Genomic DNA, 53,497 nt, shown 5'->3' with positions numbered 1-53,497 from the left:
GGCATCGCGCTGGCCTTCCTCGGCGCGCTGGTCTCCGACGCGGCACTCCTCGCGGCCGGCCGCGAGAACGCCCCGGCCGCGATCCTGGGCACCCTCGGCGTCTGGGTCCTGCTCTGTCTCGTCCTCCAGCTCCGCTCGCACGCCGACCCCGACGAGCGCATGTACGGCCTGATGGCGACGGTGGCCTCGGCGGCCCTGGCGATCATCGCCACCGGCCACCTCGGGGCCGACCCGGACGCGGTGACGGTCGGTGCCGCCGCGGTCGCCGTCGCGGTGGTGGCCCGCGCGCTGCCGCTGCCGACGCCCGCGTCGGTGGTCGTCGCGCTGCTCGCGGCGGCGGGCGCGGGCGTCGCGGTCGGCGGGATGACGGGACTGGGCGCCAGGGGCGCGCTGCTCGGCGCGGGCGCGGCGGTCTGCGCGCTGATCGGCCACCGGGTGGCGAGTTACGACTACCCGTCGCGTTTCGTGCACTTCACGGCGGGCGTCGCCCTGCCGCTGGCCGCCGCGGCACCGGCGGTGTACCTGCTGGGACGGGCGCTGGCATAGGGCCGGCGCGGAGGGACGGTCGGCTGTGTCACACCGGCTGTGTCACAGGTGATCGACAATCTCCGGCCGCCCTCCGCGCCCGGGGTTACCGTGAGTGCTCATCGTCCGTCCGGCCGTCCTGGTGGGGGAACAACCGCATGCGAGCACTCCGAATACTGTTGGTCGTCGTCGTGGTCCTGGGCGGCCTGTTCGTGCTCGCCGACCGCCTCGCCGTGAACTTCGCCGAGGGCGAGGCCGCGGACAAGCTCCGGGCGAACGAGAACCTCGCGGCCACCCCGGACGTGTCCATCAAGGGCTTCCCCTTCCTCACCCAGGTCGTCGGCGGCGAGCTGGACGACGTCGAGGTCGGCATCGACGACTACGAGGCCGTCGCCGGCACCGACGGCCGGAAGATCCGCATCGACGACCTCCGGGCGAACATGAGGGGCGTCGAGTTCTCCGGTGACTACAGCTCCGCCACCGCGGCCAGCGCCACCGGCACCGCGTCCATCGGCTACGCGGAGCTGCTGAAGGCCGCCAAGTCCGAGCCCACCGAGAAGGGCCTGGTCAGCGCCCGGGTCGTCGGCCTCTCCGACGGAGGGAACGGCAAGATCAAGGTCACCGTCGAGGCGAGCGTCGGCGGTGTCGAGCTGCCGCGGCCCGTCTCGGTGCTGAGCACGGTCACCGCCGAGGGCGACACCGTCCGGGTGCACGCCGACTCCCTGCCCAGCTTCGGCCCGTTCAAGATCGCCGAGGACGAGGTGCGCGGCATCACCGACTTCGAGCAGAAGATCGACGACCTGCCGGGCGGCATCCGCCTCGACAAGGTCGAGGCCGCCGAGAACGGGGTGCGGATCACGGTGAAGGGTTCGAACGTCCGCCTCGCGGGGTAGGCGATCCGCGGTGGACGGCGAATGTCCGACAGGCGAGACGCAGCCGTCCGTACCGCAGAGGTGACGACGGACACAGACGAGGAAGAGCGCCCGGAGGCCGTGCGGCGGCGGCCCGGGCGCTCTTCGTTTCTCACCATGCGGACGATCGCGTCTCACCATGCGGAGCGCTGGTGACACGTCCGCCCTCACGTCCCTACGATCGACCGCATGAAGCAGCGACAGGCGGATCTCACGAAGCGGCGGGCAGTAGACCTGTGCCGCGTCGCCGCCATGCTCTGTCGCCCTGTCTGAGCGGAAGCGCCACCTTCCTTCCGCGCCTCCCGGCGTCCTCGGTCGAGGGCGCCCTCGCGCCGGCCGCCGGCGAGCCCCGGCCGCGCACCCTCCTTTCTCTGCACACCCCCGCCGCAACTGCCCCGGAGGAGAACAAGCATGAGCCGCAGCGACGTCCTGGTCGACGCCGACTGGGTCGAGGCCAACCTCGACAACCCGGACATCGCCATCGTCGAGGTCGACGAGGACACGTCCGCGTACGAGAAGAACCACATCAGGAACGCGATCCGGATCGACTGGACCAAGGACCTCCAGGACCCGGTACGCCGTGACTTCATCGACCAGGCGGGCTTCGAGAAGCTCCTGTCGGCGAAGGGCATCGGCAACGACACCCTGGTGATCCTGTACGGCGGCAACAACAACTGGTTCGCGTCCTACGCCTACTGGTACTTCAAGCTGTACGGCCACGAGAGCGTCAAGCTCCTCGACGGCGGCCGCAAGAAGTGGGAGCTGGACGCCCGCGAGCTGGTCGAGGAGGTGCCCGAGCGCACCGAGACCACCTACCGGGCCAAGCCGCAGGACACCTCCATCCGCGCCTTCCGCGACGACGTCGTGGCCGCGATCGGCAAGCAGAACATCGTCGACGTCCGGTCGCCCGACGAGTTCAGCGGCAAGCTGCTCGCCCCGGCGCACCTGCCGCAGGAGCAGTCGCAGCGCCCCGGCCACGTGCCGACCTCCCGCAACATCCCGTGGTCCAAGAACGCCAACGACGACGGCACCTTCAAGTCCGACGAGGAGCTCAAGGCGCTCTACGAGGACGAGCAGGTCGACCTGTCGAAGGACACCATCGCTCTGTGCCGCATCGGTGAGCGCTCGGCCCTGACCTGGTTCGTGCTGCACGAGCTGCTCGGCGTCGAGAACGTCAGGAACTACGACGGCTCCTGGACCGAGTACGGCTCCCTCGTCGGCGTGCCGATCGAGCTCGGCGCCGGCAAGTAACCCGACCGACCCGACCTTCTGGTCAGACCCCCTCTGGAGAGACACATGTGCGGAGCGAAGGCCGGCGGCCCGGACGCCTCGACGATCAAGCCCGGTGAGACCACCATCCAGGGTCAGGTGACCCGCGACGGCGAGCCGGTGACGGGCTACGTCCGCCTGCTCGACTCGACCGGCGAGTTCACCGCGGAGGTCCCCACCTCCGCCACCGGACAGTTCCGCTTCTACGCGGCCGAAGGCACCTGGACCGTCCGCGCCCTCGTGCCCGGCGGCACCGCCGACCGCACGGTCGTCGCCCAGCAGGGCGGCCTCGCGGAGGTCGCGATCGCCGTCTGAGACGTCCGCGGACGGACACGGCCGGTCGCAGGGCCGCACCTCTCGGGTTGGACACCTGAGGTGCGGCCCTGCGCCCTTTCCGGCCCCCGCCCGCCCCGTGCCGGACCCCCCGGCCCGGCCTACCCTGGACGCATGTACGCCCGCCGTCGGCACGCCTACTTCGCCATGATGGGCACCTGCATCGCGCTGTTCGTCCTGGCCTGGGGCGTCGTACGCCTCTGGTCGGTTCCGGTGGCCGTCGGGATGTGCGTGGTCGCGATGGTCATCCCGCCGGTGGCCGCGGTCGTCGCCAACCGGCGCGGCCCCGAGGACCGCTGGTGGGACGACCCGTCCGGCGACCCGAAGTCCGACGAGTGGTGGGACGAACTGGACGGCAGGAAGCGGCGCCCGTAGGCCCGCACGGCCGCCTCAGTAGACGAGCGCCTGGACCCCGTCCGCCAGTGCCTCCTGCACGAACACCTGCGCCCCGGCGATCCGTACGCCCTCCAGGACGTCCTTCTCGGTGATGTCCCGCCGGGCCGCGCACTGCGTGCACAGCGTGACCCGGCCACCGAGCAGGAGCGAGTCGAGCAGGTCGGGCAGCGGAGCGGCGTGCGGCAGCTCGAACTCGGCGGCCCGGCCCGGCAGCGCGAACCAGGCGGACTCCCCGGTCAGCCACAGGGAGACCTCCACCCCGCTGGCCACGGCCACCGCCGCCACCGTGAACGCCTGCGAGCACCGTTCGGGAGCGTCGGCCCCCGCCGTCACCTTGATCACGAGCTTCTTCGCCATGGCCGAATCGTAATCAAGATCGCCGCAACTCCCCCCGGCGGCCATGAGTCACCTGTGAGCGCGTACATGGAACGCGCGCTTCATCTCATGAGGGGGATGTCGTGGAAGAACCCGAAGGGGCGGCGGAACCGGAGGCCGGACCGGCCGGCGGGGCCGCTCCCGCGGCCCGGACCCGCCGCCGGGGCCGCACCACACTGCTGATCGCCGCGGCCGCCGTGCTCGGCGTCGTCGCCGGCACCTGCGCCGGCTACCTGGTCCAGGCCGACCGCGAGCCGACGAAGCTGCCGCCGCTGTCCCAGCCGGTTCTCGCGCAGGCGAAGGGGCCCGGCCCCGAACCGCTGTCCGCCACCCGGGACCGCAGGCTGCGGACCGACGGCGACCTGCGGAAACTGCTGTTGACGAAGCCCAAGGGCGCCAAAGAGGCCGAGTGGCTGGAGGGCGGGGACGGCTGGCTGGACATGGCCGGTTACGCCGGCCTGTACGAGAAACCGGACAACGTCTTCCCCGACCTCGTCGGGGACGAGTTCCGGCGGGCCGCCGTCACCGGCTGGTCCGAGGGCAAGACGTACCGGGTCGAGATCCGCCTGGTCCAGTTCCGGCAGGAGGAGGCCCTGGGGGCCGCCGACTACAGCGACAACAACCAGTACTGGGCCGACGAGGAGGACGCCACCGACAGCTGGAACCTCCCCGGCACCGGGGACGGCATGGTGTACGTCCACCGCGAGCCCGAGACCGAGCCGGGCTACCTGCCCCTCCACACCGCCGAGGCGCACGCCTGGCGGGGCGACGTGACGGTGGAGGTATGGGTCTCCGACACCAAGGCGATCCCCAAGAAGAAGATCATGGATCTGGCCCGCCGGCAGATGGAGAAGCTGTGAGCGAGCAGGAGAACCCTCCGACGGAGCCGCCCGTGAGGACCCCGGGGACTCCGGAGGTCCCGGCGCCGTCCCCGGAGACCCAGGCATCCCCCGAGGCACCGGAGGCACCGGAGGCCCCCGAGGCACCGAAGTCCCCCGTGTCCTCGGAGACCGCGGCGTCCTCGGAGGCCCTCGCGTCCCCGAAGGTCCCGGCGCCCCCGGAGACCCCCGGGTCCCCGGAGTCCCCGGAGACCCCGGCACCCTCTGAGCTTGCCGCTTCTTCTGGCGCCCCCGCGTCTCCCGGGCCCGGGGCGTCCGCTCCCGCCGGGCGGCGCTCGAACGGGCGGCGCGTCGCCCTGGCCGCCGGGGCCCTGCTGCTCGCCGGGGCCGTCGTCGCCGGTGTCGGCACCACGGTCGTGATCGTGCGGGACGCCGACCGGGACGCGGGCGCGCCCGGCTGGAAGTTCCCCGCCGTCACGGCGGACGAGCCGGATGCGGCCCGCGAACAGGGCCTCGCCGGGATGCTCCTGCCGTACGGGGACGGCGGAGGCTGGACGCGGGGGCCCGACCTCGACGAGTTCGGCTCCGAAGCCCGGCTCAGCGGGGCGCAGGCCACGGCCCTGCGCAAGAAGTCGCTGAGCGACCTGCCCCGGTCCCAGCGCAAGCTGCTGGAGAAGCAGATCGACAAGCAGCGCATCCAGGGCATGGCGATGCGCAGTTACTACAACCGTCCGGCCGAGACCTACTCCTCCAACGAGGAGGTCTACGCGGTGAGCGTCGTGCTCTACCAGCTGGACAGCAAGGCGGCGGTCCGCGAGATCGCCACGTTCCAGAGCGACTTCCTGGACGCCCTGGACATCTTCCGCGAGGGCCCCGAGATCAAGGGCTACAAGAACGCCAAGTGCTTCCTCCCGCCCAAGGACGACGAGAGTGGCCTCAGCGCGGTGCACTGCTCCGCCTACGTCGGGAACGTCCTGGTCAGCGCCACGGCGCAGGGACTGGAGCCGATCGACACCAAGGACGTGGCGGAGTTCCTGCGCGCGCAGCTGGACCGCGTGGCGAAGCCCGGGGAGGCGGTATGACCGAGCAGCAGCTCACGGAGGCGACAGAAACCGTGGACGTCACCGGACCCGCCGGCCCCACCCCCATATCCGGCCCCGCCCCTGCCCCCGACCCCGGCCCCACCCCCGCTCCCGCCCCCAAGGACCGCCGGGTCCTGCGGGCCGTGTCGCGGTGGACCGCCGCCGTCGCCGTCTTCGCGGCGGTCGGTGCCGGGTCGGCGTACGGCATCGCCGGGATGGAGCGCACGGACGTGCCGGGACTGGCGACCGAGTCGGACGGGCGGTGGGAGTACCCGACGCTCAGCAAGCCGCCGCTGCCCTCGGGCAGTCCCGGCCCCTTCGCCGAGACGAACCCGGCCGGCACCCACCACGCCGACCTGCGCGCCCTTCTCCTGCCCGCCCCGCGGGGCGCCACGGAGGACGAGGCGCTGCGCGGGGCGGACGGCTGGCTGGCGACGAAGGACTACCTCGCGGAGTACGAGCAGCAGGAGCAGCGCGAGGAGCTGGGCCAGAAGCTCGTCGACCACGGGCTGCGGCACATCGCCGCCCGCGGCTGGACGACCCCGGACGGCACCCGGACCCGCGTCTACCTCCTCCAGTTCGACACGGCGGCCGTCGTGGACAAGCTGGTGGCGAGCGAGGCCGTCGCCTTCGCGCCCCCCGTCCACCAGGTGCGGGGCGCCACCGAGGTCGAGTACGACGAGGACTTCCCGGAGCGCGCCGCGGTGTCGGAGGTGCAGAGCATCCCCTACGCCGAGACCGAGCCGTACGGGCCGGAGCAGGTGCGGTTCGCCCACATCGCCGCCGGTGACGTCCACGCCCTGGTCGTGCAGTCCCGCAGGGGAGCCGCCGCGGCCGTCCCCTTCCAGCAGACGGTGACGCTGCAGAGCCAGCTGCTGGGATGACGCCGGCGGGGCCCACCTCGCAGGAAGGGCCGGTCCCCGGCCGCGTAAGCTGGGGGCCGGCCCTGTAGTACGTATCCCGAAGCACGCTCATCCGAGGAGCACCCCGTGGAGATCTTCTTCGAAGCCCTGCTGGTCCTGGTCTGCGTCGGCGTCCTCGCCTTCGCCGGGCTGACCGTGAAGAAGCTGTACCAGGGCCAGCGCTGACCCACGTCTAGGAAGTGCCACCGATGATCGAGATCCCGTCCGACCTCCACAAGGACCTCGTCCCCCTCGCCTTCCTGTTGGGCACCTGGGCGGGCGCGGGCGTGCACGACTTCCCCGGCGCCGAGAAGTGCAACTTCGGGCAGGAGGCCACCTTCACGCACGACGGCCGGGACTTCCTGGAGTACCACTCCCGCACCTGGGTCCTGGACCAGGACGGCAACAAGGTCCGTCCCCTGGAGACCGAGTCCGGCTTCTGGCGGATCGACGCCGACCGCAAGGTCGAGGTGACGATGGTCCGCGACGACGGCGTCGTCGAGGTCTGGTACGGCGAGATGGCCGACAAGAAGCCCCAGATCGACCTGGTCACGGACGCGGTGGCCCGCACGGCCGCCTCCGGCCCCTACACGGGCGGCAAGCGGCTGTACGGCTACGTCAAGAGCGACCTGATGTGGGTCGGCGAGAAGCAGACCCCCGAGGTCGAGCTGCGCCCCTACATGTCGGCCCACCTGAAGAAGGTCGTCACCCCGGAAGAGGTCGAACGCTGGGCGAAGGCCCTCCCGGACGACATGCCGGACGACGGCATCGCTTTCTTCAAGTAGGCCCTCTCCACAGCGGCACTCCGCCGAAAGGGTCCTAGACTCTCCGGTGTGGTGAGCACCGACTGGAAGAGCGATCTGCGGCAGCGCGGCTACCGGCTGACCCCGCAGCGGCAACTCGTCCTCGAAGCCGTGGACACCCTGGAGCACGCGACCCCCGACGACATCCTCGTGGAAGTGAGGAAGACGGCGTCGGGGGTCAACATTTCCACCGTCTACCGCACGCTCGAGCTGCTGGAGGAGCTGGGGCTGGTCAGCCACGCCCACCTCGGGCACGGGGCGCCGACGTATCACCTCGCCGACCGGCACCACCACATCCACCTGGTCTGCCGCGACTGCGGCAACGTGATCGAGGCGGACGTGGAGGTGGCCGCCGAGTTCACGGCCAAGCTCCGCGCGACCTTCGGCTTCGACACCGACATGAAGCACTTCGCGATCTTCGGCCGCTGCGCGGACTGCGCGGCCGGCGCCGACGAGGGTGCGACCGGAGAGGGTCCGCCCACCGGGTCGTAGGCTTGCGTCCATGAAGAGCCCTCTGCTGTCCCTGCCCGGCGCCGTCCCCGCCGAAGGCGTGGACGAAGGCGTCGCCGCCCACTACGGCGACCTGTTCCGCGAGCAGCGCGCCCTCGCCGAGGGCACCGGCTTCGTCGATCTCTCGCACCGCGGAGTCGTCACCGTCTCCGGTGACGACCGGCTGAGCTGGCTGCACCTCCTGCTCACCCAGCACGTCAGCGACCTGCCCACCGGCCGCGCCACCGAGGCGCTGATCCTCTCCGCGAACGGCCACATCGAACACGCCCTCTACCTGGTGGACGACGGCACCACCGTCTGGGCCCACGTCGAACCCGGCACCCAGGACGCGCTGATCGCGTACCTGGAGTCGATGAAGTTCTTCTACCGGGTGGAGGTGGCCGACCGCACGGCCGACATCGCGGTCGTGCACCTGCCCGCCGGTTCCATAGCCGAGGCCCCCGAGGGCGTCGTCGTCCGCGAGACCGCGTACGGCCGTGATCTGTTCCTGCCGCGCGCGGACCTCGAGTCGTACGCCGCGAAGGCCGGCCCCGCCGCCGGGATCCTCGCCCACGAGGCCCTGCGCGTGGAGCAGCACCGGCCCCGCCTCGGCTTCGAGACCGACCACCGCACCATCCCGCACGAGCTGGGCTGGATCGGCACCGCGGTGCACCTCCAGAAGGGCTGCTACCGGGGTCAGGAGACCGTCGCCCGCGTGCAGAACCTGGGCAAGCCGCCGCGCCGGCTGGTCTTCCTGCACCTCGACGGCAGCGACGTGCACCTGCCCCCCGCCGGGACCGAGCTGCGCCGTGCCGACGAGGGCCCCGACGCCCGCAAGGTCGGCTTCGTCACCACGTCCGTCCGCCACCACGAGCTGGGCCCGGTGGCGCTGGCCCTGGTCAAGCGGAACATCCCCCTGGACGCGCCGCTGCTCGCCGACACCACGGCGGCCGCCCAGGAGGTCGTGGTCGAGCCCTGAGAGCCGGCCACCGCCCGCCCTCGGGCCGCACCGGTCCGCACTGATCACCCCTGGCGCCCCGCCGGTCCGGACCGAGCACCCCTGGCGCCGCCCCGGTCCGGACCGGACGCCCCTCGGGGCCGCCCCGGTCCGGGCCGCCTCACATCTCGAGCAGCACGGTGAACGGGCCGTCGTTGGTGAGGGAGACCCTCATCCGCGCGCCGAACCGGCCCGTCGCCACCGTCGCCCCCAGCGCGCGCAGCTGTGCGACCACCTCGTCGACGAGCGGCTCGGCGACCTCGCCGGGGGCGGCCGCGTTCCAGGTGGGGCGGCGGCCCTTGCGGGCGTCGCCGTAGAGCGTGAACTGGCTGACCACCAGGAGCGGGGCGTCGATGTCGCTGCACGACCGCTCGTCGCCCAGCATGCGGATCGACCACAGCTTGCGGGCCAGCTGGGCCGCCTTCTGCGGGGTGTCCTCGTGGGTGACCCCGACCAGGACGCACAGTCCCTCGCCCTCGATCGACCCCACGGTCTCGCCGTCCACGACGACGCTCGCGCCGTCCACTCTCTGCACCACTGCACGCATGCGCCCCATCATGCCGTGCGGCCGGCGGACCCCCGCGGGGGCTTCCCGCCCGCTCCCGGGGCCGCCGTCTGGGCCGTTCGGGGGCACTCGGTCACCGGAGGACCACTCGGAGTGGCACGATGCTTCCCACACGCCGGTCGAGGGGACGGGTAGAGCACATGAGCACACCGAGCACCGGGCAGCTGGGCCTGACCACCCAGCGTCCGCCCGCGCAGCGCAGGGGCAGTCCGCCCTGCCCGCCGCCGACGGAGCCGCCCGCGCACGACCTGGCCCGGCTGAGCCTGCCCGAGCTGCGCACCCTGCGCCGGGACGCCCAGCGCGACGAGGCCGACCTCAGCTACGTACGGCGGCTGCTGCAGGGCCGCATCGACATCCTCGGGGCGGAACTCGCCCGGCGTTCTCCCGCCGGGGCGGCGTCCGTCGTGGACCGCCTCCCGGAGATCCTCACCGACGCCCCGGCCCGGCACCGCTCCTCGGCCCGGCACGTCACGCTCGGCACCCCGCGGAGCGAGGAGTACCGGCGGCTGGCGGCGGAGATGCTCTCCGAGGTCGAGCTCTCCGACCTCGGCGCCCGCACCGACCCCGAACTCCACGAGGCGATGGCCCGTCTCATCGGCTACGAGCAGTACGTCTCCCACCGCCGCCAGCACCTCCAGCGCACGGCCGACGGGTGCGGCGAGGAGATCACCCGCCGCTACCGGGACGGCGAGGCCCAGGTGGACGACCTCCTGGTGTGAGCCCGCCGCCCGCCGGTCCGGGAGCACGGCCCCGGACGCGGCGCGGCGCGGGGCCGACAAGGCGGAGCGGCGCTCCCGGACCGGCGGGCGGCGCGGGGCGGGGCGGGGCGAGACGTTGGTGCGGGGCGGTGCGGGACGGTGTTGCGGGGCGGTGCGGGACGGTGTTGCGGGGCGGTGCGGGACGGTGTTGCGGGGCGGTGCGGGACGGTGTTGCGGCGGGACGGGAAAAAAATCCCCCGCCCCGCCACCGCCTCCCCGCCTACCGTGGCCCCATGACCGCCACCCCCGCCGACATGGACATACGCCGGATCACCGACGCCGAGCTCCCCGCCTGGATGCGCGTCGCGAGGACCGGCTTCCTGCGCGCTCCCACCGTCACCGAGGCCGACGTCGCCGCCCGCCGCACCGCGCACGCCGGTTCCCGCACCTACGGCGCCTTCGACGCGGGCACGTGCGTGGCCACCTTCCGCTCCTTCCCCCAGGAACTGACGGCGGTCGGCGGCGCCGCGGTCCCCGCCGACGCCATCTCCAACGTCGCCGTCCTCCCCACCCACCGCCGCCGCGGCATCCTCACCCGCCTGATGACCGAGGACCTGACCGCCGCGAAGGACCGCGGCGACGTCGTCGCCACCCTCATCGCCGCCGAGTACCGCATCTACGGCCGCTATGGATTCGGCCCGGCGACCAGCGCCACCGAGTGGACGGTCGACGTGCCGCGCACCGGTCTCGACCCGCACTGGCCGGGTCCCGGGGACGGCGGCCGCATCGACCTCCTCGGCCCGGAGGAGGTCCGCAAGATCGGCCCCGAACTGCACGGGCGGCTGCGCCGCGGCCGGCCCGGCGCGGTCAGCCGCACCGACGTGTGGTGGGACACGGACACCGGTGTGCTGCGCGTGTCCGGCGAGTGGAGCGAGCCGTTCTACGCCGCCTACCGCGCGGCCGACGGCGAGGTGCAGGGGCTGGTCTCCTACAGGGCGGACGACCACTGGGGCGACGCCAAGCAGCCGTTGAACACGGCGACGGTGGAGTGGCTGATCGCCACGACCCCGGCCGCCGAGCGCGCCCTGTGGCACTACCTCTGCTCGATCGACTGGATCGTGCGGGTCAAGTCGGGAGCCCGTTCCCCCGACGACCTCCTGCCGCATTTCCTGCCGGACCCGCGGGCCGCGCGCGTCACCACGCACGCGGACTGGCTGTGGGTGCGGATCCTGGACGTCGTACGGGCCCTGGAGGCGCGTACGTACGGCGGGTCGGGCTCGCTGGTGCTGGAGGTGACCGACCGTGCCGGGTTCACCGGGGGCCGCTTCCTGCTGGAGGCCGGCCCCGACGGGGCGTCCTGCACGCCGACCGGCCGCGGCGCCGACCTCACCCTGGACGTGGCCGTGCTGGCCTCGCTGTGGCTGGGTGACGAGTCGGCACCGCGGCTGGCGGCGCTGGGACGGCTCGGAGAGGAACGAGCGGGCGCCGCCCTGGAGGCCGACGCCCTGCTGCGTACGCCCGGGCGCCCTTGGTGCCCGGACATGTTCTGAGCGCTCCTCCCTGCCGCGACCGTGCGGCCGGCCGTTCCTCTCGAGGGTCCTGCATCCGTAGCCGTTCGATCCTGATGGTGCCGGTACGGCTGTTCAGTTGTGGCTGTGCGCGATGCCCTGTGAAGTTGTGGCTGTGCGGCGCTGTGAAGTTGTGACTGTGCGTCGGTGTCGGCCGTCCGGGCTCCCGGCTCCCCTCCGGAAGGGAGCCCGACTGGCCAACCGTCTGAAAGTTTGACCATGTTGTGGAAGTTGGCTGCCAACTTCACTGTTCTTATGTCCGCTTGGAAGCGGCTTATAACCATCTCTCCGCGAACTGCCGCAAGATGGCGGGAAGTTGTACTGTTTGGCCGTGGAGCCGGAACATGCCTCCGTCAAGGGGCGCGAGAGACCGGAGCGGTCGCCGCGACCGCAGCCGTCCCCCCGCGACGTGGCCGACGAGCTGCGCACCCGGATCAGGACCGGGGTGCTGCGGCCCGGCGAGCGCATGCCCACCCAGGCACGGCTCGCGGACGAGTTCGGCATCGAGCGCGGAGCCGTCCGCCAGGCCCTGCGTATCCTCCAGTCGGAGCACCTGCTCACCAACGTCTCCAAGGGCGCGCCGGCGAAGGTCGCCCCGGACCTGGGCACCGGCTCCCTCCCGACCGGCCCCGGAGCCCCGCCGCAGCCCACGATGGTGGCGCTGACCCCGCGCATCGCGGAGGCCTTCGCCGCCCCGCACGTCGAGATCGACGCCCTGTGCCTGACCGCCGTCTCGCTCACGCTGGCGATCGGCGAACCGCTGCGCCGGATCCACACGGGGGAGCTGAAACCGGCCAAGATCGACGTCCGGGTCCTGCTGCCGTCGCGGAACATCGACCTGGCCTTCCCGTCGGCGGTGGACGGCGCGGCGACCGAGCGGCTGCAACGGCACTGGCTCGCCCACCGCAACGCCCAGGGCCAGGTGCTGCGGCACAACCTGCTGACGCTGCGCGCCACCCACGGCATCGACGTCCGGGTCAGCTTCCGCGCGCTGCCCTTCACCCCACCGGTCAAGCTGTACCTCCTCAACGGGACGGAAGCGCTGTTCGCCTACTACACGGTCGAGCGGCACGAGCAGCAGATCGGCCACGAGCAACTGGAGTTGTACGACGCCGAGGGCACGCGTTCGGTTCTGTTCGCCTTCGAGCAGGGTGCCGGGGCGCGCGACACGACGTTCGTGGAGCAGTCGCTGCTGTGGTTCGACGCCCTGTGGGAGACGATCAGTTCGGAGCTGGTGCTCACGAGCTGACGGCGGGCCCGGCGGCCAGGAGGGCGAGGACCACGGAGCCCGCGGAGCTGGGCGCCGGCCGTCCGGACCTGATGCCGACGGTCGGCAGGAGCAGGCCGACGGCCTCGGCGGTGCCGCACTTCCACCGGACGCTCTGATCGAGGACGGCGGGGACGAGGGCGAGGGCAGGCACGAGTTCCTCCCTTCGGAGGCGGGAAGCGCGGGAGGTGCCGATGCGGAACATCCGCCAAGTCGTCCAAGTTGGCAGCCAACTTCACCTAGGTTGTCCACGCTTGGCGGCAACCGATAAACAACTTTCCGGTAACTCCCGCCAGATGTATCGAAGTTGTACCGTTTGGTCGTGACCCAGGAGAACGTGGCAGTGAACGGCAGCCGCAGGCTTTCGCCGCAGGAGATCGCCGACGTCCTGCGCGAACGCATCCGCGCCGGGGAGCTCAAGGCCGGCGACCGGCTGCCCACCCAGGCCGAACTCGCCGACGAGTTCGGGGTGGAGCGCGGCACCGTGCGTCAGGCCCTGCGCGCGCTCCAGGACGACGGTCTCCTCACCAACGTGAGCAAGGGCAGCCCCCCGCGCATCGCGGAGCGGACGCCGGCCAGGGAGGAGCCCCAGCCCACCATGGTGGCCCTGGCCCCCCGGCTGACCGCGGCCTTCTCCGCCCCGCACGTGCGCGTCGACGCCGCCTGCCTCACCGCCGAGAGCCTCATCCCGGCCCTCGGCGAACCCCTCCGCCTGATCCACGGCGGCAGCCTCCGGCCGCAGCGGATCGACGTCCGCATCCTGCTGCCGTCCCGCGACATCAACCTCGCCTTCCCGGTCCCGGTGGACGCGAGCGGGAGCGGCGACCCGGTCCACGAGCGCTGGCTGGCCATGCGCAACGCCCAGGGGCACGTCCTGCGCCACAACCTGCTCACGCTGCGCTCGCACGGCATCGACGTGAGCGTGTCCTTCCGGGCGCTGCCCTTCACCCCGCCGGTGAAGCTGTACCTCCTCAACGGGCAGGAGGCGCTGCTGGCGTACTACATGGTGACGCGCCGGGAGGAGCCGACGGAGACCGGAGTGCTCGACATGTACGACGTGCTGGGCACCGAGTCGCTGCTGTTCTCCTTCGAGAAGTCGACCGGGGCGCGCGAGGCCACCTTCGTGGACGAATCCCAGAAGTGGTTCGACGCCCTCTGGGAAACCATCACCTCGGACCTGACACTCTCCTAGTGACTTCTGATACGACACGGACCGGACAGGTGGCACCGGAGACCGGGAACGACAGGAATCCGGCGCTGGACGAACTGCTCGCACCCGCCCGCGTGGTCCTCTGGGACTTCGACGGGCCGATCTGCCGGCTGTTCGCCGGGCACTCGGCGGAACGGGTGGCCGTCGGCCTGGTGGAGTGGCTGGAGGGACAGGGCCTGCGCGGCCTGCTGACGGAGCGCGAGCGGGATTCCCCCGACCCGCACGCCGTCCTGCGCGCCGTGGACCTGCGCCACCCCGGCAGCGACCTGGTCGCGGAACTGGAGGAGCGTCTCACCCAGGAGGAGCTGAGGGCCGCCGCCTCGGCGATGCCCACGGCCTGGGCCGACCCGCTGATCCGCACCCTGGCGGCGGTGGGCCGCCGGCTGGCCGTCACGACGAACAACTCGCCGCGCGTCGTCACCACGTACCTGACGAGCCGCGGCCTCACCTCCTGCTTCGCCCCCCACGTCTACGGCCGCACCCGGGACCTGCACCTCCTCAAGCCCGACCCGGACTGCCTGAACCGGGCCCTGCGCGCCGTGGGCGCAGCGCCGTCCGCCGCGCTGATGATCGGCGACACCGCGTCGGACTGCCTCGCCGCCCGGGGGGCCGGGGTGTCCTTCCTCGGCTACGCCCGCGACAAGAAGAAGGAGGAACCGCTCAGGGAGGCGGGCGCGACCCACGTGGTGGACTCGCTGGAGCCGGTGCTGGAGGCGGTCCGGCGACAGGCCTGAAACCGGCCTGCCTCAGGCCTGGGCCATCATCATCACCAGCACCACGGCGGCCCCGACCGCCAGACCGTGGTGCCGGGCGCGCACGCCCACACCGACCGTGAACAGAAGCAGCACGCCCAGCATGCCCAGCCTCGCCTCGGCCAGGGCCCCGGCGGTGAGACCGAGAAGTTCCCACATCACCGACAACAGGAGCATGTCCCTCCCCCTCCTTGCCACTCTCGGTGAACCGTGCAACTGCCGGTCCAATTGGACTGATTGTCGTGAGGTTGTTCTCCCCGGCCGGTCTGATCCCTTAACGGGCAGTCCGATAGGACCGGTGAGTTGACCGGTACCGGTTTGCCGGCGGCGGCAGGACGGTAGGTTCGCCGTGTGGGTGAACGGCAGAGCGGTGACGGCGGCGGCAGGGAGTTCCACCGGGTCGCCGCGGAGCTGCGCACCCGCATGGGCAACGGGACGTACCCGCTGCACTCGATGCTGCCCTCGCAGCGGAACCTGGCCGATGAGTTCGGGGTCTCCCGCGACACCGTCCAGCGGGTGCTGAAGGAGTTGGCGGAGGCCGGCTGGATCGAGTCCCGGCAGGGGAGCGGCTCGCGGGTCGTCGGGGTCGTGCAGGCCACGCCCGCGCCGGTCGTGGCCGGCCGGGCGCGTGGCCCGATCACGCTGGGCCCCGCCCTGGGCAAGGCCTTCGCCCGTCCCGAAGTCGTCCTGGACACCTACACGTTGACGTCCGAGTCCCTCTCCATGCACTTCAGCGCGCAGGTGGAGCGGATCATGACCGGCGCGATCACCCCCGAGCGGATCGCCGTACGCATGATCCTGCCGGCCGAGGACCTGCCCCTGCCGTTCCCGCGGGCCCGGGACGACCCGGCCGACGCGCGGCTGCGGGACCGTCTGAACGACATCACCCGACGGTCGCTGATCTCCCTCGAAAGCCTGTTCAGCGCCCTGGAGCTGGGGAAGTTCGTGCCGTCGGTCAGCCTGGAGGTGCGGCGGGCCCGGATGGCCCCGTCCTGCAAGCTCTACCTCCTCGACCGCGCCGAGGCGCTCCTCGCGCCGTACGAGGTGATCGAGCGGGACATCAGGCTGGACGGCGGCGAGGTCGTGCCCGCCCTGGACGTGCTCGGGTTCGGGGCCTCCCTCACCCACCACGTGAAGGACGAGGACGGCGAGTCGCCCGGCTCCGTCTTCGTCGACAGCTGGCAGACCTGGTTCGACTCGGTGTGGAAGCACCTCGCCGAGTAGGCCGCGGACGTGCGCTAGCATGCCCGGACCGCGCGGGAATCCCTCTCACCCATCCATGGGAGACGGCGACCCCGGAGGTCCGTACGGGCCGGCGATCCGCACGGGACGACGATCCGAACGGGACGGCGGACAGGCCCGTCCCGGGCGGTCCGGCGCGGACGGAGGTCCGGACCACCCGTTCGGCCACTTCGCCGCCGCTCCCGTTCGTTCGGCGCCCGCGGCGGCGCTTACCGTGTGCCTTACCCATCCGATCGAGTGTGAGCAACCGGAGCGGCCAGTGGTCGAGCCCTTCGTTCCCCGTGACCTGCTCGGGGTTCGACCCGCCGGTGACCCGTCCCACGCCCCGCTCCAGCGGTTCGTCGCGGTCGCCGGGTCCACTCCCGCGACCAGCGGGCACCACAACCGCAACTACGTGCTGCCCCTGACGGAGGACGTGGCGGCCGTGCTGGGCCGGCCGGCCGGGACACCGGTGACCGTGCGGATCCCGCGCGCCGACGCGCTGCCGGTGGTGATCAGGACCTGGCAGGACGAGACCGCGATCCTCGACGCGGTCCACGAGGTCCTGCCCCACGTGCCCGAATGCCTGTTCAGGGGGCCGGGCTTCGCCCTCCACAGCTATGTGGAGGGCGTTCCGCTCTCCGCCGTCTGCGGGAACGGCAAGCCCGTCGACGCCCTGCTGATAGAGGCCCTGGCCGAACTGCTCTGCCGGATGACGGAGGTGCGCCGGGCCGCGCTGCCGCCCCTGCCGGCCGACTGGCCCGGCGACCACACCGACAGCCAGGGCTTCCTGAGGTCCCTCGCCCACCTCGCCGACCTGCAGATCCGCCGCCCCAACTGGGTGCGGTTCGGCGGGCTCTTCAAGGCCCTCGGCATCCCCGAGGACGCCCTGCTCGGCCTCGCCGACCGGATCCCCCCGATGGCGCGGCGGCCGTACAGCCTGCTCCACGCCGACCTGCACCGGGACAACCTGATCATGTCCTACGACGGCTCCCCGCCGCTCGTCTGCGTCGACTGGGAGCTGGCCACCTACGGCGACCCCCTGCACGAACTCGCCACCCACCTGGTGCGGATGCGCTACCCGGACAGCCAGTGGCCGGAGGTGGTGGAGGCGTGGGCGCGCGCCATGGGCCGCTACCGTCCGGCCGCGGCCGACGGGCTCGCCAAGGACCTGCGGCACTACCTCGACTTCGAACGGGCGCAGTCGGTCTACCCGGACGTCATGCGGGCCGCGCGCGCGGTCCAGGGCCCCTTCACCCAGCAGAGCCTGGACGAGGTGACGGCGGAGGTGGGCCGGGCCCTGGAGGCGGCCGCGGAACCGCTGCGGCTGCGCAGCGTGCCCGGTCGCGGGGAGATCGAGGGCGCCCTCTTCCGGTGGCTGGCGTCGCGCGGCGACGTCAGCGGCCGGTCCTGGGCGGCGAAGGCCTACGACTGGCGGCCCGACCCGCGCCTGCCCGAGCGCGACGCCTTCCCGGCGTCCGCCGTCCGCGAGGCCCTGCTGGCCGAGGGCGCCGCCCGGGCCGACCGCGTCTTCAAGGGCACCGCCCACCTCAACTCGGTGGTCTGGGCAGGGAACCTGGGAGCCCCCGTCGTCGTACGGCGCAGGCTGCCGAACGTCACCCGGCGCGAGCCCAGTTACCTGAGCGAGCACACCGTCCTGGAGGCCATCCAGCGATCCCGGGCGCAGGTCGCCGCGCCCCGGGTCCTCGCCCTGGGCGAGAGCTACCCGAACGAGCCGTTCGCGATCCACACCTATGTCGGGCCGCCCCGGCACCCGGTCGACGGCCTGCTCCCGCACGAGGCGGACGCCCTCGTCGACCAGCTCCGCGCGCTGACCGAGGTGGACCACGGCCTGGTCGCGCCCGACGTCCACCGGGTCGACTTCCACCGGTGGCTCACCGAACAGCTGGTGGCCCTGGTGCGCAGCCTGCCGAAGGAGTCCCTCCAGCTCGCCCGGATGCTCGGCCTGCCCGACGACACCCGGCTGCGGCAGCTCCTCTCCCGGCACCGGCTGAGCCACCGCGAGCCCGTCCTGCTGCACGGCGACCTCAACCCGTGGAACCTGGTGCGGCGCGACGACCGGCTGGCGCTGACCCTCATCGACTGGGAGATGGCCCTCGTCGGCGACCCCCTGTACGACCTGGTCCGGCACATGCACCTGACCCCGACCAGGCCGGAGATCCGGGATCGGATGTTCTCGCGCTGGGAGCGCAGGCTGCCCGCCGCCTGCACCGAGAACTGGCGCGCCGACTGGCGGGTCTACCGGTGCATCGAGATCGTCCGCTCGGCCTACATCGACCTCGACCGGCTGCGGACCGGCGCCGGCCTGGACGCCCCCAACGTCCGCCGCGCCGTCGACTCCTACGCCGAGACCCTCGCCGCCGCGACCGACTCGCTGGGCCTGCCCGTACCGGCCACGGCGAACCCGTTCCTGGCCCGGGCGCTGGCGTAGGCCGGCCCGGCGCCGCCTCCCCGGCCGCGGGGGCCGGGCAGGCCGGCCGCCGGCCCTCCCCGGGGTCTCCGGTCCACCGGACACCTTCACCCGCACCGCTCGCACGACGACCTCCCGCCGTGAGGCCGACGCGTTCGTCGTCGGCGTCACCGCGGACGCGGACACCGCCCGCGTCCACCGCACCCCGACCACGGCCGGCCTCGTCCCCGGCCCCCACCCCCGCCCCCGCCCCCGAGCATGGTCCTGACCCGGGCGGCCTCCCACCGGGACGTCGTCCGGGTGCGGGGACTTCCCCGGGAGCCGTGAGACGGGGATCCTGGCCTTCGATGCTGCTCTTCCTCGACGTGGACGGCCCGCTGATCCCCTTCGGCGGCCCCGGACCGTACCCGCGGTACGGCCCGCCCGCGCCCCGCCACCCCCTCGTCTCCCGCCTCGACCCGGCCCTCGGTCCCGCGCTCCTGGCCCTCGGCTGCGACCTGGTGTGGGCCACGACCTGGGGCGAGGACGCGAACACGGTCGTCGGACCGCGGCTCGGCCTGCCGCCGCTGCCGGTGGCCGGCCTGACCGAGGAGCCGCCCGTCCCCGGCGTCCACTGGAAGACGAGGCCCCTGCTGTCCTGCGCGGCGGGGCGCCCCTTCGTCTGGCTCGACGACGAGATCACCCCGGCCGACCGGGAGTACGCCGACGCCTGCCGGCCCGCTCCCGCGCTGCTGCACCGGGTCGATCCCCGGCGGGGGCTGACCCGGGACGACTTCGAGGCGGTGGCGGCCTGGCTGCGGCGGCCGCCGGTCAGGAGAAGTCGTACACAGCCCAGTCGGTGAGCGGGCGATAGCCGAGACGCCGGTAGAGGGCGTTGCTGGTGGGGTTGGACAGATCCGCGAACAGGACGACCTCCCTCGCGCCCTCGGCCAGCGCGGCCCTGCTCACCTCTGCCGTCACGGCGCCCGCGTAGCCGTGCCCGCGCAGGTGGGCGGGGGTGTAGACGACGTCCACCTGGATCTGGCCGCCGATCATCGGGTTCATGCCCGCGATGGAGACGGCAGTGCCGTCCGGGGTCTCCCAGAGCGTGTAGCGCTTGTCCGCGAAGCGGGTGCCGGCCCACGTGCCGGCGTCGACGGAGACGTCTTCTCCGACGGCCTCGGCGAACTCGCCGCACCAGGACATGACCTGCTCGAGGTCCTGCTCGCCCAGGACGCGGCCACGGCCCGCCGGCAGCGGCTCCGGTGGTGTGAGCGTGCCGAGGCCGTACAGGCGCAGTCGCGTGTCGCGCGGTTTCGAGGTCGCCCCGGTGTGCCGTTGCCAGGCCTCGGCGAAAGCGGTGGCCGTGCCGTGGTCCGCGCTGACGCGGGAGAGGGAGTGCCCGAGGGCGGCCAGGCGGGCGGCGAGGGAGTCGGCCTGCCCGGGCGTGAGCGGGGAGAGGCCGAAACCGTCGGGCGGGAGACGGTAGAAGGTGGCGTGGACCTCGCCCGCCCGCTCCAGCAGGCCGAAGACGGGAGCCCCGGCGCCGAAGGCCTCCGCCCCACGCGCCCGGACTCTCTCGGCCCAGGTCAGCTGCATGACGTGCGGGCCGGGCCGCGAACGCAGGAACTCTCCGGCGCGGGCGAGGAATTCATCGACGTCTTCGGTGAGCCGCCAGTCATCGGTGCGCATGCCCCCATCCTCGTCCGCCCCACCGACAGCGACCGGATCGCTCACACCGGCACGGCACGCCCACCGGGGCGGACGGCATGGAGCCGGGGGTGTCCCGGACCCGGACGGGCGCCGCGGTGGGGGCGTTGCACGGATCGGGTGGTCTCCGGCGTGGCGTGGCGCACTTTTGCAAGCGGGTGCTTGCAATTGTTAGCGAGGGTGGGGCACTGTGGAGGCATGGCATCGCTCAACGTCGGCAATCTCGGTGAGTACCTGCGCGAGCAGCGGCGCAACGCCCAGCTCTCGCTCCGGCAGCTCGCCGACGCCGCCGGGGTGTCCAATCCGTACCTGAGCCAGATCGAGCGCGGGCTGCGCAAGCCGAGCGCGGAGGTGCTGCAGCAGGTCGCCAAGGCGCTGCGGATCTCCGCCGAGACGTTGTACGTCCGGGCCGGCATCCTCGATGCCGAGCGCGACCGGGACGACGTCGAGACGCGGGCCGTCGTCCTCGCCGATCCCACGCTGACCGGGCAGCAGAAGCAGGTGCTGCTGCAGATCTACGAGTCCTTCCGCAAGGAGAACGGGTTCGCGGGCGGCGACGGCGCGGTGGACGTCCAGCACGGTGAGGACGCCGTACCGGGCACCCGCGCGGTCGGCGGCACCGACACCGATCCGCAGCAGACGGCCGGTTGACCGGTCCAGGGGACCGGCCGCCCGACTGCGGACCCGCACCAACCGACATCGACGAACGCGACGCACGCGAATACGGGAGGACCATCACCATGGCCATCAACGACGACCTGCGCAAGACCTTCAGCGACCCCACTCCCCTCTACTTCGCCGCCGGCACCGCCGATCTGGCCCTCCAGCAGGCGAAGAAGGTTCCGGGCCTGGTGGAGCAGCTGCGCACCGAGGCGCCCGCCCGCTTCGACGCCGTCCGCAACACCGACCCCAAGGTCGTCCAGGAGCGGGCCGCCGCCCGCGCCAAGGAGGCCGGTGTCAAGGCCAAGGAAGCGCAGGAGACCTTCCAGGCGAAGGTCACCGAGTTCCTCTCCTCCCTCGACGGCGACCTCAAGAAGCTCGGCACCACCCTCGACGCCGACCTGAAGAAGCTCGGCGAGTCCGCCCAGGACATCGCGCTGCGCGGCGTCGGCGTCGCCGCCGAGTACGCCGTCAGGGCCCGGGAGACCTACGAGAAGGTCGCCGAGCACGGCGAGCAGGCCGTGAGGACCTGGCGCGGCGAGGCCGCCGAGGACATCGAGGAACTGGCCATCGTGGTCGAGGGCAGGACCGAGCCGGTGACCGAGCCGAAGCCCGGCCCGAAGCCCGGTCCGGCCGTGGTCGAGGACGCGCCCCGGCCGGTCGTGGCCGACGCGGACGCGGCCCCGAAGAAGGCCTCCGTCAAGAAGGCCCCGGTCGCCCGGAAGACCACCGCGAAGAAGACGACGCCCCCGGCCAAGTGAGACCGGCGGACCCGCGACGCGGGTCCGCGGACGGCGACGGGCCGGGCACTCGGGGAGTGCCCGGCCCGTCGTCCGGATAGTGCGAGCGCGGTTGCGGGTACGGTGACCGCGTAAGGACGAGCGATGTCGTGCCTAGTCGGGTGGTGGACGTAGTGCTGATGCAAGGTTTCGCAGGGTTCATGTCTCTGCTGAGCCTGGCCCTGATCGTGTTCAGCGGCTTCGCTCTCCTCGACGCGGCGATCCGCCGCGAGGACGGCTACCGGGCCGCCGACAAACAGACCAAGCCGTTCTGGATGATCATTCTCGGGATCGCCTTCGTGGTGGACCTGATCTTTCCCATCCTGTCGTTCCTGCCGATCATCGGCCTGATCGCGACCATCGTGTACATGGTCGACGTCCGGCCCGCCCTGCGCTCCCTGCCGGGCGGCGGCCGCAGCCGCCGGGGCGGCTCCAGCAGCGACGGACCGTACGGGCCGTACAACGGCGGACGCTAGGGCGCGTCCGGCCGTTCCCGCCGGGCGCGCGACGCCCGGCACGGCTCCCCCACGCCCGGCTCCGCTCGCGCGGGAGGGACCCCCACCGCCGCGTTGCCGGATCGCCCGAGCGCATCCGGTGCACGGGCGGTCCTCCGCCGTGCGACGCACCGCACCGGACGCCGGCTGCCCTACGGCAGCCGGTCCAGCAGGACCACCGCCACGTCGTCCGTCAGCTCGCCGCCGTTCAGGTCGCGGACCTCGTTGACCGCGGACCGCAGCAGATCCTCGCCGCGCAGGCCCGCCGCGAGCTGACGGCGGATCATCTCCACCATGCCGTCCTGGCCCAGCCGCTCCCGGCCGTCGCCGACGCGCCCCTCTATCAGCCCGTCCGTGTAGAGCATCAGGCTCCACTCCGCGCCCAGCTCGACCTGCGTGCGCGGCCAGCGGGCACCCGGCAGCAGCCCGAGCGCCGGACCGTTGTTGTCGTACGGCAGCAGTCGGGCCGGCCGGCCGGGGCGGGCGATCAGCGGCGCCGGATGCCCGGCCAGGCACAGGCCCGCGCGGCGGCCGTCGGGCGCGATGTCCACCGCGCACAGCGTCGCGAAGATCTCGTCGTCGTCGCGCTCGTGCTCCAGCACCTGCTGCAGCGTGTTCAGCAGCTCGTCGCCGCACAGTCCGGCCAGGGTCAGCGCCCGCCAGGCGATCCGCAGTTCCACGCCGAGCGCCGCCTCGTCCGGGCCGTGCCCGCAGACGTCGCCGATCATCGCGTGGACGGTGCCGTCCGGGGTGCGGACGGTGTCGTAGAAGTCTCCGCCCAGCAGCGCGCGCGAGCGGCCGGGGCGGTAGCGGGCGGCGAAGCGCAGCGGGGAGCCCTCCAGCAGGGGCGTGGGCAGCAGGCCGCGCTCCAGGCGGGCGTTCTCCTGCGCGCGCAGCTTGCCCTCGGCGAGCCGCCGCTCGGCGGAGTCCGACCGCTTGCGCTCCACGGCGTACCGGATGGCGCGGCTCAGCAGCCGCCCGTCCAGCTCGTCGCGGAACAGGTAGTCCTGGGCGCCGACGCGCACCGCCTCCGCGCCGCGCTCGGCGTCACCGGACGCGGTGAGCGCGAGGACGGCGTGCCGGGGCGCCAGCTCCAGGACGTGCCGGAGCACGGCCAGCTCGTCGTCGTCGGCGGCGCGGCCGGGTGCCGGCAGGGCGAGGTCCAGCAGGATGCAGTGGACGTCGTCGGTGAGCAGCCGTCCGGCCTCGGTGAGGTTGCGGGCGGTGCGCACCCGGATCGGCTTGCCGGCCGAGTCGAGCAGGTCGGGCACGATCGGGGCGGCCGTGGGGTCGTCCTCGATGAGCAGCAGTGTGAGGTTGGTGGGGCCGGGGCTCGCTCCGTGCGGGGCGCCGTCGCCGGGTGCGGCGTCGTTCCCGGCCTTCGCCTCCTCGCGATCGTCGGTCCGGCCGCTCGTGCGCGGGACCACCTCCGGGGTGGGGCCCCCGCCTGCGGGCGCGGCCTGCGCCTGACCGCACTCCACGGCCGGGATCGCTCTCTGCCGCGGTACGGGTACGGGCATCGTTTCGGGTTCCTTCCCTCCCCCCGAGGGCACGGCGGGGACGAGGGACCTCGACCCACCGACGGGGACCATAGCGGCAGAAGGCGCCGCAGCGGAATGGTGTACGGCACGTCGTTCGACCTCTGGGCGCTGTCATATGCCGCGATCCGTACCGCAGTTGGGCAGGCCGGTACGGGGGCGGGGATGACGAAGGTCACGTCCGTGCGGAGTTCGGCGCCGCAGGGGCGTGCGGTGGGTCACGTGGCCACGGTCACGCGGGCGGAGAAGGGGCGCGGAAAGGTGCCCCCCCCCGGCGGCCGGCCGGTGCCTCGTGCGGTCCTCGCCCGGTGTCTCGCCCGGCCCCGGCCCGGTGTCTCGCCGCCGGGTGTCCCCTGCGGTGCCCCCGCGCGTCGTCCTCCGGCCGGTGTCCTACGCGTCGGGCCGCACCACTCCGAGGATCGGCATCGAACCCGCTCCCGCGAGGGTGACCGTCCGGCCGGGGCGAGGGGCGTGGACGATCGTGCCGTTGCCCACGTACATCCCGACGTGGCTGGCGTCGTCGAAGTAGATGACGAGGTCGCCGGGGCGCATGTCCTTCACGGCGACCCGCTTCAGCTGCCGCCACTGCTCCTGCGAGGTGCGCGGGACGGCGACGCCGGCGCCGGTCCAGGCCCGGGAGGTCAGGCCGGAGCAGTCGAAGGAGTCCGGCCCCTCCGCACCCCACACGTACGGCTTGCCGATCTGCGCGGTGGCGTACCGGACGGCCCTCGTGCCCTGCGCGGTGCCCTTGCCGGTGGTGACGCCGTCGAGTATCCCGGTGTCCAGCCAGGCGGTCTGCGCCTTCTGCGCGGCCTGTTCCTGGAGGCGGGCGAGGCGCTCCTTCTCCTCCTTCTCCAGCTCCGACTCGAGCTTCTCGGCCGCCGCGATCTGCTTCTCGATCTTCTTCTGGGCGGCGGCCCTGGCCTTGCGGTGGGCCTCCAGCTTCCGCCACTGGGCGGAGGCGTCCTTGGTGTACTGCTCCAAGTCGTCCTGGGTGCGCGTCATTTCGCCGAGCAGACCCTTGGCGGCGTGCTGGCCCCGGATCACCCGGCCGGCACCGTCGAGGAACTCGCGCGGATCGTCGCTGAGCAGCAGCTGCGCCCCGTCGGGCAGACCGCCGCCGCGGTACTGGGAGCGGGCCGCGGCGCCGGCGCGGTTCTTCAGGTCGTCCAGTTTCTCGCGGCCCTCGACGATCTTCTTCGCCAGTTCGACCAGCTCCGCGGACTGCTTCTCCGCCTGCTCCTCGGCCGCGTTGTAGGCGTCGGTGGCGACGGCGGCGTCGTGGTAGAGGGTCTCGAGCTTCTCGCGGACCGCCTCGAGCTCCTCGTCGGCCGCGGGCGGCGGGGTCAGGTCGGGGGCGGTCGTCGGCGCCGGAGTGGGGCTCGGACTCGCGAACGCCGTGCCCGGCACCGCCAGGACGGTGACCGCGCACACCACGGTCACGGCCGTCGCGAGCAGCCCGCGCTTGCCCGTACCCATAACGCCCCCAGCTGATTTACCGTCAGTAACTTACGGTCGTCCGGGGGATCGTGCCACGCCGCGGCGGAAAACGACAGAGTCCGTCCTTCCCTCCGGTCCCGCTCCGGCACGACGATCCCCCCGCCTTGGTGACGAACGCCTCACGGAGATCGTTCCCGGGACGTGTCGGACCCCGCGTCCGCCGCGTGACCCGTGTCCGCCGCCCGGCCGGCGTGACCCGCCGGGCGGCTCCAACCGCGCGGTGCCAACGCCTCCCACGCCACGGTCACTTCTCCCTGCCGCCACCGCGCCGGCCCGTCCGTCACCGGCCAGTCGGCGGTCAGGGCCCGCGCCGTGCGGATCCACCGCTGGCGGGCGCCGTAGGAGGCGTAGGGGGCGGCCGCGGCCCAGGCGCGGTCGAAGTCGCGCAGGAAGGCGTGCACGGGTTCGCCGGGCACGTTGCGGTGGATCAGCGCCTTCGGGAGCCGTTCCGCGAGGTCCGAGGGCCGTTCCAGGGACCCCAGCCGGGTCGCGAAGGTGACCGTGCGCGGCCCCTCCGGTCCGAGCGCGACCCACACGTGCCGCCGCCCGATCTCGTCGCACGTCCCCTCGACGAGCAGCCCGCCCCGGCTCCCGCTCGCGGGGTCGGCGGGGGCGAGCCGGGAGCACAGCCGTTCCCAGACCGCGGCGACCTCGTCCTCGGCGTACTGGCGCAGCACGTTCGCGGCGCGGACGAGGTGCGGGGGCCGGGCCACCGGGACCTCGAAGCCGCCGTGCCGGAAGGCGAGTCCCTCACGCTCGTACGGCCGGGCGGCGGCGACCCGGGCAGGTTCGATCTCGACGCCCACCACGCGCGTGTGCGGGGCGACGGACCGCAGCCTGGACAGCAGTTCGACGGCCGTCCAGGGCGCGGCGCCGTAACCGAGGTCGACGGCCACGGGACCGTCGGCGCGGCGCAGCTCGCGGCCGTGGACCGCGGCGATCCAGCGGTCCATGCGGCGCAGCCGGTTGGGGTTGGTGGTCCCGCGCGTGACCGTGCCCACGACGGGGGTCCCCCCGCTCGAGCGAAGCCGGGAGCGGGGGAGGGACGGCGCGCGGGGAGGCATGCCCACGAGGGTATGCGGTACCCGCCGGGGGAGGGCCCCCGGCCGCCCGCGCCCCGGACGCCCCCCGCTCTCGAACGGTTGAGCGACAGACGGTAACGACCAGGCAAAAACCACCCCGCGGCACATCCGTACGGAATGAGACCGCCTCGCTCCGGCGTTCCCACCCCTTGGAGGGCGCCCCACACCCTCCGTCCGGCATGCCCGCAGCAAGGAGGAAACGCCACGTGAGCCAGTACGTCAGCAGGCTCGGGCGTCGCTCTTCGGCGGCACCCTCACGACTGCGACTGCACCGCCGCCCCCGGCGTGTGGCCATGCTCTCCGTGCACACCTCGCCCCTCCACCAGCCGGGCACCGGCGACGCCGGCGGCATGAACGTGTACATCGTGGAGCTGGCGCAGCGCCTCGCCGCGATCAACATCGAGGTGGAGATCTTCACCCGCGCCACCACCGGCGGCCTCCCGCCCACCGTCGAGCTGGCGCCCGGAGTCCTCGTCCGGCACATCGACGCCGGCCCCTACGAGGGCCTCGCCAAGGAGGAGCTGCCCGCGCAGCTGTGCGCCTTCACGCACGGCGTGATGCAGGCCTGGGCCGGACACCGTCCCGGCCACTACGACCTCGTCCACTCGCACTACTGGCTCTCCGGCCACGTCGGCTGGCTCGCCGCCCAGCGCTGGGGCACGCCCCTGGTGCACGCGATGCACACCATGGCCAAGGTCAAGAACGCCAGCCTCGCCGACGGCGACACCCCCGAGCCCGCCGCCCGCGTCATCGGCGAGATGCAGATCGTCGCCGCCGCCGACCGCCTCATCGCCAACACGGCGGAGGAGGCCGGTGAACTCGCCCGGCACTACGGCGCCGAACCCGGCAAGATCGCCGTCGTCCACCCCGGCGTCAACCTCGACCGCTTCCGCCCGGCCGACGGCCGGGCCGCCGCCCGCGCCCGCCTGGGCCTCCCGCAGGACGCCCTGGTCCCGCTCTTCGCCGGCCGCATCCAGCCCCTCAAGGCCCCCGACGTGCTGCTGCGCGCCATCGCCGTCCTCCTCGACCAGCGTCCCGACCTGCGCTCCAAGGTGGTCGTACCGGTCGTCGGCGGTCCCAGCGGCAGCGGCCTCGCCAAACCGGAGGGCCTGCAGAAGCTGGCCGCGCGGCTCGGCATCTCCGACGTCGTACGGTTCCGGCCGCCCGTCGGGCAGGAGCAGCTCGCCGACTGGTTCCGGGCCGCGTCCGTGCTCGTCGTGCCGTCCTACAGCGAGTCGTTCGGGCTGGTCGCCATAGAGGCGCAGGCCACCGGCACACCGGTGCTCGCGGCCTCGGTCGGCGGGCTGCCGGTGGCCGTCCGCGACGGCGAGACCGGCTTCCTGGTGCCGGGCCACGAACCGGCCCGCTACGCGCGCGTGCTCGCCGACCTCGCCGACCACCCCGAGCTGCCCGCCCGCATGGGCGCGGCGGCCGCCCGGCACGCCCAGTCCTTCGGCTGGGACACCGCGGCCGCCGCGACCGCCGACGTCTACACGGCCGCCGTACAGGCCCACCGCCGTCACGTACGCTCCCAGCATGGGTGACGCCAGCACGAGTGATGCCAGCAGGAGCGGTGCCGAGGAGAGGGCCGCACGGGTCATCGAGGACGTCCTGAAGGACGCCGAGCTGGAGTGGGAGAGCCCCGGCCCCGGCAGCTACGTCGTCCAGCTCCCCGGCACCCGCAAACTGAGGACGACCGTCTCCCTCATCGTCGGCCGCCACTCCCTGTCGCTGAACGCCTTCGTCGTCCGCCACCCCGACGAGAACGAGGCGGGCGTCCACCGCTGGCTCCTGGAGCGCAACCTCAAGCTGTACGGCGTGAGTTACGCCGTCGACCCCCTCGGCGACATCTACGTCACCGCCCGCCTGCCCCTCGCCACGGTCACCCCCGAGGAGACGGACCGGCTCCTCGGCCAGGTCCTGGAGGCCGCCGACGGCGCCTTCAACACCCTGCTGGAGCTGGGTTTCGCCTCCGCGATCCGCAAGGAGTACGCCTGGCGCGTCTCCCGCGGCGAGTCCACCCGCAATCTGGACGCGTTCCGCAACCTGACCCGGCGCCCCCCGAATAACCCCTCCTGACCTGCTGTTAGCCTGCCGCGACCTGATCCCCCGGAGAAGAACGAGGTCGCGCATGCGCGCAGGCAGATCCACCACCGTGGCCGCGGTCGCGGGAGCGCTCGCCCTGACGGCGTTCACCGCACCGGCCGCGGAGGCGGCGGACACCGGCATCACGGTGTCCCGCGTGGTCGTCAACGGCGGCAGGCCCATCGTCGTGGGCACCGCGAAAGAGGTCTATCCCCGTCTCAGCTTCCGCGTGACCTGGCCCGCGGGCCACTCGCTCGGCGACGTGGACGTGAGCCTGTTCCTGTACCACGGCACGACGGCCGCCCAAGGGGCCGACCACGGCGGCATCTACTACAACAGCATCACCTGCTACGAGGACGGCTCGCGTGCCGCGGACTGCGAGGGCGAGTTCTACGTCGACCCCCGCTACCGCCTGGACTCCAACGGCGACGCCACGACCTGGAAAGTCGCCTCCCACGCGATGATCTGGGCCTCGCAGGACCGCGTGCAGAGCGAGGAGTACCTCACCGGCCTCGGCACCGCCCAGGTCAAGCGCGCCGCGAAGGCCACCGCCGACGCCTCCCCCGAACCGGTCGCCAAGGGCAGGAAGCTCACCGTCACCGGCCGCCTCACCCGTGCGGACTGGGTCAGGCACGCCTACGCCGGTTACGGCGGCAAGGCGGCGAAGCTCCAGTTCCGCAAGGCGGGCACCAGCACCTACTCGACCGTCAAGATCGTCGACGCCGACTCGGCGGGCTACCTGCGGACCACGGTCACCGCGAACGCCGACGGCTACTGGCGCTGGACCTTCGGCGAGACGGCCACGACCGGCGGCGCCTCGGCGCCCGGCGACTACGTCGACGTCAGGTGACCGCCGCCGGGCACGGCACGGGGGCGGGAGCCGGCCGAGGAGCCGTACCGCCCCGGTGTCACCCCCACCAGCCTGCGGAAGTGCCGGGTGAGGTGAGCCTGGTCGTAGAAGCCCGCGGCCACCGCGACCTCGCCCGGCGGCAGCCCGTCGAGCAGCAGCCGACGGGCCCGGTCCACCCGGCGGGCGGTCAGGTACTGGTGCGGCGCGATGCCGTACGCCCCGCTGAACGCCCGCACCAGGTGCGCCGGGTGCGCCTGGAGCAGCCCGGCCGCCGTGTCGAGGGCCAGCCCCTGCGTCACACGCGCGTCCAGCAGTTCCCGCAGCCGGCGCGCCAGGACGGGGTCGCGCGACGGCGGTCGTACGGCCCGGCCCGGCCGCAGCAGGCCGCGCAGCCGCTCGCCGACGAACGTCAGCCGGCTGCCGGCCTCCAGCTCGTCGCCGGGCTCCGACAGCGCGCCGTGCAGCTGGCCCACCCGCCGCCGCAGCACCGGATCCCGCAGGTCGGGCCCGTCCACGGCCGGCCCGATCAGCTCCTCGCCGAGCACGCTCGCGTCGAGGTACAGCACCCGTTTGCGGAAGCCGTCCGGGGTGGCGGCGGAACCGTTGTGCGGCACGTGCGGCGGCAGCAGCGACACGGTGTCGTGCGGGGTGCCGTGCGCGTGCCGGTCCAGGTCGTACCGCACGGCCCCGTCGTCGACGATGAGCAGCGTCCATGCCTCGTGCACGTGCATCGGATAGGCGTAGCCGGTGAAGCGGGCGTGGAAGACCTCCACGACACCCGGGACCTGCGGGCGCCAGGCGAGGACGTCGGAGGCCGGCTGCCGGGCCGGACGGGAAACGGCCATGCGAAGAACGTACAAGACGCCCCCCTGCGCCGGACGGCAGTCTCGGACCATGAGCACCGAAACCCTGCGCTTCGACACGAAGATCGCCGTCCTGCTGCGTGAGGACCTGGAGACCTGGCAGCGCCTGAACGTCACCGCCTTCCTGGTCAGCGGCCTGGGCACGGAGGTTCCCGAGGTCGTCGGGGAGCCGTACGAGGACGCGGACGGCGTCTCCTACCTGCCCATGTTCCGCCAGCCCGTGCTGGTCTTCGAAGGCACCAAGGAGACCCTGACGGCGGCCCACGCGCGCGTGCTGTCCCGCTCCCTCCCGCGCGCGGTGTTCACCGGCGACCTCTTCACCACCGGCAACGACCGCGACAACCGGGCGGCGGTACGGGCCGTGCCGACGGGCGCGCTGGACCTGGTGGGCCTGGCGGTGTACGGGCCGCGGAACGCGGTGGACAAGGTGCTGAAGGGAGCGCGGATGCATCCGTGAGGGACGTGTCCGCGCGGGATGTGCGGGACGTGAGGAACGCGCGGGACATGAGGCGGGGCGCCGGCCGGGGCCCCGGGGCGGAGGCGGGGTGCGGGGCCGGGGGAGGGGCGCCGCTCAGGCGGTGGTGGCTTCCGCCGGGGCCACGGCGGGGCACTCGTCCGCGGTCCCGGGCCCGGCGGCGCGTCCGGCCGCGGACCGGGCGGCGGATCCGGTCGTGCGCCCGGATCCGGTCGTGCGCCCCGCCGCCGGCTCCTCCGCGGGCAGGTGCCGCATCAGCACCGCGTACCCGACGCCCGCCACCGTCCCGACCACCGCGCACAGCCCCCACAGCCACTCCGCGCCGTACCGGTCGATGACGACACCGGACATCAGCGGGGCGACGAGCGAGGCCACCGCCCACGACATGGTGTACATGCCCTGGTAGCGGCCGCGTCCGTGGACGGGGGAGAGGCGGACCACGAGCCCGGTCTGGGTCGGCGCGTTGACGATCTCGGCGAGCGTCCACACGCAGACGGTGAGCGCGAACACGCCGACCGATCCCGCGAAGGCGGTGAGCCCGAAGCCGTACCCCGCGAGCACGGACGAGACCACCAGCAGCCGGCCCGGATCGCGGTACTGGATGAAGCGCGTGACGGGGATCTGGAGGACGACGATCAGGACGCCGTTGACGGCGATCGCCATGCCGTAGTCGGCCGGGGTGAAGCCGGCCGCGCCCATGGCCACCGGCAGACCGATCGCACCCTGCTGGAAGATGAACGCCACCAGGAACGACAGCCCCACCACACCCATGAACCGCCGGTCGCGCAGGACGGTCCCCAGCCCGACGGCCTCCTCCCGGGCGCCGTCCCCGCCGTCCGCGCCCCGCTGCTCCGGCCGCGACTCGGGCAGCTTCAGGAAGACGACGATCGCGCAGGCCAGGGTCATGCCGGCCTCGATCAGGAAGCCGGCGAGATAACTGACCTCGGCGATGAACCCGGCCCCCATGGACGAGATCGCGAAGCCGAGGTTGATGGCCCAGTAGTTCAGGGAGAACGCCCGGACCCGGTCCTCGGGCCGCACGATGTCGGCCATCATCGCCTGCACGGCGGGCCGCGAGGCGTTCGAGGCCATGCCGACGAGGAAGGCGACGCCGGCGATGGCGAGCGGGTGGTGCACGAAACCGAGGGCCGCCACGGACAGCGCGGTGGCGGTCTGCGCGACGAGCAGCGTGGGCCGCCGCCCCAGCCGGTCGGCCATGACGCCGCCGCCGAGGGAGGAGACGACCCCGCCCAGCCCGTGCAGCGCGGCGACGAGACCGGCGTACGAGGCGGAGTAGCCGCGGTCGAGGGTGAGGTACAGCGCCATGAAGGTGGCGACGAAGGCGCCGAGCCGGTTCACGAGGGTGCTGGTCCACAGCCACCAGAAATCGCGAGGCAACCCGGAGACCGTCTCCCGGACGGCATGCCGGAAGGAACTCACGGAGACGACGGACGGCATGACGGATCCCCCGGATGTAAGCGGCGCAGGCGGTGCCTAGAACTTACGAGAGGGCCGGCTCCGGCGACCACTCGATTAACAGATCCCGTCAACCGTCCGACGGCTGTCCGCCCCTCGGGCACGGGGCGCCGACCCCCAAAACCTTGGATTACGCTCATAGCCATGGCCGACGCACCGTACAAGCTGATCCTCCTCCGCCACGGCGAGAGCGAGTGGAACGCGAAGAACCTGTTCACCGGCTGGGTGGACGTCAACCTCAACGAGAAGGGCGAGAAGGAGGCGGTCCGCGGCGGTGAGCTGCTCAAGGACGCCGGCCTGCTGCCCGACGTGGTCCACACGTCCCTCCAGAAGCGCGCGATCCGCACCGCGCAGCTGGCCCTCGAGGCCGCCGACCGCCACTGGATCCCGGTCCACCGCTCCTGGCGCCTGAACGAGCGTCACTACGGCGCCCTCCAGGGCAAGGACAAGGCCCAGACGCTCGCCGAGTTCGGCGAGGAGCAGTTCATGCTCTGGCGCCGTTCCTACGACACCCCGCCGCCCCCGCTGGACCGCGACGCCGAGTACTCCCAGTTCGACGACGCCCGCTACGCGACCCTGCCGCCCGAGCTGCGTCCCCGCACGGAGTGCCTGAAGGACGTCGTCGTCCGCATGCTCCCGTACTGGTTCGACGCCATCGTCCCCGACCTCCTCACCGGCCGCACGGTCCTGGTCGCCGCCCACGGCAACAGCCTGCGCGCCCTGGTCAAGCACCTGGACGGCATCTCCGACGCCGACATCGCGGGCCTGAACATCCCCACGGGCATCCCCCTGTCCTACGAACTCGACGCCGACTTCAAGCCGGTCACCCCGGGCGGCACCTACCTCGACCCCGAGGCGGCCGCAGCGGCCATCGAGGCGGTCAAGAACCAGGGCAAGAAGAAGTAAGTTTTGTGATCACGCCCCCGACCTGCGATTTGGGCGCAGATCGGGGGCGCTTTCACAGCCTGGGCCCACTGTGGGACCTCAATGCGGTGGGCCCTGCGGCGGCCGGAGCGCCTGACTGAGCGCCTTCCGGGCCCGGTCCCGGCTGCTCGGCATGAGGTGCGCGTACACCTTCAGCGTGAGCCCCCGATCGGAGTGCCCCAGGTACTCACTGACGGCCTTGATGCTCTCTCCCGCGTCCAACAGAACGGACGCGTAGAAGTGCCTCAGGGCGTGCATGCCGTGCTCCCGTGCGGCGGAGTGCTCTCGGCTCTTGGCCTTCGGAATGACACCGACGGACGCCAGAGCGGGTTTCCAGTGGTCCTCGTTCAGCGACGTGCGCCAGACGTGGCCACCGCTGGGCCCGGTGAAGATCAGGCGCTTGGTCACGGGCCGGCCGTTCGATCGCATCCACGGCAGCGTGATCTCAACGGGTGGGAATCGCTTGATGCGCTCTTGTCCATGCTCTGCATGCCGACGCGTGCACCCTCATGGGGCAGTTGGTCTGGGACGCCTCACAGCGCCGCGACCACACCACCGCCAAGACGTACTACGAGCAGAGCGCCGGCCTCGCCCGCCACCTACGGGACACCACTCTCGAAGCCCACGCCTTGCTACGCACCTGCTACGTCGCGTTGTACGGCGCACGCGACGCGCAGGCCGGTCTCGCGCTCGCGGAGCGAGCGGCCGAAACCGCCAGCGAACGAGTCCCGCCCTGGCCGGACTGGCCCTTCTACACGTCGCCGAGGCACACGCCATGCTGCGGTCGGCCTCCGACTGCGAACGTGCCCTCTCCGGCGCTGAAAGCCGACTCTCCCACGCGGACGGCAGTGACGCTGCCGCCGACCTGGTGTCGCCCACCCAGTTCGGCCGCCTCGCGGGCTCCTGCTGTCTCACTCTCGGAGACCACCGGCGGGCCGAGAGCCTGCTGGCCGACACGGCGGAGAAGCTACGGGACAGGCGGAAGTCACGCGCGATCGTGCTGGGAAACCTTACGCTCGCCCGCATCCGTCAACGCGATGTCGAGGCGGGAGTGGCCGGCCTCACCGAAGCCATCGTCGAGCTGGAGACCACGCGCGGAGGCGGAGGCATGAACATCGTCTTCGGAGCCGCCCGCGAACTGCGCCCCTGGCGGCAGGAACTCCTCGTCGCAGAGGTCCACGACAGACTGCTCGGCTTGATGACGGCAGCGTAGAAGAGAGAACTTGATGACGGCAGCGTAGAAGAGAGAAGGAGACACTGGTGGCAGCCAATTTCCTGGACCACGCCAAACAGGCGGTGCGTACGCGGGTCTGGGACGCCCTGACCGCCGCGGACGCCGTCCACGATCCCTCCGTGCACGGTCGCATCCCCCACTTCAAGGGCGCAGAACAAGCTGCGGACCGACTCGCGGCGCTCCCTGACTGGCAGCGCGCGAGCGTCGTCAAAGCTGTACCGGACAAGGCTCAACTCCCGGTCCGGGCAAGAGCTCTGGAAGAGGGCAAGACCGTCTACATGGCGGTCCCGAAGCTGGCCACCCTCAAGCCCTTCTACCTGCTCGACCCGGCTGCCCTCACCGTCCCACCCGCCGAGGCCGCAGCCAGCCGCACCGCTGCCGCCATCGCTCCCATTGTCGAGGTCGACGCCCTCCGCCCACTGGACCTGATCATCCTCGGCAGCGTCGCCGTCAACCGCGACGGCGCCCGCATCGGCAAGGGCGCCGGCTACTCCGACATCGAGTTCGCCCTGCTCACCGAGGCCGGTCTGGTAACGCCGGAGACCGTCGTGGTCACCACCGTCCACCCACTCCAGGTGGTCGAGACCCCGATCCCCACCACCGAGCACGATGTCGACGTCGACCTCATCGTGACCCCCGACGAGACCATCACCTGCTCGAACCCTCACCGCCCGTCAGGAGTCGACTGGTCGGCACTCACGACGGAGAAGATCACCGCCATCCCCGCACTTATGGCCCGGCAGGGCTCCTGAGCACCAACGCGCCAAGCCCTCCCGGGTCCGGCCAGGCCCCACGCCACAGACTGAGTTACAACTTTCTCTACTGGTTTCAAGGCGGCTCGCTCCGCTCACCGCGCGCGGCCCGGCCCCAGGCCGGGCCTGCACTCCTGTCTCCGCCCCGCTCCGGCCAGGCCGGCACCCGTGCCACGCGACATAAGGCGGCGACCAACTGAGTTTAGAAAAAAGGTACTTCGCGGCTGGAGCAGTCGGTTCCACGGCTTTAGCCACCTCCCCGGTCCATGTCCTGCGGCGTGCATGATCAGGGGGCCGCCGACACCGATGGTTGACAGTGCCCCACGGCCCAGCAGAGCTGCTTGACTCGGCCATGGAAACTCCACGACCTCAAGTCGACATAGTTCGCGGTGTGGCACAGACTGGAAGTGTCAGCAGATGCAGCAATCTGATTGATCCTTGAACTGCCACACTGGCGTCGATGTTCGCCGTAGACAAACCGACAGGTTGGCGACGTAACGCCTGGACATCGCGTTCAATATTTCGGCAATCAGGCGCATTTATCGCAGATGACAAGGCCCGAAGATTTCTTGGGGTGGCCTCATGAAAGCTCAAAGAATGCTTGGAACTACGCTTGCTGGACTTCTCCTAGCAAGCGGAACGGCGCTCATCTCTAGCACGCCAGCACAGGCCGTAACGACGCTAGGTGGCGTGGAGCTCGGCGGGTACTGCAAGTCAATTGGATACTGGGGCGCGGTGCTTGAGCAACCCAATGCGTTCGGGTGGAAGTGCCATCGAGCTGCGGAGCGTGCTGGAATTAATATGGGAGCCGCCTGCGCTTGGCAGTACAACAACCCGGCGGCTATAGCAACCTATCGAAACGCCCAGGATCCGTACAGCTGGTACTGCTTCCTCAACACTGGATGAGGCTGACTGGGGCTTCCCATCCGGCTCTGGCTAACAACACAAGCCAGTAGCGTGGCTGAGCCAGATGGGGGTGCAGCGAGGCATACGCGCGCCTGACCGGTCACCGCACCCGCCATCGTGGCGGACTGTCGTCGGCGGAGGTTCAGGCGGGGCTCATCGTTGGTGTCGGCCGTCAGTCGAGCGCGGCGAAGTTGGGCCGTCCGAGGCCGCTCGACAGTGGCCAATGACCACCAAGCACACAAACCCACCATCCCTGAGAAGCGAAAATGCAGGCCACCAAGATCCCCGGCAAGCCCCCAGGCCAGAAGAAGGAAAACAACTCCAGCGAGCCTGCGATCTGCTATTTCTTCGCAGGGCGGGGGCTTTTTTGCTGGCGGGGATCGCGGCCGCCACGATTTTCATCCATAGCTTTGCGTCCGGGGTGGTCATGGCCTCAACGAGACACTCCGCTCGGCGCGGTTCCCCCATGCTGTCGAAGCTCAGTTCCGGGCGGATCTTCAAGGCCGTCCACCACGGGGCGATGTCGCCCAGCGGCTCCCCGGCGGCGGCATCGCCGAGCTGTCTGCAGCCATCTGGGGCGATCCATCCGAGTTCGCCGACATTCGACACCTAATGACTGGAACCTCCGGCTGTGTGTACTAGGATCCGCCGCTAGCATCACTCGATCGACCGTCGCTCACCCAATCGATAAGAGGCCTGATGATCGGCGTGCTCGTGACTTTCACGCAGACCGAAAATTTCGATCGTTCAACTATCGCAAGGATTGCCGACGAACTACGAGGACCGTTCGAAGGCATGGCCGGCCTTCGCTTCAAGAGCTTCACGCTCGACGAAGACGGCGTTCAGGCGAGGAACTTCTACGTGTGGGATGACGAGGAGAAGGCCCGTTCCTTCTTCACGGAAGAGATCATCGACAAGGTGACGGGGATCTATGGCGTTCCGCCCGAAATTGAATACCTCGAAATCGTGGGGTTCGTCGACAACTCTGGCACCTGATTCTCAACGAGGCTGTAGCAAAAACGCTGCTGGCTGGGCCGTTTTGGACCATCGTGGGGTGCCACAGAACTTCCTGGTCAACAGACCGGAGTAGGCCCGGGTAGTTGACCATGTCGAACCCGGGCGCGGGCGGACCGTCTTTGAGTGTTTTCGGTGTGGTCACCGATGGGGTGACGGTGCCGAGGGCGCAACCCGCGAGGCACCCGTGCCGTCGAGAGAGGTGTTCGATGCCTCAACTCATCAGCCAGGTGCCTCATTGGTATCCCGTCCTGCCGCACTCGACCTGCCTCATGCGGTGGTCGAGTGGGTCACCAGCTCATCGTCACCGCCTCGCATGGATGACCCAGACCGAAGGGCAAAGCTGATCTACCAGCGAGCGGAGGGGCTATGGTCCGCTGCGTGTCTAACTGCGTGACAACGCCGACGAACACCGGCGGACGCCCGCGAACGACTATGGACCACCGTCGCAGGTGAGAACGTCAGCAGCCCAAGGCAGTACCCCCGCCCAAGTTGCTTCGGGACGAAGAAGTCCTTGCCCAATGCCTCGCTGTCACGCTTCCACCGTCGCCGATTGCTCTGGCTGACGTCGCCGGCCAGCGTGGCTGAGACCGGTGTGGGTGCCGAGGCACACGCGTGTCTGGTCGGTCAGCGCAACTGCCGTCGTGGTTGACTGTCGACGGCTGAGGCCCAAGCGGACCCGGCATCGGACCCCTGAGCGGCCGAGGCCAGCGCGAGATGAAAGCGCCATCCTGCTGGCAGGATGCCGCCATGCCCGAGTACACGATCAGCACCCAGAGCGGCGCTGACTGGCCTGACATACCTGTCGGCAAGCTCTCCAGCCACCTCGCACCGAAGTCCCAGCCATGCGAGATCGTGCAGGACGGCAGCGTCCTCGTCCTCCGCATCGGTGACGCCACCGTCCACGTCTCCTGGGAACTCCTCGGGACCTGGTACGTCGACATCGCAGGCTCCGCATCTCTTGAGCAGGCGGACACGATCGCATCCGAGATCGCACGCCAACTTGGGAAAGCGACCGCCGAACAGGTTGTCTGGTACCGAGTCACCGATTGAGGAAACTCACCATCCTGATCTCAAGTCCCCGCCCGATGGACTCACACCGGTGGCCGACACCAACAGCGGCGGATGAGCGCGAATCACAGCAGCCGCCGCGACCACCACATTGCCATGAGGTCGTGCCAGACCCGTGCCAGATCGTGCGGGGAACCGCAGGGAACACCGGGGAACCACCCCGCCTCGCCCCAGGTACCGATACCGCTCAGCGGCAGGTCAGCAGCGAAATAAGCCCCAATTCACCTCAGCTTCCCAAGCTGAGGGCTCAGGCATCGTCGTTACGGGACGGCCGTCCCTGCTTGCTCTGGTCGACGTCGCCGGCCAGCGTGGCGGAGGCCGGTGGGGGTGCAGCGAGACATACGCGTGCGTGATCGATCGGCGCACCCGATGCCGTGGCCGGCTGTCGTCGGCTGAGGCACAGACGAACTCGTATTCAGTTTGAGTAGACGTCATCGTCACCCGCCCGCGGCCGGCGCGACAGGGCTGTGCATCCTGGGCACCATGACGAACCCCGAGGGCCCGCACGTGAAGGTGCACTTCCGACTTGAGATCAAGGACGACTGGTCCCCGGCGTCGGTGGAGAGTCTGTGGGCGGTCGACCAAGGCGACGGCACTGCGCGGCTCGACAACATCCCCTGGTTCGTCCGAGGTATTGCCTGCGGGGACATCGTGGCCACGGAGCCCGACGAGGAGGGCGTGCGGTGGGCCGGCGAGGTTGTTCGGCGTTCGGAGAACTGCACCATCCGCCTCATCGTGCTTCGTGACAGCGGCTCGGAAGCCGCACGGCAGAGCGTGCTCAACGCCTTTCACGAACTCGGCGTCTGCGGCGAGGGCATAGAACGCTTCCGCATGGTCGCCCTGGACGTCCCTCCCACCGCCGATCTCGCCAAGGTGCAACGGTTGCTCAACCACGGTGTGGCCAAGGAGTGGTGGGACATGGAAGAGGGGTGCATCACCGCGCAATGGCGAGCCGCCTCCGCCGGCTGACGCCGTCCACGCGACCCATGGCTGGGCCGTCCCTGGGCCGTCCGAGGCCGCTCGACAGTGGCCACTGACGACCACCAGGCGCACGATCCCACCGCCTCTGAACAGCAAAAACCCAGCTCACCAAGATCCCCGGCAAGACCCGGGGCGAGAAGAAGCAAGAACCCGCCTGAAAGCCCCCGCTTCGCGAGTTCTGCGTGGGGCGGGGGCTTTTCGGTGGGGCTGGGCGCCGTCCTCGCCGGCTGCGGTCGGCGCCGCCGCTGGTGGCCGGGACTCGGTCACGCCGACAGCGGCACCGCGTGGATCTCGTCGGCCTTGTGGCCCGCGCGTTCGTGGACGCGTTGGACCGCGTCCGCGGAGGGGCCCTCGGAGAGGCAGTAGACGGTGCCGGACTCCGGGTCCGCCCAGGCGCCCTCGAAGTGCACGTCCTCCTCCGCCTCGATCGCCAGGTCGGCCTGGTGGGCCTGGTGGAGCTGATCGGCGGTGATGCCCTTCATACCGTGGTGGACGTCCATGAACCTGGTCATGACCGCACCCCCTTCCTCGTGCAGGATGCAGGCACGCCGCCTGTGAGGGCCCGCCTGCCGTCGCTCCCTCCATGCTGCGCCCGTGCGCACGCGTGCGCACGGGCGCGGGGACATGCGGGGAGGAGAAGGACGGGAAGAGGGGTGTGAGGAGAGGAGCCCGGCGCGTCCCGCGTCCGGACCCTCTCCTCGTGGCGTCTCAGCCGCACTGGCAGGGGCTGCCCGACTGGCAGCCGCAGCCGCAGCCCGAACCGCAGCCGCACGCCGCGACCAGGAGCAGGTTCCTGATCTCGGCGGGTTGCTCGGTCGGGCGTTCCTGGGTGGGGTCGGGCTTGCTGGGGGCTTCGGCCATGGGTTCCTCCTGGAGGCCTGGAGGCAGGAGCGCCTGTGCTCAGTTCATGCCCATGGGGGCAGGCGCATCAACGGCGCACGGGGGCTTCCGGGCGCCCTCGGCCCGTTCCGGAGGGGGCGTACCGCGCCCCCTCCGATGCCGCGTCGCGGGTGCGCCGCGGGCCGGACCGCGCCCCCTCGGGGAGCTTCACCGGAGGGGGCCCGACGGGCCGAGTCGCTTCCCGCCTCCGTCTCTGTCCGTCGCCGCGGAGCGCGCCGCGCGGTCGCCGGGAGCACCGCCGGGCCGACGCACCGGCCCGGCCCGCCCCATCGAGCCGGCTACGCCTCCTCCGGCCCCGCCACCGGCTGGATCTCGGTCGGCAGGTCCTGCTGGAGGTTGTCCGCGTGTTCGCCCGTCACCAGGAACACGACCCGCTTGGCGACCGCCACCGCGTGGTCGGCGAAGCGCTCGTAGTAGCGGCCGAGCAGCGTCACGTCGACGGCCGTCTCGATGCCGTGCTTCCAGCGGTCGTCGATCAGGTGCTGGAAGAGGGTGCGGTGCAGCAGGTCCATCGCGTCGTCGTCCTGCTCCAGCTGGAGCGCGAGGTCGACGTCCTTGGTGATGATCACCTCGGCGGCCTTGGCCATCAGGCGCTGCGCGAGCTGCCCCATCTCCAGGATGGTGGCGTGCAGGTCCTGCGGCACCGCCCGCTCGGGGAAGCGCAGCCGGGCCAGCTTCGCCACGTGCTGGGCGAGGTCGCCGGAGCGCTCCAGGTCGGCCGACATCCGCAGCGACGTGACGACTATGCGCAGGTCCGTCGCCACCGGCTGCTGGCGCGCGAGCAGCGCGATGGCCCGCGCCTCGAGGTCGTGCTGCAGTTCGTCGATCTTCTGGTCGGCCTCGATCACGCTCTCGGCCAGCTTGAGATCGGCGTCGAGGATGGCGGTCGTGGCGCGCCCGATCGCCGACCCCACCAGCCGGGCCATCTCCACCAGACCGTCGCCGATCGAGTCCAGTTCCTCGTGGTACGCGTCCCGCATCAGGGTTCCCTCTCGTACGTCGTTCTCGGGGGTGCCGGGGGCCGGTACCGGCCGTGGAACCGGCGCTGCGAACCCCACGGTGCCACGGTCCGCCCCGTACGCGTCGGTTTCCGTCACCCCAAATGAACCACCCCTGGCTCCAAGGTGAACTCTGGGCGACGAGTGTTCGAGGTCGCACCTCGATGGCTGTGGCCAGGCCGTATCGCATGCCTAACCTGGACGCATGGACGTGAACGCGGCGGTCGCCGCAGCGGCAGCGATCGCCGGGGTGCTCACCGGTGTCATCGCGATGCTGGCGTTCCGTTGGAGCGAACGCGACCAGAACCGACCCACCAGGACCTCCTTGCACACCGATCCCGTGCTTCCGCCGGGCGTGGACACCGTCCTGTCCGTGCTCCGTTCCTCGGCCGTCGTCCTCGACGAGGCCGACGCCGTCGTCAAGGCGAGTTCCGCCGCGTACGCCCTCGGGCTGGTCCGCGGTGGCAAGCTCGCCGTCGAACCGATGCTCCAGATGGCGCGCGACACCCGACGCGACGGCGAGATACGGCAGGTGGAGCTGGACCTGCCCCGGCGCGGCACCGGCCGGGGCGAAGCCCTCGCGGTGTCGGCCCGGGTGGCCCCGCTCGGCTCCCGCCTCGTCCTCCTGCTCGTCGAGGACCTCACCGAGGCCCGGCGCATCGAGGCCGTCCGCCGCGACTTCGTCGCGAACGTCAGTCACGAGCTGAAGACCCCGGTCGGCGCCCTCTCGCTGCTCTCCGAAGCCGTCATGGACGCCTCCGAGGACCCCGAGGCGGTGGAGCGCTTCGCCGGCCGGATGCAGATCGAGGCGACCCGCCTGACCAACCTGGTCCAGGAACTCATCGACCTCTCCCGTGTCCAGAACGACGATCCCCTCGAGGACGCCGAACCGGTCCGCGTCGACGAACTCGTCGCCGAGGCCATCGACCGCTGCCGGCACCAGGCCGGCGCCAAACAGATCACCATGGCCGCCAACATCGGGGCGGCCGAGGAGTTCGAGCCCGAGGGCGGCCGACGGGCGGACGGCACCGCCGACCTGCGCATCTGGGGCAACCGCGGCCAGCTGGCCGCGGCCCTCGGCAACCTGGTCGAGAACGCCGTCAACTACTCACCCGCCCGCACGCGCGTCGGCATCGCCGCCCGCAGGGTCACCGTGCACGGCGGGGAACTGATCGAGATCGCCGTGACCGACCAGGGCATCGGCATCTCGGAGAAGGACAAGGAGCGCGTCTTCGAGCGCTTCTACCGGGTCGATCCCGCCCGTTCCCGTGCCACCGGCGGTACGGGCCTCGGGCTGGCGATCGTCAAACACGTGGCCGCCTCGCACGGCGGGGAGGTCACGGTGTGGAGCGCTGAGGGACAGGGCTCCACGTTCACGCTGCGGCTGCCGGAGGCGGGCGCCGCCCGTGACCGCGCCCAGCAGCTCCCCGGCCTCGACGACGACGTGGAGGGCGGGTCCTCCGCCGGCACCCCCCATGCCCCATCCGCTTCACCTGCCTCACCCCCCGAGTCAACCGCGTACCAGACGCTTTCCGCCCCGGAGGTCCTTCCGTGACCCGAGTGCTCGTCGTCGAGGACGAGGAGTCCTTCTCCGACGCCCTGTCGTACATGCTCCGCAAGGAGGGCTTCGAGGTCGCCGTCGCGACCACGGGGCCCGACGGGCTCGACGAGTTCGAGCGCAACGGCGCCGACCTCGTGCTTCTCGACCTGATGCTGCCGGGGCTGCCCGGTACGGAGGTCTGCCGCCAGCTGCGCGGCCGCTCCAACGTTCCCGTGATCATGGTGACCGCCAAGGACAGCGAGATCGACAAGGTGGTCGGCCTCGAGATAGGAGCCGACGACTACGTCACCAAGCCGTTCTCCTCGCGCGAGCTGGTGGCCCGCATCCGCGCGGTGCTGCGGCGCCGCGGCGAGCCGGAGGAGGTCGCCCCGGCGGCCCTGGAGGCCGGTCCGGTCCGTATGGACGTCGACCGCCACGTCGTCACCGTCTCCGGTTCCAAGGTCGACCTCCCCCTCAAGGAGTTCGACCTCCTGGAGATGCTGCTGCGCAACGCGGGCCGTGTCCTGACCCGCATGCAGCTCATCGACCGCGTCTGGGGCGCCGACTACGTCGGTGACACCAAGACCCTCGACGTCCACGTCAAGCGTCTGCGCGCGAAGATCGAGCCGGACCCGGGTGCCCCGCGGTACCTGGTGACGGTGCGGGGCCTCGGCTACAAGTTCGAGCCGTAGACCGCCGGCCGTGAGCGGTGATCCGTGAGCGGCTATCCGCCGGGAACCACGACGAAGGGGCGGCACCCCGTGAGGGTGCCGCCCCTTCGTCGTACGTGCGCGACCGGCGTACGGCGCTCAGCCTCCGGCCGTCTCCGACTGCGAGGCGCTCGGGGAGGCCGTGTCGTCCGGCTGCTCGCTCCCGGTGCCCGCGGACGCGGAGGCCGACTCGCCCGCGGACGGCGAGGCGCTGCCGGACGGCGTCCCGGAGGCGGACTCCTCAGGGGCGCTCGGGACCTTGCTCGGACCCCACTGGGCGAAGTAGTGCTCGGCCGGCACGACGAAGGCGTCCAGGCTGACCTCGCCGGTCTCGCTGAAGGTGAAGGTGATCTTCTGCGCGTTGCCGTTCTGGACGGCCTCGGGGGTGCTGGGGAGGCTGGCGGCGGCGTTGTTCTCGCCGCCGATGACGACGGAGCCGCCGGCCGGGACGGTCAGCTTGCCGTCGCCCTCGGCGGGCTTGATCTCGACGGCGCCGTCGGCACCGTCCACGGCGATGGAGTCCAGGGTCTGCGCCTTGCTGCCGCTGTTGAAGACGGTCGCGGAGATGGCGGCGGGACCGGTGGACTCCGGGTCGGGCTGGGTGATGATGACGACGTTCTGCAGCTTGATGTCGCCCACGCTGGTGGCGGCGTTGTCCGGCTTGATCTGCAGGGTCTGGGCGTCGTTGCCGGCGCCGCAGGCGGCGAGCGTGGCGATCGAGAACACGAGGGCGGAGGCGGCGAGGGCGCCGCGTCGAAGGCTGCTGCTCACGGCTGCGGCAACTCCTTGGGTAAGCAGGGGCAGCTCTCCTTGGATAAAGCCGCCCTAAGGGTCTGTCAGCGGCCTTAGGTTACCGAGCCGTTCCCGCGCGGCCGCACCCGACCCGCCTCCGGAGCGATCCGGGCACCCATCGGGCACCGTGTGAGGCCCCTCTTCGCGGCGGTCGCCCTCGCCCCCCGGTGGACACCGGTGACCCGTTGTCCCGCGGTCACGGGTGACCCGTGAGTCACATTGGCTTCCGGATGATCGCCGGGACGTGGTCGCGCATTCACATAAGCGCCGCTCGCCGGTGGTCGTGGATTTTCCGTGCGGGAATGCGCGGGCGTCAGGAGAATTGATCACCACCTGTTCGGCCCGCCGAGTGATCAATTCCGGAAACGGTCCGGATCCCGCTCCGGACACCGAACGGAGTAACGGAAGTCGCACATCTGGAAGCGGACATTTGGGGATGTTCGGTCACTCGGAGGGGCCCCTGGACGTGTGTGACGTGCGTGTTTCGCTCCCCGTGGAGAGCTGCTCCGACCTGCGAATACCTGCTTCCGCCACCCGGTCGCAGCACGTTCCTGTTGCTGTTGTCAAGCCCCGAGATATGCCCTGACCTGCGAAAACGTCATTCAGAACCCGCAGTTTCCGTGTTACCCTGGATAGCCACGGAAGGGGTACCTGTCACATGACGTTCAAGGTTGGCGACACCGTGGTCTATCCCCATCACGGGGCCGCGCTGATCGAGGCCATCGAAACTCGCCAGATCAAAGGCGTGGACAAGACCTACTTGGTGCTGAAGGTCGCCCAGGGTGACCTGACGGTACGTGTGCCAGCGGACAATGCGGAGTTCGTCGGCGTGCGTGATGTGGTCGGTCAGGACGGGCTGGACCGGGTCTTCGAGGTGCTGCGCGCGCCGTATGCCGAGGAGCCCACGAACTGGTCGCGTCGTTACAAGGCAAATCTGGAGAAGCTCGCCTCCGGCGACGTCATCAAGGTCGCGGAAGTCGTGCGTGACCTGTGGCGTCGCGAGCGTGAGCGCGGACTCTCCGCCGGTGAGAAGCGCATGCTCGCCAAGGCCCGCCAGATCCTGGTGAGCGAGCTCGCGCTCGCGGAGAACACGAACGAGGACAAGGCCGAGGCCCTGCTCGACGAGGTCCTCGCGTCCTGACGCCGAGACCCGCCGGCCTCAGCTCAGCTCGCTCAGCGCAGTGAACATGCCGTGGTGCCCGATGACGTATCCCCGTCGCCGGGCGCTGCGGCATATTCATGCCGGAAACGCTGAAACGCCGGTACGCCGATACATGGACACGCCTGCGTCCATGGCCGTGCTGTGCTGGTCGTGCCGCGCGCGTCCACCTCGGACGCACACGCCGGAGCCCGGCGCGCCGGAACCGGGCCGTCAGCCGCCTCGACCGGTGTCACGGAAGGGGCCGGTCAAGGCGTCCAGCCCGGCACGCTGTCTCCGTACCCACGTAGGCCGAGCACACAAACCTGACAGGAACCGATGTCTGACGATTCGCTTCCCGCCCCCGTCCCCGCCCGCACGGCCGCGGTGATCCCGGCCGCCGGCCGGGGCGTACGCCTCGGTCCGGGCGCCCCCAAGGCGCTCCGCACACTCGGCGGGACCCCCATGCTGATCCACGCGGTGCGGGCCCTGGCCGCCTCGCGGTCCGTCTCCCTCGTCGTCGTCGTGGCCCCGCCGGACGGCGCCGCCGAGGTCAGGTCGCTGCTCGACGCGCACGCGCTGCCCGACCGCACCGAATTCCTGGTCGTCCCCGGCGGCGAGACCCGCCAGGAGTCGGTGCGGCTCGGCCTGGACGCCCTGCCGCCCGGTCACGACGTCGTCCTCGTGCACGACGCCGCCCGGCCGCTGGTGCCCGTCGACACCGTCGACGCCGTGATCGAGGCCGTCCGCGACGGCGCCCCCGCCGTCGTGCCGGCGCTGCCGCTCGCGGACACCGTCAAGGAGGTCGAACCGGCCGAGGCCCCCGGCGCGCCCGAACCGGTCGTCGCCACGCCCGAGCGGGCGCGGCTGCGGGCGGTGCAGACGCCGCAGGGCTTCGACCGGGCCACCCTCGTGCGCGCCCACGAGACCGTCACCGACGACGTCACCGACGACGCCGGCATGGTCGAGCGGCTCGGCCTGACCGTCGTGGCCGTCCCCGGTCACGAGGAGGCCTTCAAGGTCACCCGTCCGCTGGACCTCGTCCTCGCGGAGGCGGTCCTCGCCCGCAGGAGGCTGAACGATGGCTTCTGAGACGGCTCCCGGAACGGCCCCGGCGGCACCCGTGCTGCCCCGGGTCGGCATCGGCACCGACATCCACGCCTTCGAGGAGGGCCGCGAGCTGTGGTGCGCGGGCCTGAAGTGGGAGGGCGAGGGGCCGGGCCTGGCCGGTCACTCCGACGCGGACGTCGTCGCGCACGCCGCGTGCAACGCGCTGTTCTCCGCCGCCGGACTCGGCGACCTCGGTCAGCACTTCGGCACCGGACGCCCCGAGTGGTCCGGCGCCTCGGGCGTGACGCTGCTGACGGAGGCGGCCCGGATCGTGCGCGCCGCCGGTTTCGCCGTCGGCAACATCGCCGTCCAGGTCGTCGGCCCCCGCCCCAAGATCGGCAAGCGCCGCGAGGAGGCGCAGAAGATCCTCTCCGAGGCGGCGGGAGCGCCGGTGTCGGTGTCGGGCGCGACGACGGACGGGCTCGGTTTCCCCGGCCGGGACGAGGGCCTGATGGCGGTGGCGACGGCGCTGGTGGTGCGGCAGGGCTGAGAACCGCGGCCGGCGCGACAGGGCTGTGCGGGCAGGGCCGGGAGGGCCACGGTGCGAGGGCCGCGGGGATCCGCGGGGCGCGGAGCCGGGGCCTTCGTACGGACCGGCCCGCGCGCCCGGGCCGGCCCGGCTCGGCTCGTCCGGCCCGGCTCGTCCGGAAGACCTCGGGCCCCGGCCCCGGATCCCGCCGGCCGGTGAGGTCCGGGCCGGCACGGGTTCCCCGGCCCCGCCGCCCGCGGACACCCCGCGGGCAAACCGGTGGAAGGTGTCGGGCACCCGCCCACGCCCACTACCCTGGAGTGGTGACCATTCGCCTGTACGACACCAGCGCCCGGCAGATCCGTGACTTCGCCCCGCTCACGCCGGGTTGTGTCTCGATCTACCTGTGTGGTGCCACCGTGCAGGCGGCCCCGCACATCGGGCACATCCGCTCCGGCCTGAACTTCGACATCATGCGCCGCTGGTTCACCCACCGCGGCTACGACGTCACGTTCGTCCGGAACGTCACCGACATCGACGACAAGATCATCGCCAAGTCGCGCGACCAGGACCGCCCCTGGTGGTCCATCGGGTACGAGAACGAGCGGGCGTTCGGCGACGGCTACCGGGTCCTCGGCTGCCTCCCGCCGACCTACGAGCCGCGGGCCACCGGGCACGTCCCCGAGATGATCGAGATGATGCGCGGGCTCATCGAGCGCGGCCACGCCTACGAGGCCGACGGCAGCGTCTACTTCGACGTGCGGTCCTTCCCCGGCTACCTGGCGCTGTCCAACCAGGACATCGACGACCTGCGCCAGCCCGCCGAGGACGGCATCACCGGCAAGCGCGACCCCCGTGACTTCGCGATGTGGAAGGCCGGCAAGCCGGGCGAGCCCGACTGGGAGACCCCGTGGGGCCGCGGCCGTCCCGGCTGGCACCTGGAGTGCTCGGCGATGGCCCACAAGTACCTGGGCTCCGCCTTCGACATCCACGGCGGCGGCCTGGACCTGATCTTCCCCCACCACGAGAACGAGATCGCCCAGGCCAAGGCCTACGGCGACGAGTTCGCGCGGTACTGGGTGCACAACGCCTGGGTCACCATGAGCGGCGAGAAGATGTCCAAGTCGCTCGGGAACAGCGTGCTGGTCTCCGAGATGGTCAAGCGGTGGCGCCCCATCGTGCTGCGCTACTACCTGGGCACCCCGCACTACCGCTCGATGATCGAGTACAGCGAGGAGGCCCTGCGCGAGGCCGAGTCGGCGTTCGCGCGGATCGAGGGCTTCGTGCAGCGCGTCGTGGAGAAGGCCGGGGGCGTCGTCGAGCCCGCCGCCGACGTGCCGCCCGCCTTCGCCGAGGCGATGGACGACGACCTGGGCGTCCCGCAGGCCCTCGCGGTCCTGCACACCACCGTCCGGCAGGGCAACTCCGCCCTGGCCGCCGACGACAAGGAAGCCGCCGTGGCCCGCCTCGCCGAGGTGCGCGCCATGCTCGGCGTCCTCGGCCTGGACCCCCTCGACCCGCACTGGGCCGGCGAGGCGGACCGGGGCGAGGACCTGCACGGCGTCGTCGACACCCTCGTCCGCATGGTCCTCGACCAGCGGGAGGCGGCGCGCGGCCGCAAGGACTGGGCCACCGCGGACGCCATCCGCGACCAGCTCAACCAGTCGGGGTTGTCCATCGAGGACGGCCCCCAGGGACCGCGCTGGACACTCGGCCCGCGCTGAGCGTCCCCTGATCGATCCTTGATGCATTCTTGATCGATTGTGCCGCCCGGGTGTCCGGGCGGCACACTGCATTACGTACGCACGCACGCTTCACGACAGACGGGTAGGTCATGGCAGCCAACAACCGCCGCATGTCCGGCAAGAAGGGCGCGCAGGTCGGCAGTGGCGGCCAGCGGCGCCGGGGCCTGGAGGGCAAGGGTCCGACCCCGCCCGCCGAGATGCGCAAGGGCCACAAGAAGAACCGCCTCGCCACCTCGAAGGCCAAGCAGACCGCGCGCCGTCCGGTGCCCCGCGGCCGCGGCGGCAAGTCGGCCTCCGAACTGGTCGTCGGCCGCAACCCGGTCGTCGAGGCGCTCCGCGGCGGCGTGCCCGCCTCCACGCTGTACGTCCAGCAGTTCATCGACAACGACGAGCGGGTGCGCGAGGCGCTCCAGCTCGCGGCCGAGCGCGGCGGCATCAACCTCATGGAGGCGCCGCGCCCCGAGCTGGACCGCATGACCAACAACCTCAACCACCAGGGCCTGGTCCTGCAGGTCCCGCCGTACGAGTACGCGCACCCCGAGGACCTGGCCGCCGCCGCCTACGACGACGGCGAGGACCCGCTGATCGTCGCCCTCGACGGCGTGACCGACCCGCGCAACCTCGGCGCCGTCGTCCGTTCGGTCTCCGCCTTCGGCGGCCACGGCGTCGTCGTCCCCGAGCGGCGCGCGGCCGGCATGACCGCCGGCGCCTGGAAGACGTCCGCCGGCGCGGCGGCCCGCACGCCGGTGGCCCGTGCCACCAACCTCACCCGCGCCCTGGAGGCGTACAAGAAGGCCGGCATCACGATCGTCGGTCTGGCCGCCGACGGCGAGAGCGAGATCGGTGAGCTGGCGGCCCTGAGCGGCCCGGTCGTCATCGTCGTCGGCAGCGAGGGCAAGGGCCTGTCCCGGCTCGTCGGCGAGACCTGCGACCACCGGGTGCGGATCCCCATGCCGGGCGGCGCGGAATCGCTCAACGCCGGTGTGGCGGCGGGGATCGTGCTGTACGAGGCGGCTCGGCGCAGGGTCTGACACGGGGCGGGGCCGGAGCCGGGACGGGCGCCGGGACCGCTCCGTCCGGGGCACGGCGTCCGACGGCGGGCGGGTCGCACACCCGCCCGCCGGCTCACCCGTACGGGGGGATTCCGCCGCGTCGGGCAACCTTGACGCTGTCCGGACAGATCCGACGGGTCGAGGCAGTGTCCTCAGGACACATCACTCGGTTAGAGGAGTGTGGACACCAGAACGCCCCGCACACCCACGGGGGACCTCTCGTCGGGCTTCGACGACGCTCCCGCGCTGAGCATGGTGAAGGTGCCGAGCGACCCGGCGCAGATCATCGTCAATCACGCGAGTTTCCGCGTGCAGCTGGGAGCGTCGGCGCGACGCAGCCAATCCCCGCGGATCTCCCGGCACGCGAGCGCCGCCGAGGACACCGCGCGCATCCCCGCCGCCGGGGCCCGTGCCGCCCGTCGTCGGCCGGTCGTCTGGAGCGGCCGGTCCGCGCCGGACGACACCGGCGCCCACCGGCTGCTCCAGGCCGTGCGGGCAGGCAGCGTCGGCCACGGCGAACCGCCCGCCGACGCCGGAGCCACCCAGATCATCCCCCGCGTGGGGACCGGCGACGGCTACGACGGCGACTTCACCGCGCGCACCCGCGAGACCCCCCTCGTCGGCGCCCAGCGCACCCACGGCGACCGCGGACAGCGGCTCCTGCCGCAGATGCGCTCCGCCGGCAGCGCCTACGACGACCCCGGCCACGACCCGTCCGGATACGGCGGGTCCGGATACGGCCGCCCGGACCACGACGACGGCGCGTTCGAGGAGTTCGCGGAGGCCGCCGCCGCGGCGGACACCGGCTCGCGCCGCGGACGGCACAGCGGCGACCCGGCCCGGCACGTCTACTTCCCGGGCCGCCGGATGAACCTCGGCGTCGTCCTGCTCCCGCTGCGCGTCCTCCTCGGCTTCATCTCCGTCTACGCCGGCATGGGCAAGCTGTGCGACCCCGTCTACTTCGACGGCGGCGAGCGCGGCTCCATGGTGAAGTGGCTCAACACCCTGCACCCGTGGGAAGTCGTCGAGCCGCTGCGCCAGTTCGCCCTGCACCATCCCGTGGGCTCCGGTCTCGTCATCGCCTTCCTCCAGGTCGTCGTGGGCGTCCTCACGGTCCTGGGCTGCTGGCAGCGGGTCGCGGCCGGCTTCGGCGCCATGCTGTCCGCCGCGCTGCTCCTCACGGTCAGCTGGAAGACCGTCCCGGTCTACGAGACGCCCGACATCATCTACCTCGCCGCCTGGTCGCCGCTGGTCATCGCCGGCGCCCCCGTCTACTCCGTCGACGGCCGCCTCGCCGCCGGTGCCTGGCGGCGGCTCGGCCCGCGGTCCGACCTGTGGGAGCTGCGCCGTCACGTGCTGCGCCGCGGCAGCCTCGTCACCGCGATCGTCGTCGGGCTCACCCTGATGACCGGGGCGCTGCTCGGCGGTGCCGTCCGCGACGCCGACCGCGTCGTCGTGCCCGGCCCCGGCGAGGCCCCGCGCAACGAACTGCCCGGCTCGCCGCTTCCCGACGAGGAGTCCGACGGGCGCCGGCCGAGCAGGACGCCGTCCGCTTCCACCTCGCCGACCCAGGGCAGTACCTCCGAGGCGCCGACGCGGGAGGAGGAGTCCGCTCCGGGCGCCACGCGGGACACCGAGACCGCCACGAGCGGCGCCCCCAGCCAGACCCAGGGCACCGGCGGTGAGGCCCCGCCGGAGCGCTCCGGCCCGGTCGAGCAGGCCCCCAGCACCACCTCGGGTCCCACCTCCGGCGGCACCAGCACCTCCGGCTCCACCGGGGGTTCCACCGGCGGCTCGGACGGCGGCTCCCCGTCGGCCGACCGCCCCGGACTGGTGGGCGGCCTCCTGGGCTAGGGCCTCTCGTTGGGATCAGGCCGGGCTCGCGGGCCCCGGCACCGCACCCCGCCGCGTCGTCGTCGGTCGCCAGGGCTCCGCCCTGACTCCCTCCTCCGCCTTTCGAGGCACGGCACCGGACCCCGCTCCCCGATCCGGCCCGATCCAAACGAAAGACCCCAGGACCTCTCGTCCGGGCCTGGCCGGTCCGACCCGGCCCGGACGGGGCGCCGGGCCCGGTCCGGGCCGGACGGAAAGTTCTTCGGGGAGGCCTCTCCTCCCGTACGACGATGGGCCCCGCTCGCCGGAAGCGAGCGGGGCCCATCGCCATGACAGGTGCCAGGTCGTCAGCGGCCCAGCGCCGCCAGTTCCTTGGCCGCCTCCGTGAGGTCCTTCGCCGTGTCGATGGCGCGCCAGTACGCGCCCTGCGGGATCGGGAACCCGGCCAGTCGGAGCTCGCGGGCCAGACGCGGGAACGTGGTCCGCTCGTGGTCCCCGCGTTCGGGCAGCAGCCCCGCGAACTCGGGGGAGAAGACGTAGACGCCGGCGTTGACCTCGTACGTGGTGGGCGGGGCCTCGATGAAGTCCGTGACGTGGCCGAAGCCGTCCGTCTGCACGGCCCCCCACGGAATGCGCGGCCGGGCCAGCGCGAGGGTGGCGACCGCGCCGCGCTCGGTGTGGAAGTCCGCCATGTCGCGCAGCGAGAAACGGGTCCAGATGTCGCCGTTGGTGGCGTACCAGGGACGCTCGGGGTGAGGCAGGTGGGCGGCCGCGTACCTCAGGCCGCCGCCGCGGCCGAGGGGCTCGGTCTCGACGACCGTGGTGACCTTCAGCGGCAGGTCGGCGGAGGCCAGCCAGTTCTCCAGGACGTCGGCGAGGTGGCCGCACGAGACCACGACGTCCGTCACGCCCTCCTCGGCGAGCCAGCCCAGTTGGTGGCCGATGATCGGCGTCCCCGTCCCGGGGATCTCGACCATCGGCTTGGGCCGGTCGTCGGTGTAGGGACGCAGCCGGGACCCCTGGCCACCGGCCAGGATGACGGCTTGCGTGGGTCGGGACGCGGCGCGCGGATCGGTCATGCCCGAACTGTACGCGGCGCCCCGCACCCGTCGAGAGGCTCCCCCGCGGGGGTACGGGGCCCTGGGACCGCGGGGGAGCGGGGTCCTGGGACCTGATCCGAACGAAAGACCCTAGCCGTGCGCCGCCAGGACGCCCGAGGCGAAGGAGGTGTCGCACACCGGGCGGGTGTAGGACTGGGCACGGGAGGGGCCGTAGACGCGGACGGCGGCGCGGCCCAGGGCGCGGGCGATGGAGGCGCAGTGCTTCGCCAGGGACGGCTTGCCGTTCACCGCGGCCTGGAGGTGCGTCAGCGCGGTGCCCGGGTCCTTCTCCTGGAGCTCGGTCAGCAGCCGGTCGCGCAGGACGTCCTGGGGGGCCCTGGCGGCGCCCCGCGCGGTGCGGTCGACGGTGGAGACGTCGGAGGCGGTGAGCACCGAGTCCGAGGGGTTCCCCGACCAGTCGACCCGGGTCACCGCGAGGGTTCCCGAGAGCACCATGACGACGGGCAGGACGAGGGCGAGCGAGCGGCCGATCCGTCGGGCGGGGCCCTGGCCGCGTCGCGACGGTCGGGTGGCGGAGTGGTTCACGGAGTGCTTCACGCGTGTGAGGGTAGCGCGGGGTGATGAGTCGGCGACATTCAGTCACCCGGTCGGGGGATGGAGTGGTGCCTTTTTTTGGGTAGGGGGTTGACGCCCGCTGCTCGAAACGCCCGGTGTGCCGGGGTTTCCGGCGTCCGCGTGATCCGCGCGGATCACGCGCGAGAAGGGCCCCGCGGCAGCTGCCGCGGGGCCCTTCTCGTCGGTGCGGGTGGTTCACCCGGCCGGAGCGCGCTCCGGCCGTCGCTCAGTCGGAGAGGCGCGCGCCCGTGGAGGTCGAGAACACGTGGGTCTCGCCGGCACGCGGCACGACGTGCAGCGTGCTGCCCTTCTCCGGGACGTTGCGGCCGCCGACGCGGACGACGAGGTCCTTCGACTCGCCGCCGACCGTGGCGGTGCCGTAGACGAAGGCGTCGGAGCCCAGCTCCTCGACCACGTTCACGACGACCGCGAGACCCTGGTCGGAGTCGGCGCCGGCCACGTCGAAGTGCTCGGGACGCACGCCGACGGTGACCGTCTTGTCGGTGGCGGCGGAGAGCGCGTCACGCT

General features: G+C 71.9%; 58 protein-coding genes and 1 pseudogene (2 of these 59 cut by a window edge). 41 read left to right on the top strand and 18 right to left on the bottom strand.

Annotation, left to right across the window (positions count from 1 at the left end):
* The 6 genes from ACZ5FU_RS14575 to ACZ5FU_RS14550 all read left to right on the top strand — a co-directional run.
* Positions 1-546 carry the 3' end of a hypothetical protein gene (locus tag ACZ5FU_RS14575; protein WP_469045391.1) on the top strand. It extends 759 nt beyond the left edge of the window, so 546 of the gene's 1,305 nt are visible here — the last part of the coding sequence; its start codon lies beyond the left edge, outside the window; it ends in the stop codon at positions 544-546.
* Between the two features lie 137 nt (positions 547-683).
* Positions 684-1,418, top strand: a complete 735-nt coding sequence (locus ACZ5FU_RS14570; RefSeq protein WP_451529802.1) for an LmeA family phospholipid-binding protein — start codon at positions 684-686, stop codon at positions 1,416-1,418.
* A 207-nt stretch (positions 1,419-1,625) separates the two neighbouring features.
* Positions 1,626-1,709 (top strand): Ms5788A family Cys-rich leader peptide, encoded by an 84-nt coding sequence (locus ACZ5FU_RS14565; protein ID WP_353850233.1) that lies wholly within the window; start codon positions 1,626-1,628, stop codon positions 1,707-1,709.
* A gap of 138 nt (positions 1,710-1,847) precedes the next feature.
* Complete coding sequence (locus tag ACZ5FU_RS14560) at positions 1,848-2,687, top strand: sulfurtransferase (protein WP_451529801.1); 840 nt, start codon at positions 1,848-1,850, stop codon at positions 2,685-2,687.
* A gap of 45 nt (positions 2,688-2,732) precedes the next feature.
* Positions 2,733-3,020 (top strand): DUF1416 domain-containing protein, encoded by a 288-nt coding sequence (locus ACZ5FU_RS14555; protein WP_004986406.1) that lies wholly within the window; start codon positions 2,733-2,735, stop codon positions 3,018-3,020.
* Positions 3,021-3,152: 132 nt separating this feature from the next.
* The gene (locus tag ACZ5FU_RS14550; protein WP_451529800.1) at positions 3,153-3,413 is read left to right on the top strand and encodes a DUF3099 domain-containing protein; all 261 of its coding nucleotides are present in this window, start codon (positions 3,153-3,155) and stop codon (positions 3,411-3,413) included.
* Positions 3,414-3,428: 15 nt separating this feature from the next.
* Here ACZ5FU_RS14550 and ACZ5FU_RS14545 read toward each other — a convergent pair whose 3' ends face one another.
* Complete coding sequence (locus ACZ5FU_RS14545) at positions 3,429-3,791, bottom strand: DsrE family protein (protein WP_451529799.1); 363 nt, start codon at positions 3,789-3,791, stop codon at positions 3,429-3,431.
* A 101-nt stretch (positions 3,792-3,892) separates the two neighbouring features.
* Between ACZ5FU_RS14545 and ACZ5FU_RS14540 the strand changes: the two genes are divergently transcribed.
* From ACZ5FU_RS14540 to ygfZ, 6 genes are all read left to right on the top strand, one after another.
* On the top strand, positions 3,893-4,669 hold the full coding sequence (locus ACZ5FU_RS14540) for a hypothetical protein (RefSeq protein ID WP_469045390.1): 777 nt from the start codon (positions 3,893-3,895) through the stop codon (positions 4,667-4,669).
* A gap of 137 nt (positions 4,670-4,806) precedes the next feature.
* Positions 4,807-5,730 carry a hypothetical protein gene (locus ACZ5FU_RS14535; RefSeq protein WP_469045389.1) on the top strand — a complete coding sequence of 308 codons (924 nt, stop codon included), beginning with the start codon at positions 4,807-4,809 and terminating at the stop codon, positions 5,728-5,730.
* Entirely contained in the window at positions 5,727-6,614 is an 888-nt protein-coding gene (locus ACZ5FU_RS14530; protein WP_469045388.1) for a hypothetical protein, read from the top strand. The genes ACZ5FU_RS14535 and ACZ5FU_RS14530 overlap by 4 nt, the downstream gene beginning before the upstream one ends.
* A 227-nt stretch (positions 6,615-6,841) precedes the next feature.
* Complete coding sequence (locus ACZ5FU_RS14525) at positions 6,842-7,417, top strand: heme-binding beta-barrel domain-containing protein (RefSeq protein WP_366061054.1); 576 nt, start codon at positions 6,842-6,844, stop codon at positions 7,415-7,417.
* 48 nt (positions 7,418-7,465) lie between these two features.
* Complete coding sequence (locus ACZ5FU_RS14520) at positions 7,466-7,927, top strand: Fur family transcriptional regulator (RefSeq protein ID WP_392243306.1); 462 nt, start codon at positions 7,466-7,468, stop codon at positions 7,925-7,927.
* 10 nt (positions 7,928-7,937) lie between these two features.
* Positions 7,938-8,903, top strand: coding sequence for a CAF17-like 4Fe-4S cluster assembly/insertion protein YgfZ (gene ygfZ, locus ACZ5FU_RS14515; protein ID WP_469045387.1), 966 nt, complete (start codon positions 7,938-7,940; stop codon positions 8,901-8,903).
* Between the two features lie 139 nt (positions 8,904-9,042).
* Here the strand turns inward: ygfZ and dtd are convergent, their stop codons facing one another.
* Positions 9,043-9,468: a D-aminoacyl-tRNA deacylase gene (dtd, locus tag ACZ5FU_RS14510; protein WP_451529794.1), complete on the bottom strand. Its 426-nt coding sequence runs from the start codon at positions 9,466-9,468 to the stop codon at positions 9,043-9,045.
* A gap of 158 nt (positions 9,469-9,626) precedes the next feature.
* Here dtd and ACZ5FU_RS14505 point away from each other — a divergent pair, with 158 nt between their 5' ends.
* From ACZ5FU_RS14505 to ACZ5FU_RS14495, 3 genes are all read left to right on the top strand, one after another.
* A complete protein-coding gene (locus tag ACZ5FU_RS14505) occupies positions 9,627-10,205 on the top strand; it encodes an RsiG family protein (RefSeq protein ID WP_451529793.1) in 579 nt (192 codons plus the stop codon).
* Between the two features lie 272 nt (positions 10,206-10,477).
* Positions 10,478-11,734, top strand: a complete 1,257-nt coding sequence (locus ACZ5FU_RS14500; protein WP_451529792.1) for a GNAT family N-acetyltransferase — start codon at positions 10,478-10,480, stop codon at positions 11,732-11,734.
* Between the two features lie 343 nt (positions 11,735-12,077).
* Positions 12,078-13,001, top strand: coding sequence for a winged helix-turn-helix domain-containing protein (locus ACZ5FU_RS14495; RefSeq protein ID WP_468838622.1), 924 nt, complete (start codon positions 12,078-12,080; stop codon positions 12,999-13,001).
* Here the strand turns inward: ACZ5FU_RS14495 and ACZ5FU_RS14490 are convergent.
* The gene (locus tag ACZ5FU_RS14490) at positions 12,991-13,173 is read right to left on the bottom strand and encodes a hypothetical protein (protein ID WP_468838619.1); all 183 of its coding nucleotides are present in this window, start codon (positions 13,171-13,173) and stop codon (positions 12,991-12,993) included. The genes ACZ5FU_RS14495 and ACZ5FU_RS14490 overlap by 11 nt on opposite strands.
* 162 nt (positions 13,174-13,335) lie before the next feature.
* On the opposite strand from ACZ5FU_RS14490, the gene ACZ5FU_RS14485 reads away from it, so the two are divergent.
* Both ACZ5FU_RS14485 and ACZ5FU_RS14480 read left to right on the top strand, forming a co-directional pair.
* Positions 13,336-14,211, top strand: coding sequence for a GntR family transcriptional regulator (locus ACZ5FU_RS14485; protein ID WP_451777882.1), 876 nt, complete (start codon positions 13,336-13,338; stop codon positions 14,209-14,211).
* Positions 14,211-14,963, top strand: coding sequence for an HAD family hydrolase (locus tag ACZ5FU_RS14480; RefSeq protein ID WP_468644612.1), 753 nt, complete (start codon positions 14,211-14,213; stop codon positions 14,961-14,963). The genes ACZ5FU_RS14485 and ACZ5FU_RS14480 overlap by 1 nt, the downstream gene beginning before the upstream one ends.
* Positions 14,964-14,975: 12 nt before the next feature.
* On the opposite strand, the gene ACZ5FU_RS14475 is transcribed toward ACZ5FU_RS14480, so the two are convergent.
* On the bottom strand, positions 14,976-15,158 hold the full coding sequence (locus ACZ5FU_RS14475; protein WP_451529787.1) for a hypothetical protein: 183 nt from the start codon (positions 15,156-15,158) through the stop codon (positions 14,976-14,978).
* 174 nt (positions 15,159-15,332) lie between these two features.
* Here ACZ5FU_RS14475 and ACZ5FU_RS14470 point away from each other — a divergent pair, with 174 nt between their 5' ends.
* The 3 genes from ACZ5FU_RS14470 to ACZ5FU_RS14460 all read left to right on the top strand — a co-directional run bounded on the left by ACZ5FU_RS14470 (position 15,333) and on the right by ACZ5FU_RS14460 (position 19,475).
* The gene (locus ACZ5FU_RS14470) at positions 15,333-16,205 is read left to right on the top strand and encodes a winged helix-turn-helix domain-containing protein (RefSeq protein ID WP_451529786.1); all 873 of its coding nucleotides are present in this window, start codon (positions 15,333-15,335) and stop codon (positions 16,203-16,205) included.
* A gap of 277 nt (positions 16,206-16,482) precedes the next feature.
* On the top strand, positions 16,483-18,654 hold the full coding sequence (locus ACZ5FU_RS14465) for a phosphotransferase (protein WP_469045386.1): 2,172 nt from the start codon (positions 16,483-16,485) through the stop codon (positions 18,652-18,654).
* A 326-nt stretch (positions 18,655-18,980) separates the two neighbouring features.
* A complete protein-coding gene (locus tag ACZ5FU_RS14460) occupies positions 18,981-19,475 on the top strand; it encodes an HAD domain-containing protein (RefSeq protein ID WP_451529784.1) in 495 nt (164 codons plus the stop codon).
* Here the strand turns inward: ACZ5FU_RS14460 and ACZ5FU_RS14455 are convergent.
* A complete protein-coding gene (locus tag ACZ5FU_RS14455; protein ID WP_451529783.1) occupies positions 19,444-20,304 on the bottom strand; it encodes a GNAT family N-acetyltransferase in 861 nt (286 codons plus the stop codon). The genes ACZ5FU_RS14460 and ACZ5FU_RS14455 overlap by 32 nt on opposite strands.
* Before the next feature lie 216 nt (positions 20,305-20,520).
* Between ACZ5FU_RS14455 and ACZ5FU_RS14450 the strand changes: the two genes are divergently transcribed.
* The 3 genes from ACZ5FU_RS14450 (at position 20,521) to ACZ5FU_RS14440 (ending at position 22,237) form a co-directional block, all read left to right on the top strand.
* Positions 20,521-20,973 carry a helix-turn-helix domain-containing protein gene (locus tag ACZ5FU_RS14450; protein WP_451529782.1) on the top strand — a complete coding sequence of 151 codons (453 nt, stop codon included), beginning with the start codon at positions 20,521-20,523 and terminating at the stop codon, positions 20,971-20,973.
* A gap of 89 nt (positions 20,974-21,062) precedes the next feature.
* Positions 21,063-21,743 (top strand): hypothetical protein, encoded by a 681-nt coding sequence (locus tag ACZ5FU_RS14445; RefSeq protein WP_451529781.1) that lies wholly within the window; start codon positions 21,063-21,065, stop codon positions 21,741-21,743.
* Between the two features lie 158 nt (positions 21,744-21,901).
* Complete coding sequence (locus ACZ5FU_RS14440; RefSeq protein ID WP_451529780.1) at positions 21,902-22,237, top strand: DUF2516 family protein; 336 nt, start codon at positions 21,902-21,904, stop codon at positions 22,235-22,237.
* A 170-nt stretch (positions 22,238-22,407) separates the two neighbouring features.
* Here the strand turns inward: ACZ5FU_RS14440 and ACZ5FU_RS14435 are convergent, their stop codons facing one another.
* From ACZ5FU_RS14435 to ACZ5FU_RS14425, 3 genes are all read right to left on the bottom strand, one after another.
* Positions 22,408-23,775, bottom strand: coding sequence for a PP2C family protein-serine/threonine phosphatase (locus ACZ5FU_RS14435; RefSeq protein WP_451777891.1), 1,368 nt, complete (start codon positions 23,773-23,775; stop codon positions 22,408-22,410).
* Between the two features lie 408 nt (positions 23,776-24,183).
* The gene (locus ACZ5FU_RS14430) at positions 24,184-25,272 is read right to left on the bottom strand and encodes a C40 family peptidase (protein WP_468644618.1); all 1,089 of its coding nucleotides are present in this window, start codon (positions 25,270-25,272) and stop codon (positions 24,184-24,186) included.
* A 140-nt stretch (positions 25,273-25,412) separates the two neighbouring features.
* Positions 25,413-26,294 (bottom strand): class I SAM-dependent methyltransferase, encoded by an 882-nt coding sequence (locus ACZ5FU_RS14425; protein ID WP_451529777.1) that lies wholly within the window; start codon positions 26,292-26,294, stop codon positions 25,413-25,415.
* 287 nt (positions 26,295-26,581) lie between these two features.
* On the opposite strand from ACZ5FU_RS14425, the gene mshA reads away from it, so the two are divergent.
* Genes mshA through ACZ5FU_RS14410 form a run of 3 tightly spaced genes read left to right on the top strand, consistent with a single transcriptional unit; the run spans position 26,582 to position 29,310 of the window.
* On the top strand, positions 26,582-27,919 hold the full coding sequence (mshA, locus tag ACZ5FU_RS14420) for a D-inositol-3-phosphate glycosyltransferase (RefSeq protein WP_451529776.1): 1,338 nt from the start codon (positions 26,582-26,584) through the stop codon (positions 27,917-27,919).
* Complete coding sequence (locus tag ACZ5FU_RS14415; protein ID WP_468644623.1) at positions 27,912-28,454, top strand: type III secretion system chaperone family protein; 543 nt, start codon at positions 27,912-27,914, stop codon at positions 28,452-28,454. Before mshA ends, ACZ5FU_RS14415 begins: the two co-directional genes overlap by 8 nt.
* A gap of 52 nt (positions 28,455-28,506) precedes the next feature.
* Positions 28,507-29,310, top strand: a complete 804-nt coding sequence (locus tag ACZ5FU_RS14410; protein ID WP_468644625.1) for a hypothetical protein — start codon at positions 28,507-28,509, stop codon at positions 29,308-29,310.
* On the opposite strand, the gene ACZ5FU_RS14405 is transcribed toward ACZ5FU_RS14410, so the two are convergent.
* The gene (locus tag ACZ5FU_RS14405) at positions 29,292-30,155 is read right to left on the bottom strand and encodes a helix-turn-helix transcriptional regulator (protein WP_451529773.1); all 864 of its coding nucleotides are present in this window, start codon (positions 30,153-30,155) and stop codon (positions 29,292-29,294) included. The two genes, ACZ5FU_RS14410 and ACZ5FU_RS14405, sit on opposite strands and share 19 nt — an antisense overlap.
* 49 nt (positions 30,156-30,204) lie before the next feature.
* On the opposite strand from ACZ5FU_RS14405, the gene ACZ5FU_RS14400 reads away from it, so the two are divergent.
* Entirely contained in the window at positions 30,205-30,630 is a 426-nt protein-coding gene (locus ACZ5FU_RS14400) for a DUF2000 family protein (RefSeq protein ID WP_468838612.1), read from the top strand.
* 114 nt (positions 30,631-30,744) lie between these two features.
* Here the strand turns inward: ACZ5FU_RS14400 and ACZ5FU_RS14395 are convergent, their stop codons facing one another.
* Positions 30,745-32,106 carry an MDR family MFS transporter gene (locus tag ACZ5FU_RS14395; protein ID WP_451777902.1) on the bottom strand — a complete coding sequence of 454 codons (1,362 nt, stop codon included), beginning with the start codon at positions 32,104-32,106 and terminating at the stop codon, positions 30,745-30,747.
* 162 nt (positions 32,107-32,268) lie between these two features.
* On the opposite strand from ACZ5FU_RS14395, the gene ACZ5FU_RS14390 reads away from it, so the two are divergent.
* Entirely contained in the window at positions 32,269-33,030 is a 762-nt protein-coding gene (locus ACZ5FU_RS14390) for a phosphoglyceromutase (protein ID WP_451529770.1), read from the top strand.
* Between the two features lie 78 nt (positions 33,031-33,108).
* Here ACZ5FU_RS14390 and ACZ5FU_RS14385 read toward each other — a convergent pair.
* Positions 33,109-33,525: pseudogene (locus tag ACZ5FU_RS14385) on the bottom strand (tyrosine-type recombinase/integrase); the annotation flags it as partial.
* 520 nt (positions 33,526-34,045) lie between these two features.
* Between ACZ5FU_RS14385 and ACZ5FU_RS14380 the strand changes: the two are divergent.
* The 5 genes from ACZ5FU_RS14380 (at position 34,046) to ACZ5FU_RS14360 (ending at position 38,994) form a co-directional block, all read left to right on the top strand.
* Positions 34,046-34,261 (top strand): hypothetical protein, encoded by a 216-nt coding sequence (locus ACZ5FU_RS14380; RefSeq protein ID WP_469045385.1) that lies wholly within the window; start codon positions 34,046-34,048, stop codon positions 34,259-34,261.
* Between the two features lie 47 nt (positions 34,262-34,308).
* On the top strand, positions 34,309-35,034 hold the full coding sequence (locus tag ACZ5FU_RS14375; RefSeq protein ID WP_469045384.1) for a 5-formyltetrahydrofolate cyclo-ligase: 726 nt from the start codon (positions 34,309-34,311) through the stop codon (positions 35,032-35,034).
* Positions 35,035-36,639: 1,605 nt separating this feature from the next.
* The gene (locus ACZ5FU_RS14370; RefSeq protein ID WP_469045383.1) at positions 36,640-36,936 is read left to right on the top strand and encodes a hypothetical protein; all 297 of its coding nucleotides are present in this window, start codon (positions 36,640-36,642) and stop codon (positions 36,934-36,936) included.
* A gap of 768 nt (positions 36,937-37,704) precedes the next feature.
* Complete coding sequence (locus ACZ5FU_RS14365) at positions 37,705-38,007, top strand: hypothetical protein (protein WP_469045382.1); 303 nt, start codon at positions 37,705-37,707, stop codon at positions 38,005-38,007.
* 501 nt (positions 38,008-38,508) lie between these two features.
* Positions 38,509-38,994 (top strand): DUF4265 domain-containing protein, encoded by a 486-nt coding sequence (locus ACZ5FU_RS14360; protein WP_469045381.1) that lies wholly within the window; start codon positions 38,509-38,511, stop codon positions 38,992-38,994.
* 275 nt (positions 38,995-39,269) lie between these two features.
* Here ACZ5FU_RS14360 and ACZ5FU_RS14355 read toward each other — a convergent pair whose 3' ends face one another.
* The 3 genes from ACZ5FU_RS14355 to phoU all read right to left on the bottom strand — a co-directional run bounded on the left by ACZ5FU_RS14355 (position 39,270) and on the right by phoU (position 40,886).
* Entirely contained in the window at positions 39,270-39,518 is a 249-nt protein-coding gene (locus tag ACZ5FU_RS14355; RefSeq protein WP_469045380.1) for an SCO4226 family nickel-binding protein, read from the bottom strand.
* A 196-nt stretch (positions 39,519-39,714) separates the two neighbouring features.
* The gene (locus tag ACZ5FU_RS14350; RefSeq protein ID WP_451529754.1) at positions 39,715-39,867 is read right to left on the bottom strand and encodes a hypothetical protein; all 153 of its coding nucleotides are present in this window, start codon (positions 39,865-39,867) and stop codon (positions 39,715-39,717) included.
* Between the two features lie 317 nt (positions 39,868-40,184).
* On the bottom strand, positions 40,185-40,886 hold the full coding sequence (phoU, locus tag ACZ5FU_RS14345; protein WP_451529753.1) for a phosphate signaling complex protein PhoU: 702 nt from the start codon (positions 40,884-40,886) through the stop codon (positions 40,185-40,187).
* Between the two features lie 223 nt (positions 40,887-41,109).
* Between phoU and phoR the strand changes: the two genes are divergently transcribed.
* Both phoR and phoP read left to right on the top strand, forming a co-directional pair.
* The gene (phoR, locus tag ACZ5FU_RS14340; protein WP_468838601.1) at positions 41,110-42,459 is read left to right on the top strand and encodes a two-component system sensor histidine kinase PhoR; all 1,350 of its coding nucleotides are present in this window, start codon (positions 41,110-41,112) and stop codon (positions 42,457-42,459) included.
* A 5-nt stretch (positions 42,460-42,464) separates the two neighbouring features.
* Positions 42,465-43,136 (top strand): two-component system response regulator PhoP, encoded by a 672-nt coding sequence (gene phoP / locus ACZ5FU_RS14335; protein ID WP_466214042.1) that lies wholly within the window; start codon positions 42,465-42,467, stop codon positions 43,134-43,136.
* A 117-nt stretch (positions 43,137-43,253) separates the two neighbouring features.
* Here phoP and ACZ5FU_RS14330 read toward each other — a convergent pair whose 3' ends face one another.
* On the bottom strand, positions 43,254-43,925 hold the full coding sequence (locus ACZ5FU_RS14330; RefSeq protein WP_469045379.1) for a copper chaperone PCu(A)C domain-containing protein: 672 nt from the start codon (positions 43,923-43,925) through the stop codon (positions 43,254-43,256).
* 679 nt (positions 43,926-44,604) lie between these two features.
* Here ACZ5FU_RS14330 and ACZ5FU_RS14325 point away from each other — a divergent pair.
* The 6 genes from ACZ5FU_RS14325 (at position 44,605) to ACZ5FU_RS14300 (ending at position 51,314) form a co-directional block, all read left to right on the top strand.
* Entirely contained in the window at positions 44,605-45,087 is a 483-nt protein-coding gene (locus ACZ5FU_RS14325) for a CarD family transcriptional regulator (protein ID WP_003953493.1), read from the top strand.
* A 336-nt stretch (positions 45,088-45,423) separates the two neighbouring features.
* Positions 45,424-46,176: a 2-C-methyl-D-erythritol 4-phosphate cytidylyltransferase gene (gene ispD, locus ACZ5FU_RS14320; RefSeq protein ID WP_451529750.1), complete on the top strand. Its 753-nt coding sequence runs from the start codon at positions 45,424-45,426 to the stop codon at positions 46,174-46,176.
* Complete coding sequence (ispF, locus tag ACZ5FU_RS14315) at positions 46,166-46,684, top strand: 2-C-methyl-D-erythritol 2,4-cyclodiphosphate synthase (protein WP_468644641.1); 519 nt, start codon at positions 46,166-46,168, stop codon at positions 46,682-46,684. The genes ispD and ispF overlap by 11 nt, the downstream gene beginning before the upstream one ends.
* 302 nt (positions 46,685-46,986) lie before the next feature.
* Positions 46,987-48,387 (top strand): cysteine--tRNA ligase, encoded by a 1,401-nt coding sequence (cysS, locus tag ACZ5FU_RS14310; protein ID WP_451529748.1) that lies wholly within the window; start codon positions 46,987-46,989, stop codon positions 48,385-48,387.
* Between the two features lie 110 nt (positions 48,388-48,497).
* Positions 48,498-49,439 carry a 23S rRNA (guanosine(2251)-2'-O)-methyltransferase RlmB gene (gene rlmB / locus ACZ5FU_RS14305; protein WP_468644644.1) on the top strand — a complete coding sequence of 314 codons (942 nt, stop codon included), beginning with the start codon at positions 48,498-48,500 and terminating at the stop codon, positions 49,437-49,439.
* Positions 49,440-49,640: 201 nt separating this feature from the next.
* Positions 49,641-51,314, top strand: coding sequence for a DoxX family membrane protein (locus ACZ5FU_RS14300; protein WP_468644646.1), 1,674 nt, complete (start codon positions 49,641-49,643; stop codon positions 51,312-51,314).
* A 326-nt stretch (positions 51,315-51,640) separates the two neighbouring features.
* On the opposite strand, the gene ACZ5FU_RS14295 is transcribed toward ACZ5FU_RS14300, so the two are convergent.
* The 3 genes from ACZ5FU_RS14295 to ACZ5FU_RS14285 all read right to left on the bottom strand — a co-directional run.
* Positions 51,641-52,372, bottom strand: a complete 732-nt coding sequence (locus ACZ5FU_RS14295; protein ID WP_451529745.1) for a nucleotidyltransferase family protein — start codon at positions 52,370-52,372, stop codon at positions 51,641-51,643.
* A 111-nt stretch (positions 52,373-52,483) separates the two neighbouring features.
* Positions 52,484-52,951: a hypothetical protein gene (locus tag ACZ5FU_RS14290; protein WP_451529744.1), complete on the bottom strand. Its 468-nt coding sequence runs from the start codon at positions 52,949-52,951 to the stop codon at positions 52,484-52,486.
* Between the two features lie 244 nt (positions 52,952-53,195).
* Positions 53,196-53,497 carry the end of an ABC transporter ATP-binding protein gene (locus ACZ5FU_RS14285; protein ID WP_392243359.1) on the bottom strand. 787 nt of this gene lie beyond the right edge of the window, so 302 of the gene's 1,089 nt are visible here — the last part of the coding sequence; its start codon lies off the right edge, out of view; the stop codon is at positions 53,196-53,198.

The organism is Streptomyces sp. NPDC031554 (genome assembly GCF_055580685.1).
Note: the sequence above shows the minus strand (reverse complement) of the source record. Positions and strands in the feature narration are given on the sequence as shown.

What these genes read in the sequence shown, in the direction of transcription:
- ACZ5FU_RS14570 (WP_451529802.1), top strand. Translation starts at nt 684, where the DNA reads ATGCGAGCACTCCGAATACTGTTGGTCGTCGTCGTGGTCCTGGGCGGC.
- ACZ5FU_RS14565 (WP_353850233.1), top strand. Translation starts at nt 1,626, where the DNA reads ATGAAGCAGCGACAGGCGGATCTCACGAAGCGGCGGGCAGTAGACCTG.
- ACZ5FU_RS14560 (WP_451529801.1), top strand. Translation starts at nt 1,848, where the DNA reads ATGAGCCGCAGCGACGTCCTGGTCGACGCCGACTGGGTCGAGGCCAAC.
- ACZ5FU_RS14555 (WP_004986406.1), top strand. Translation starts at nt 2,733, where the DNA reads ATGTGCGGAGCGAAGGCCGGCGGCCCGGACGCCTCGACGATCAAGCCC.
- ACZ5FU_RS14550 (WP_451529800.1), top strand. Translation starts at nt 3,153, where the DNA reads ATGTACGCCCGCCGTCGGCACGCCTACTTCGCCATGATGGGCACCTGC.
- ACZ5FU_RS14545 (WP_451529799.1), bottom strand. Translation starts at nt 3,791, where the DNA reads ATGGCGAAGAAGCTCGTGATCAAGGTGACGGCGGGGGCCGACGCTCCC.
- ACZ5FU_RS14530 (WP_469045388.1), top strand. Translation starts at nt 5,727, where the DNA reads ATGACCGAGCAGCAGCTCACGGAGGCGACAGAAACCGTGGACGTCACC.
- ACZ5FU_RS14525 (WP_366061054.1), top strand. Translation starts at nt 6,842, where the DNA reads ATGATCGAGATCCCGTCCGACCTCCACAAGGACCTCGTCCCCCTCGCC.
- ygfZ (WP_469045387.1), top strand. Translation starts at nt 7,938, where the DNA reads ATGAAGAGCCCTCTGCTGTCCCTGCCCGGCGCCGTCCCCGCCGAAGGC.
- dtd (WP_451529794.1), bottom strand. Translation starts at nt 9,468, where the DNA reads ATGCGTGCAGTGGTGCAGAGAGTGGACGGCGCGAGCGTCGTCGTGGAC.
- ACZ5FU_RS14505 (WP_451529793.1), top strand. Translation starts at nt 9,627, where the DNA reads ATGAGCACACCGAGCACCGGGCAGCTGGGCCTGACCACCCAGCGTCCG.
- ACZ5FU_RS14500 (WP_451529792.1), top strand. Translation starts at nt 10,478, where the DNA reads ATGACCGCCACCCCCGCCGACATGGACATACGCCGGATCACCGACGCC.
- ACZ5FU_RS14475 (WP_451529787.1), bottom strand. Translation starts at nt 15,158, where the DNA reads ATGCTCCTGTTGTCGGTGATGTGGGAACTTCTCGGTCTCACCGCCGGG.
- ACZ5FU_RS14460 (WP_451529784.1), top strand. Translation starts at nt 18,981, where the DNA reads ATGCTGCTCTTCCTCGACGTGGACGGCCCGCTGATCCCCTTCGGCGGC.
- ACZ5FU_RS14455 (WP_451529783.1), bottom strand. Translation starts at nt 20,304, where the DNA reads ATGCGCACCGATGACTGGCGGCTCACCGAAGACGTCGATGAATTCCTC.
- ACZ5FU_RS14450 (WP_451529782.1), top strand. Translation starts at nt 20,521, where the DNA reads ATGGCATCGCTCAACGTCGGCAATCTCGGTGAGTACCTGCGCGAGCAG.
- ACZ5FU_RS14445 (WP_451529781.1), top strand. Translation starts at nt 21,063, where the DNA reads ATGGCCATCAACGACGACCTGCGCAAGACCTTCAGCGACCCCACTCCC.
- ACZ5FU_RS14440 (WP_451529780.1), top strand. Translation starts at nt 21,902, where the DNA reads ATGCAAGGTTTCGCAGGGTTCATGTCTCTGCTGAGCCTGGCCCTGATC.
- ACZ5FU_RS14435 (WP_451777891.1), bottom strand. Translation starts at nt 23,775, where the DNA reads ATGCCCGTACCCGTACCGCGGCAGAGAGCGATCCCGGCCGTGGAGTGC.
- ACZ5FU_RS14430 (WP_468644618.1), bottom strand. Translation starts at nt 25,272, where the DNA reads ATGGGTACGGGCAAGCGCGGGCTGCTCGCGACGGCCGTGACCGTGGTG.
- ACZ5FU_RS14415 (WP_468644623.1), top strand. Translation starts at nt 27,912, where the DNA reads ATGGGTGACGCCAGCACGAGTGATGCCAGCAGGAGCGGTGCCGAGGAG.
- ACZ5FU_RS14410 (WP_468644625.1), top strand. Translation starts at nt 28,507, where the DNA reads ATGCGCGCAGGCAGATCCACCACCGTGGCCGCGGTCGCGGGAGCGCTC.
- ACZ5FU_RS14405 (WP_451529773.1), bottom strand. Translation starts at nt 30,155, where the DNA reads ATGGCCGTTTCCCGTCCGGCCCGGCAGCCGGCCTCCGACGTCCTCGCC.
- ACZ5FU_RS14400 (WP_468838612.1), top strand. Translation starts at nt 30,205, where the DNA reads ATGAGCACCGAAACCCTGCGCTTCGACACGAAGATCGCCGTCCTGCTG.
- ACZ5FU_RS14395 (WP_451777902.1), bottom strand. Translation starts at nt 32,106, where the DNA reads ATGCCGTCCGTCGTCTCCGTGAGTTCCTTCCGGCATGCCGTCCGGGAG.
- ACZ5FU_RS14390 (WP_451529770.1), top strand. Translation starts at nt 32,269, where the DNA reads ATGGCCGACGCACCGTACAAGCTGATCCTCCTCCGCCACGGCGAGAGC.
- ACZ5FU_RS14370 (WP_469045383.1), top strand. Translation starts at nt 36,640, where the DNA reads ATGATCGGCGTGCTCGTGACTTTCACGCAGACCGAAAATTTCGATCGT.
- ACZ5FU_RS14365 (WP_469045382.1), top strand. Translation starts at nt 37,705, where the DNA reads ATGCCCGAGTACACGATCAGCACCCAGAGCGGCGCTGACTGGCCTGAC.
- ACZ5FU_RS14360 (WP_469045381.1), top strand. Translation starts at nt 38,509, where the DNA reads ATGACGAACCCCGAGGGCCCGCACGTGAAGGTGCACTTCCGACTTGAG.
- ACZ5FU_RS14355 (WP_469045380.1), bottom strand. Translation starts at nt 39,518, where the DNA reads ATGACCAGGTTCATGGACGTCCACCACGGTATGAAGGGCATCACCGCC.
- ACZ5FU_RS14350 (WP_451529754.1), bottom strand. Translation starts at nt 39,867, where the DNA reads ATGGCCGAAGCCCCCAGCAAGCCCGACCCCACCCAGGAACGCCCGACC.
- phoU (WP_451529753.1), bottom strand. Translation starts at nt 40,886, where the DNA reads ATGCGGGACGCGTACCACGAGGAACTGGACTCGATCGGCGACGGTCTG.
- phoR (WP_468838601.1), top strand. Translation starts at nt 41,110, where the DNA reads ATGGACGTGAACGCGGCGGTCGCCGCAGCGGCAGCGATCGCCGGGGTG.
- ACZ5FU_RS14325 (WP_003953493.1), top strand. Translation starts at nt 44,605, where the DNA reads ATGACGTTCAAGGTTGGCGACACCGTGGTCTATCCCCATCACGGGGCC.
- ispD (WP_451529750.1), top strand. Translation starts at nt 45,424, where the DNA reads ATGTCTGACGATTCGCTTCCCGCCCCCGTCCCCGCCCGCACGGCCGCG.
- ispF (WP_468644641.1), top strand. Translation starts at nt 46,166, where the DNA reads ATGGCTTCTGAGACGGCTCCCGGAACGGCCCCGGCGGCACCCGTGCTG.
- rlmB (WP_468644644.1), top strand. Translation starts at nt 48,498, where the DNA reads ATGGCAGCCAACAACCGCCGCATGTCCGGCAAGAAGGGCGCGCAGGTC.
- ACZ5FU_RS14295 (WP_451529745.1), bottom strand. Translation starts at nt 52,372, where the DNA reads ATGACCGATCCGCGCGCCGCGTCCCGACCCACGCAAGCCGTCATCCTG.